The organism is Escherichia sp. B1147 (assembly GCF_001660175.1).
In the GTDB taxonomy this organism is placed as follows: domain Bacteria; phylum Pseudomonadota; class Gammaproteobacteria; order Enterobacterales; family Enterobacteriaceae; genus Escherichia; species Escherichia whittamii.
The window spans coordinates 1-50,415 of the sequence record NZ_LFHY01000022.1 but is presented as its reverse complement, the minus strand read 5'-3'; the positions used below and the strand labels follow the sequence as shown (position 1 = coordinate 50,415).

The following is a 50,415-nucleotide window of genomic DNA, read 5'->3' as shown; positions in this document are numbered from 1 at the left end:
CCCACGTCCGTAAGGACACTAACACCTGAAGCTAGCGCGTCTACCAATTCCGCCACCTTCGCATACCATCAATTCTTAAAAAAGAATTGCTACCACGGAGGCGCATTCTAGTGGTTTTCAGCTTTTCGTCAATAGTTAATTATCGCCTGATGTGTAATTGCTGGAAAAATGGCCATCAGGAGGCGAACGTGCAGGTTTTGTCGGTCGGATAAGGCGTTCACGCCGCATCCGGTATGGCATGCGGGTGCAGATGCCAGATGCGACGCTGGCGCGTCTTATCTGGCCTACAAGGGCTAACGTACAGGTTTTGTCGGTCGGATAAGGCGTTCACGCCGCATCCGGTATGGCATGCGGGTGCAGATGCCAGATGCGACGCTGGCGCGTCTTATCTGGCCTACAAAGGGCTAACGTACAGGTTTTGCAGGTCGGATAAGGCGTTCACGCCGCATCCGACATGGCATGCGGCGAGATACTTAACCTTTCTTCGCCTGGCGGGTCATAATGGCGCGATACACCTTGAAGCGCCCGGTTTGCGCGATCACTTCGTGGAAGCCAAATGTCTCATCCAGCACGTTCGGATAAGGCAGGAAGGCGTTCGCCACAATCCGCAACTCACCGCCGCTGTTAAGATGACGCACTGCGCCACGGATCAGCGTTTGTGCGGCATCAAGGCTGGTTTGCATCCCATCGTGGAACGGCGGATTGGAGATGATCATATCAAAGCGACCTTTCACCTCGGAAAAGACGTTGCTGGCAAAGACTTCACCTTCAATGCCGTTGGCCGCAAGTGTCGCACGGCTGGCTTCTACCGCTGGCGCAGAGACATCGCACAACGTGAGACGAATTTTCGGTGAATGGCGCGCAAAGGCAACCGAAAGCACACCCGCGCCGCAGCCGACATCCAGCACTTTACCTTTCGTGTGCGGAGTTAACGTCGAAAGCAGCAACTGGCTGCCGACATCCAGACCGTCGCGGCTAAACACGCCCGGCAGTGTTTTGACCGTCAGGCCATCAACACTGTATTCGCCCCAGAATTTATCGGCATCAAACACCGGCTGCTTTTCCAGACGACCAAAATAGAGACCACAGCGACGGGCGCTGTCTACCTTATTTAACGGTGCATAGTCTGCCAGCATCTGCTCGGCGCTTCTCACGCCGCTGCGGTTCTCGCCAACGACAAAAACATCCGTCCCCACTGGCAGCAGAGAAAGTAAATTCATCAACTGGAACTGGGCTTCCGGTTTGTTCTTCGGCCAGTAGTAAATCAACGTATCACAATCTGCGACGTCATCCGCCGTTGCCACCAGGCTAAAACGGGCGTTATCTCCCATCTGGCGACTTAACACCTGCCAGTGGTGGAATTGCTGGGTATGAGCACGGCTGGCCGCGGTATCTAAACGCGCGGGCAGGTCATCCTGTAAGTCTCCGGCAAACAGAATACGGCTTTTTTCGAAATCATCACTGTGGCGCAGCAAGACTTCACTTGCCGGGGTAAATGCAGACATGGAATGCTCCTCAATTGATACTGGCGGCGATTATAGTCATTTGTTGGCGCGGTTTCGACGAATTTGCTATATTTGCGCCCCTGATAACAGGAGCGATTCGCTATGACATCCCGACGAGACTGGCAATTACAGCAACTGGGCATTACCCAGTGGTCGCTGCGTCGCCCTGGCGCGTTGCAGGGAGAGATTGCCATCGCGATCCCGGCACACGTCCGTCTGGTGATGGTGGCAAACGATCTTCCCGCCCTGACCGATCCACTGGTGAGCGACGTTCTGCGCGCATTGACCGTCAGCCCCGATCAGGTGCTGCAACTGACGCCTGATAGGATCGCGATGCTGCCGCAAGGCAGTCGCTGCAACAGCTGGCGGTTGGGTACTGACGAACCGCTGTCACTGGAAGGCGCTCAGGTGGCATCACCGGCGCTCACCGAATTACGGGCTAACCCAACGGCACGCGCCGCGTTATGGCAACAAATTTGCACATATGAACACGATTTCTTCCCTCGAAGCGACTGATTTACCTGCGGCTTTCCACATTGAACAACGCGCCCACGCCTTTCCGTGGAGTGAAAAAACGTTTGCCAGCAATCAGGGCGAGCGTTATCTCAACTTTCAGTTAACGCAAAACGGCAAAATGGCGGCGTTTGCAATTACGCAAGTGGTGCTGGATGAAGCTACATTGTTCAATATTGCGGTCGATCCTGACTATCAGCGTCAGGGACTGGGAAGGGCGCTGCTGGAACATCTGATCGATGAACTGGAAAAACGCGGTGTGGCGACGCTATGGCTGGAAGTCCGTGCTTCAAACGCTGCCGCCATTGCTTTGTACGAAAGTTTAGGCTTTAACGAGGCGACGATTCGCCGCAATTACTACCCCACCACGGACGGTCGCGAAGACGCCATCATCATGGCGTTGCCAATCAGTATGTAAGACAAGGTGGAATAATGAAGTGGGACTGGATTTTCTTTGATGCCGATGAAACGCTGTTTACCTTTGACTCATTCACCGGCCTGCAGCGGATGTTTCTTGACTACAGCGTCACCTTTACCGCTGAAGATTTTCAGGACTATCAGGCCGTTAACAAGCCACTGTGGGTGGATTATCAAAACGGCGCGATCACTTCATTACAGCTTCAGCACGGGCGTTTTGAAAGCTGGGCCGAACGGCTGAACGTCGAGCCAGGTAAACTCAACGATGCCTTCATTAATGCGATGGCGGAAATCTGTACGCCGCTGCCGGGTGCGGTTTCCCTGCTTAACGCCATTCGTGGCAACGCCAAAATCGGCATCATCACCAACGGCTTTAGCGCCTTGCAGCAGGTGCGTCTGGAACGCACAGGTTTACGTGATTATTTCGATTTGCTGGTGGTTTCCGAAGAAGTTGGCGTTGCCAAACCGAATAAGAAAATTTTCGATTATGCGCTGGAACAGGCGGGCAATCCTGACCGTTCACGCGTGCTGATGGTTGGTGACACCGCCGAGTCCGATATTCTCGGTGGCATCAACGCCGGGCTTGCGACTTGTTGGCTGAATGCGCACAATCGCGAGCAACCAGAAGGCATCGCACCTACCTGGACCGTCTCTTCGTTGCACGAACTGGAGCAACTCCTGTGTAAACACTGATTGCCTCCCCCCCATTGATGGGTAAAATAGCCGCAATTTTTCGTTTTCAACAAGCGCGGCGCGATGCCGCTTACTCAAGAAGAAAGAATTATGACGTTGTCTCCTTATTTGCAAGAGGTGGCGAAGCGCCGCACCTTTGCTATTATTTCTCACCCGGACGCCGGTAAAACCACCATCACCGAGAAGGTGCTGCTGTTCGGACAGGCTATCCAGACCGCCGGTACAGTAAAAGGCCGTGGCTCTAACCAACACGCCAAGTCGGACTGGATGGAGATGGAAAAGCAGCGTGGGATCTCCATTACCACGTCAGTGATGCAGTTTCCGTATCACGAGTGCCTGGTTAACCTGCTCGACACCCCGGGGCACGAAGACTTCTCGGAAGATACCTACCGTACCCTGACCGCGGTGGACTGCTGCCTGATGGTCATCGACGCCGCAAAAGGTGTAGAAGACCGTACCCGCAAGCTGATGGAAGTTACCCGTCTGCGCGATACGCCGATCCTCACCTTCATGAACAAACTTGACCGTGATATCCGCGACCCGATGGAACTGCTCGATGAAGTTGAAAACGAGCTGAAAATCGGTTGTGCGCCGATCACCTGGCCGATTGGCTGCGGCAAGCTGTTTAAAGGCGTTTACCATCTTTATAAAGATGAAACCTATCTCTATCAGAGCGGGCAAGGCCACACCATTCAGGAAGTACGCATTGTTAAAGGGCTGAATAACCCGGATCTCGACGCTGCTGTTGGTGAAGATCTGGCGCAGCAACTGCGTGACGAACTGGAACTGGTGAAAGGCGCGTCTAACGAGTTCGACAAAGAGCTGTTCCTTGCGGGCGAAATCACTCCGGTGTTCTTTGGTACTGCGCTGGGTAACTTCGGCGTCGATCATATGCTGGATGGCCTGGTGGAGTGGGCGCCTGCGCCGATGCCGCGTCAGACTGATACCCGTACCGTAGAAGCGAGCGAAGACAAATTTACCGGCTTCGTATTTAAAATTCAGGCCAACATGGACCCGAAACACCGTGACCGCGTGGCGTTTATGCGTGTGGTATCCGGTAAATATGAAAAAGGCATGAAGCTGCGCCAGGTGCGTACCGCGAAAGATGTGGTGATCTCCGACGCGCTGACCTTTATGGCGGGCGACCGTTCTCATGTGGAAGAAGCGTATCCGGGCGATATCCTCGGTCTGCACAACCACGGCACCATTCAGATTGGCGACACCTTTACCCAGGGCGAGATGATGAAGTTCACCGGTATTCCGAACTTCGCGCCGGAACTGTTCCGTCGTATCCGCCTGAAAGATCCGCTGAAGCAAAAACAGTTGCTCAAAGGGCTGGTACAGCTTTCCGAAGAGGGCGCGGTGCAGGTGTTCCGTCCGATTTCCAACAACGACCTGATCGTCGGCGCGGTTGGTGTGCTGCAGTTCGATGTGGTGGTATCGCGCCTGAAGAGCGAATACAACGTCGAAGCGGTGTATGAGTCGGTCAACGTCGCTACTGCCCGCTGGGTAGAATGTGCGGATGCGAAGAAATTCGAAGAGTTCAAGCGTAAGAACGAAAGCCAACTGGCGCTGGATGGCGGCGACAACCTCGCTTACATTGCCACTAGCATGGTTAACCTGCGCCTGGCGCAGGAACGTTATCCGGACGTTCAGTTCCACCAGACCCGCGAACATTAATTCTTGCCTCCAGGGCGCGGCAACCGCCGCGCCCTGTCAATTTCCCTTCCTTATTAGCCGCTTGCGGAATGTTCTTAAAACATTCGCTTTTGCTTATGTTTGCTTGTTTTTTAGGCGATGTGGCGAGCGGTTTCAAAATTGTGATCTATATTTAACAAAGTGATGACATTTATGACGGCTTTAAATACCGATCAATGCGTAGATATCAGTATTTAAAACCGTTACCTGTCATCCGATTGATATTAATAACTGATTCAGAGGCTGTAATGGTCGTTATTCATCACTCATCGCTTTTGTGATGACGGCCATTGACTTCTGTAGAGGGTGAAGACTCTCCCTATTCAGCAATGCAACCTCGTGTTGCCTGGCTCAAATTACGAGCAAACATACAGGAATAAATCGATGACTATGACAAGACTGAAGATTTCGAAAACTCTGCTGGCTGTAATGTTGACTTCTGCTGTAGCGACAGGTTCTGCCTACGCGGAAAACAACGCACAAACTACCAATGAAAGCGCAGGGCAAAAAGTCGATAGCTCTATGAATAAAGTCGGTAATTTCATGGATGACAGCGCTATCACCGCGAAAGTGAAGGCGGCCCTGGTGGATCATGACAATATCAAGAGCACCGATATTTCTGTCAAAACCGATCAAAAAGTCGTGACCCTGAGCGGTTTCGTTGAAAGCCAGGCCCAGGCCGAAGAGGCAGTGAAAGTGGCGAAAGGTGTTGAAGGCGTGACCTCCGTCAGCGACAAATTGCACGTTCGCGACGCTAAAGAAGGCTCTGTGAAGGGCTATGCGGGTGATACCGCCACCACCAGTGAAATCAAAGCCAAACTGCTGGCGGACGACATCGTCCCTTCCCGTCATGTGAAAGTTGAAACCACCGACGGCGTGGTTCAGCTCTCCGGAACCGTAGATTCTCAGGCACAGAGCGACCGTGCTGAAAGTATCGCCAAAGCGGTAGATGGTGTGAAAAGCGTTAAAAATGATCTGAAAACTAAGTAATTCGTCGTAATTCGTCCTCCCGAACTTTGTCGGGAGGCGCGATGTGCACCACACTAAAAATATCGCATTGAGTGATTTTCACGCTCATATCAAGCGGTGACATTAACTATGGTAAAGGAGACGCTTATGTTTCGTTGGGGCATCATATTTCTGGTTATCGCGTTAATCGCCGCCGCACTTGGGTTTGGTGGTCTGGCCGGTACAGCTGCGGGCGCAGCAAAAATTGTCTTTGTCGTCGGGATTATTCTGTTCCTGGTGAGTTTGTTTATGGGCCGAAAACGACCCTAGATTTCAAACCATTAAGAAAATTTTATACAAAGCCAGTCCAGCGGACTGGCTTTTGCGGTTTTAGCGAATAATAAATTGCGTTACTTTGTCAGTCTTTCACAACAAAAACAGGAAGGCAGAGGTGGGGCAGCGAATACCTGTAACGCTTGGTAATATTGCGCCGTTGTCGCTAAGGCCGTTCCAGCCTGGACGAACTGCTCTGGTGTGCGAAGGCGGCGGGCAGCGTGGAATTTTCACAGCGGGCGTGCTGGATGAGTTTATGCGCGCGCAGTTTAACCCGTTCGATCTTTATCTTGGCACATCTGCCGGGGCGCAGAACCTTTCGGCGTATATTTGTAATCAGCCCGGTTACGCGCGCAAAGTCATCATGCGCTATACCACAAAACGCGAATTTTTCGATCCATTGCGCTTTGTCCGTGGAGGAAATCTTATCGATCTCGACTGGCTGGTGGAGGCGACCGCAAGCCAGATGCCGTTGCAGATGGATACTGCCGCGCGGCTGTTTGATAGCGGCAAGTCGTTTTATATGTGTGCCTGTCGTGAGGACGACTATGCGCCGAATTACTTTTTACCGACCAAACAAAACTGGCTGGATGTGATTCGCGCCTCCAGTGCGATACCTGGCTTTTATCGTAGTGGAGTGTCGCTGGAAGGCATTAACTACCTGGATGGCGGGATCAGTGATGCGATTCCGGTTAAAGAGGCGGCAAGGCAGGGGGCGAAAACACTGGTGGTGATCCGCACCGTACCGTCGCAAATGTACTATACGCCGCAGTGGTTTAAACGTATGGAACGCTGGCTGGGTGACAGTAGCCTGCAACCGCTGGTCAATCTGGTACAGCATCATGAAACCAGCTATCGTGACATCCAGCAATTTATTGAGAAACCACCGGGCAAGCTGCGGATATTCGAAATTTATCCGCCGAAACCGTTGCATAGTATCGCGCTCGGCAGTCGGATTCCGGCGCTGCGCGAAGACTATAAACTTGGGCGTTTATGTGGGCGTTATTTCCTCGCCACGGTTGGTAAGCTATTAACTGAAAAAGCGCCGCTTACCCGCCATCTGGTGCCAGTGGTGACACCGGAGTCGATCGTCATTCCGCCTGCGCCAGTCGCCAACGATACGCTGGTTACCGAAGTGCTCGACGCGCCGCAGGCGAATGACCCGACATTTAACAATGAGGATCTGGCTTGATTTGCCGTTTTATCGACACCCACTGCCATTTTGATTTTCCGCCTTTTAGTGGTGATGAAGAGGCCAGCCTGCAACGCGCGGCACAAGCGGGCGTAGGCAAGATCATTGTTCCGGCAACCGAGGCGGCAAATTTTGCCCGCGTGTTGGCGCTGGCGGAAAATTATCAGCCACTGTATGCCGCGTTAGGGTTGCATCCGGGGATGATGGGAATACACACCGATGCATCGCTGGATCAGTTACAGCAGGCGCTGGAAAGGCGTTCGCCGAAAGTGGTGGCGGTGGGGGAGATCGGTCTTGATCTCTTTGGCGAAGATCCACAGTTTGAGAGGCAGCAGTGGTTGCTCGACGAACAACTGAAGCTGGCGAAACGCTACGATCTGCCGGTGATCCTCCATTCACGGCGCACGCATGACAAGCTGGCGATGCATCTTAAGCGCCACGATTTGCCGCGCACTGGCGTTGTCCACGGTTTTTCTGGTAGCCAGCAACAGGCCGAACGGTTTGTGCAACTGGGCTACAAAATTGGCGTAGGCGGCACCATCACTTATCCGCGCGCCAGTAAAACCCGCGATGTGATAGCGAAGTTGCCGCTGGGGTCGTTGCTGCTGGAAACCGACGCGCCGGATATGCCGCTAAATGGTTTTCAGGGGCAACCTAATCGCCCGGAACAGGTCGCCCGTGTGTTTACCGTGCTTTGTGAGTTACGCCCGGAACCAGCGGATGAGATTGCCGACGTGTTGCTTAATAACACGTATGCAGTGTTTAGCGTGCTGTAGGCCGGATAAGGCGTTCACGCCGCATCCGGCAGTTGGCGCACAATGCCTGATGCGACGCTTGACGCGTCTTATCATGCCTACAGGTGTATGCCGATCCGTAGGCCGGATAAGGCGTTTACGCCGCATCCGGCAGTTGGCGCACAATGCCTGATGCGACGCTTGACGCGTCTTATCATGCCTACAGGTGTATGCCGATCCGTAGGCCGGATAAGGCGTTTACGCCGCATCCGGCAGTCGGTGCACAATGCCTGATGCGACGCTGACGCGTCTTATCATGCCTACAGGCCGGTGCCAAACAGCAGGCCGGATAAGGCGTTCATGCCGCATCCGGCAGTTGGCGCACAATGCCTGATGCGACGCTGACGCGTCTTATCATGCCTACAAGTGCCGCATCTGGCATGTCACAGATACAGCGCCGGGAATATTAACCGGCTCACCCCGCGCTCCCGTAGCGCGTTAGCCACCTGCTCAACATCTTCTGGTGTGGCACTCGCCCAGCTTTGCGCTTCGCCATACACGCCGTGGGCATGAAACGCGTTCAGGCGAACCGGAACATCACCAAGCTCCTTGATAAACGCTGCCAGCTCATCAATGTGTTGCAAATAATCCACCTGGCCGGGGATCACCAGCAAACGCAGTTCCGCCAGCTTGCCGCGCTCTGCAAGCAAACAGATGCTGCGCTTAATCTGTTGATTATCGCGTCCGGTTAATTGCTGATGACACGTGCTACCCCATGCTTTGAGATCGAGCATTGCGCCGTCGCACACCGGGAGTAATTTTTCCCAGCCGGTTTCGCTCAACATGCCGTTACTGTCCACCAGACAGGTGAGATGGCGCAGCTGCGGATCATGTTTGATGGCAGTAAACAGCGCCACCACAAACGGCAGCTGCGTCGTGGCTTCGCCACCGCTTACCGTTATCCCTTCAATAAACAGCACAGCTTTGCGGACATGACTAAGCACTTCGTCCACGCTCATGGATTGCGCCATCGGCGTGGCATGTTGCGGACACATCTTCAGGCAGGTATCACACTGCTCGCAGACAGCCGCGCTCCACGCCACTTTGCCGTCAACAACCTGCAACGCCTGATGCGGACACTGCGGAACGCATTCCCCGCAATCATTACAGCGCCCCATCGTCCACGGATTGTGGCAATTTTTGCAGCGCAGATTGCAGCCCTGTAAAAACAGAGCCAGACGACTGCCTGGCCCGTCAACGCAGGAGAAGGGGATAATCTTACTGACTAAAGCGCATCTGCTGTTCATGGCTTATAACGCGCGGTTGGCGTTCCAGAATACGAGTGTTGCGTGCAGCCTCTTCACCCAGCCACGTAGTGTTGGTACGTGAACCTTCGGCACGATATTTTTCTAAATCCGACAAACGCACCATATAACCGGTAACGCGAACCAGATCGTTACCGCTGACGTTGGCGGTAAATTCACGCATTCCGGCTTTAAAGGCACCGAGGCAAAGCTGTACCAGCGCCTGCGGATTGCGCTTGATGGTTTCGTCGAGCGTCAGGATGTCGCTGATTCCGGAGTAATAATAAGCATGATGCGGGGCGACAGTTTGCAGATGAGTGATTGGATCTGGCTCATCGCCATACGACAAGCGTGCGCCCGGCGTAGTGCCGATATCGGAACTGATCCCCGACTGTGCGTGTAACATCGCACGTTTTTGCCAGCCATATTTCACGGGCGTACTGGCGACAAACTCCGCCAGTTGTGCGCTGATGCGATAACCGACTTCATTCGCGGCGGCTTCTTTACCGTAGCGCGCGGCGATACCTTCTTTCTCGCACAGCAAGTTAACCGCTTCCGCCAGCCCGTACATGCCAAACATCGGCACAAAACGTTCAGGATCAATCAACCCTTCTTTCACCAGGAAGCTATTCTCAAAGAAGTGTGATTGTTGATAGAGGAATTCACACCGTGCATCGATGATGGCGATCTGCTGCTGGCAGTAGTGCGGTAGAGTGCGCGTAAAGAAGTCATCCAGCGACTCACTGCGCTCGGCAATGGCTTTCAGGTTAAGGCGTACCAACGTGCTACCACCGCCAGCCAGCGGCAGTGAGTTGTAACAGCTCACGATCCCGTAGCCCCCTTTTGTGAAAATTTTATCATGTACCGGGCCATTGGCGATGTGCGGTTTGCTACATTCACAAATGTTTTTTGCCACTTCCAGTAGCAGAGCATCAGGGGTAATTTCGGGATCGTAGATAAAGGTCAGGTTCGGCGAAACCTGCTTCAGCTCTGCATCTGCGCGTAATATCGCCCGAGTGACAGGGGAATCCGACGGGCCGATATTAGCATGCATAAAGGCGTCTGGCAGCGTTCTGTCGAGATAACGCCAGAAACGTTTTATTCGAATATCAATTTCGTCTTGTGTTAGAATTCTAACATACGGTTGCAACAACGCATCAAGTTGCCCCAGGTAGACCGGCATCGATGTTACCGAAGGGACATGATGATAAAGAATGGTTAGCAGAGAGAGTGCGTCATCAAGATCTTTGGCACCTTCCAACTCCAGCCATTCGGAACCGTTCGCCAGAAAACGGGCGTAATCGGGTAAGACATAGCGCGGTTTGTACGGCGCATGACCTTCAAACATATCGCAGATTACGCCTTCATCCAGCGCGCGGCGGGCTTCGGCAGACAGTTGTGGGTAAGGCAGATTGTTTTCTGCTTCCAGCGCCAGAAAATGGCGTTTCTGCTCCGGGGTAAGTACCGGACTGGTCACAATTTGCTGGCAACGTTGTTGCAGTGCGCTTTCATTAGACGTGGGCATCTTCTTTTCCTTTTATGCCGAAGGTGATGCGCCATTGTAAGAAGTTTCGTGATGTTCACTTTGATCCTGATGCGTTTGTCACCACCGGTGCATTCATTTGAAAGTGAATTATTTGAACCAGATCGCATTACCGTAATGCAAATTTGTAAGTAGATTTTCTTAATTGTGATGTATATCGAAGTGTGTTGCGGAGTCGATGTTAGAATACTAACAAACTCGCAAGGTGAATTTTATTGGCGACAAGCCAGGAGAATGAAATGACTGATCTGAAAGCAAGCAGCCTGCGTGCACTGAAATTGATGGACCTGACCACCCTGAATGACGACGACACTGACGAGAAAGTGATCGCCCTGTGTCATCAGGCAAAAACTCCGGTCGGCAATACCGCCGCTATCTGTATCTATCCTCGCTTTATCCCGATTGCTCGCAAAACGCTGAAAGAGCAGGGTACTCCGGAAATCCGTATTGCTACGGTAACCAACTTCCCTCACGGTAACGACGACATCGACATCGCGCTGGCCGAAACCCGTGCGGCAATCGCCTACGGTGCCGATGAAGTTGACGTAGTGTTCCCGTACCGTGCGCTGATGGCGGGTAACGAGCAGGTTGGTTTTGACCTGGTGAAAGCCTGTAAAGAGGCTTGCGCGGCAGCGAACGTTCTGCTGAAAGTGATCATCGAAACCGGCGAACTGAAAGATGAAGCGCTGATTCGCAAAGCGTCTGAAATCTCCATCAAAGCAGGGGCTGATTTCATCAAAACCTCTACCGGTAAAGTCGCGGTGAACGCGACGCCGGAAAGCGCGCGCATCATGATGGAAGTCATCCGTGATATGGGCGTAGAAAAAACCGTTGGTTTCAAACCAGCGGGCGGCGTACGTACTGCAGAAGATGCGCAGAAATATCTCGCGATTGCAGATGAACTGTTCGGTGCTGACTGGGCAGATGCGCGTCACTATCGCTTTGGTGCTTCCAGCCTGCTGGCAAGCCTGCTGAAAGCGCTGGGCCACGGCGACGGTAAGAGCGCCAGCAGCTACTAAATAAGATGCTTTGCGCCTGATGCGCTGCGCTTATCAGGCCTACGATACGTATCACCCGTAGGCCTGATAAGGCGTAGACGCATCCGGCAAAAGCCGCCTCATACTCTTTTCCACGGGAGGTTACCTTGTTTCTCGCACAAGAAATTATTCGTAAAAAACGCGATGGTCATGAGCTGAGTGATGAAGAAATTCGTTTCTTTATCAACGGCATTCGCGACAACACTATCTCAGAAGGGCAGATTGCCGCCCTCGCGATGACCATTTTCTTCCACGATATGACAATGCCGGAGCGTGTCTCGCTGACCATGGCGATGCGAGATTCAGGAACCGTTCTCGACTGGAAAAGCCTGCATCTGAATGGCCCGATTGTTGATAAACACTCCACCGGCGGCGTCGGCGATGTGACGTCGCTAATGTTAGGGCCGATGGTGGCTGCCTGCGGCGGTTATATTCCGATGATCTCCGGTCGCGGCCTCGGTCATACTGGCGGTACGCTCGACAAACTGGAATCCATCCCTGGCTTCGATATCTTCCCGGATGACAACCGTTTCCGCGAAATTATTAAAGATGTTGGCGTGGCGATTATCGGCCAGACCAGCTCACTGGCTCCGGCGGATAAACGTTTCTACGCGACCCGCGACATTACCGCGACAGTGGATTCCATCCCACTGATCACCGCCTCGATCCTGGCGAAAAAACTGGCGGAAGGTCTGGATGCGCTGGTGATGGACGTGAAAGTGGGTAGCGGCGCGTTTATGCCGACCTACGAACTCTCTGAAGCTCTTGCCGAAGCGATTGTTGGCGTGGCTAACGGCGCTGGCGTGCGCACCACTGCGCTGCTCACCGACATGAATCAGGTGCTGGCCTCCAGTGCCGGTAACGCGGTTGAAGTACGTGAAGCAGTGCAGTTCCTGACAGGTGAGTATCGTAACCCACGTCTGTTTGATGTCACGATGGCGCTGTGCGTGGAGATGCTTATCTCCGGTAAACTGGCGAAAGATGACGCCGAAGCGCGCGCGAAACTGCAGGCGGTGCTGGACAACGGCAAAGCGGCAGAAGTCTTTGGTCGTATGGTAGCGGCACAAAAAGGCCCGACCGACTTCGTTGAGAACTACGCGAAGTATCTGCCGACAGCTATGCTGACGAAAGCCGTCTATGCTGATACCGAAGGTTTTGTCAGTGAAATGGATACCCGTGCGTTGGGGATGGCAGTGGTGGCAATGGGCGGCGGTCGCCGTCAGGCATCTGACACCATCGATTACAGCGTCGGCTTCACTGATATGGCGCGTCTGGGCGACCAGGTTGACGGTCAGCGCCCGCTGGCGGTTATCCACGCGAAAGACGAAAACAGCTGGCAGGAAGCGGCGAAAGCGGTGAAAGCGGCAATTAAACTTGCCGATAAAGCGCCGGAAAGCACACCAACTGTCTATCGTCGTATCAGTGAATAACGGTATACTGATCTGATCATTTAAATTTGAAGCACTGAGTACGGAGAACATATGAAACGTGCATTTATTATGGTGCTGGACTCATTCGGCATCGGCGCTACAGAAGATGCAGAACGCTTTGGTGACGTCGGGGCTGACACCCTGGGTCATATCGCAGAAGCTTGCGCCAAAGGCGAAGCTGATAACGGTCGTAAAGGGCCGCTGAATCTGCCAAATCTGACCCGTCTTGGGCTGGCGAAAGCACATGAAGGTTCTACCGGTTTCATTCCAGCAGGAATGGACGGCAACGCTGAAGTTATCGGCGCGTACGCATGGGCGCACGAAATGTCATCCGGTAAAGATACCCCGTCTGGTCACTGGGAAATCGCCGGTGTACCGGTTCTGTTTGAGTGGGGATACTTCTCCGATCACGAAAACAGCTTCCCGCAAGAGCTGCTGGATAAACTGGTTGAACGCGCTAACCTGCCGGGTTACCTAGGTAACTGCCACTCTTCCGGTACGGTCATCCTGGATCAACTGGGCGAAGAGCACATGAAAACCGGCAAGCCGATTTTCTATACCTCCGCTGACTCCGTGTTCCAGATTGCCTGCCACGAAGAAACCTTTGGTCTGGATAAACTCTACGAACTGTGCGAAATCGCCCGTGAAGAGCTGACCAACGGCGGCTACAACATCGGTCGCGTTATCGCTCGTCCGTTTATCGGCGACAAAGCCGGTAACTTCCAGCGTACCGGCAATCGTCACGACCTGGCAGTTGAACCGCCAGCACCGACCGTGCTGCAAAAACTGGTTGATGAAAAACACGGCCAGGTGGTTTCTGTCGGTAAAATTGCAGACATCTACGCCAACTGCGGCATCACCAAAAAAGTGAAAGCGACTGGCCTGGACGCGCTGTTTGACGCCACCATTAAAGAGATGAAGGAAGCGGGTGATAACACCATCGTCTTCACCAACTTTGTTGACTTCGACTCCTCCTGGGGCCACCGTCGAGATGTTGCAGGTTATGCCGCGGGTCTGGAGCTTTTCGACCGCCGTCTGCCGGAACTGATGTCTCTGCTGCGCGATGACGATATCCTGATCCTCACCGCTGACCACGGTTGCGATCCAACCTGGACTGGTACTGACCACACGCGTGAACACATTCCGGTACTGGTGTATGGCCCGAAAGTGAAACCGGGTTCACTGGGTCACCGTGAAACCTTTGCGGATATCGGTCAGACGCTGGCAAAATATTTTGGTACTTCTGATATGGAATATGGCAAAGCCATGTTCTGATGGATTTGGGCGGAGCGTTGACTCCGCCTTTGTTATGTCACAAAAAGGATAAAACGATGGCTACCCCACACATTAATGCAGAAATGGGCGATTTCGCTGACGTAGTTTTGATGCCAGGCGACCCGCTGCGTGCGAAGTATATTGCTGAAACTTTCCTTGAAGATGCCCGTGAAGTGAACAACGTTCGCGGTATGCTGGGCTTCACCGGTACTTACAAAGGCCGCAAAATTTCTGTAATGGGCCACGGTATGGGTATCCCGTCCTGCTCCATTTACACCAAAGAACTGATCACCGATTTCGGCGTGAAGAAAATCATCCGCGTTGGTTCCTGTGGCGCTGTTCTGCCGCACGTAAAACTGCGTGACGTGGTGATTGGTATGGGTGCCTGCACCGATTCCAAAGTTAACCGTATCCGCTTCAAAGACCATGACTTCGCAGCTATCGCTGACTTCGACATGGTGCGTAACGCAGTAGACGCAGCTAAAGCGCTGGGCGTTGATGCGCGCGTTGGTAACCTGTTCTCCGCTGACCTGTTCTACTCTCCGGACGGCGAAATGTTCGACGTGATGGAAAAATACGGCATCCTCGGCGTGGAAATGGAAGCGGCTGGTATCTACGGTGTGGCAGCAGAATTTGGTGCGAAAGCACTGGCTATCTGCACCGTGTCTGACCACATCCGCACTCACGAGCAGACCACTGCCGAAGAGCGTCAGACCACCTTCAACGACATGATCAAAATCGCGCTGGAATCCGTTCTGCTGGGCGATAAAGAGTAATTGTGTTTCGCTGAAAGGCGATTGTCGTGTTAAGCCGGAACGGGAGACTGCTCCGGCTTTTTAGTATCTATTCATCAATAGCGACTGATTTATAGATTTACTATTATTTTTCATGTGGATAGAAAATAAAATCCATTCAAGTATCTATTCACGAATCTATTTATTTATGTTCAGCCGTCATCCAGTAAGGGCATATCAGCAACTCTGGTGGGCAACCATAAATTCCTGCCATTTTGCTTTTGATGTTTGAGTTAAGCCGTTCCGTCTTTTCGATCCGCTTCAGAGAATTAATCGAGATACCTAACATTTTACTTACTTCAGCAAGCGATAATTTATGCCTGATACGCACGGCGGCTAGCCAGGAAATACGCTGGCTGAACATTAAATTGATAATCTCCCGTTCCTGGTTTTCCAGATCGATCATATTCCCTTCCTTTGGTATTTTAATCAGCGAGCTACCGTACCGCCCCCGCTATCCACGCCGATAATTCCCGTAGCTCTTTTTCCTGTTCAGGGAAGTCAACCAACAGAGCTTCGCACTCTTGTTGCAGCATATCCGCGCGGTACAGACAGCCTTGCAGCCTCCCGGCGAGGGCTTCCAGTGGCGCGGGGTTAAGGCTGTCGGTAAACACCTGGGCGCGGGTGATATGGCCTTTTTCGACGTCGAAATGCAGTTCTACGCCGCCCCAGCTAAAGCGTTCATCCAGAAGATGCGAAAACGCCGGAGCCTGACCGAAGTTCCACTCCCAGCTACTCTGACGGGCAAAGGTTTCAGTGAAATTTGGCAAGTCTGGTGTTTTGTCCGGGGAGATGATTTCCGCTTCTACGCGCTCGCCATAATGGGCGAAAAAGGCTTCGGTTATGGTCTTGCAAACCTGCTCATGGGTAATTTCCGGTAGCAATTCGGTCAGATTGGTCACGCGGGAACGTACCGAAGTAATGCCTTTCGCTGCCAGTTTCTTTTTATCCGGATTGAGGTAGTTCGCCAGGCGGCTAAGGTCGGCATTTAGCAGCAAGGTGCCGTGGTGGAAACCGCGATCTTTGGTTTCGCGATAGGCCGAGCCAGAGACTTTGCGGTCGCCGTCAGCCGTTTTTACCACCAGATCGTTGCGCCCGGAAGCTTCTGCGGTAACGCCAAGTGCGTTCAGTGCATTAAGCACAATCGCCGTGGAGATGGTTTTATCGTACTCCGGCTTGCCAGCCATAAACGTAAAACAGGTATTGCCGAGATCGTGGAACACCGCGCCACCGCCGCTACTGCGCCGTGCCAGGCGGACGTTATCTTCTTCCATCCGCCGGGTATTACACTCTTTCCACGGGTTTTGCGCACGACCAATCACTACTGTGTCGGCATTGCGCCAGAGAAACAGAACGCGCTGCGTGGCGGGCATCTGGCGAAAAATACACTCCTCCACTGCCAGATTAAACCACGGATCGTAAGAGTCAGAGATGAGCAGGCGTAATGTGGACATAACAATTTCCTTTCTTGTAGTAATGGGTCACTCTTTTTTCTCGCTTTCTTCCTCTTCCGGCACTGGTTTGCTGGCAGTTAACAGGAAGGGTGATTGCTGCCAGCGGGTACGTTTACCCTGTAGCAGCGTGCGGGTCAGCACCACGCCGATTGCCAGCGAGAGCAGTAGCATCAGGCGTAAAATGTTGGTGGTGTTATCCACTTGTTTGGCTTCGGTGGCGAGCGTATGGGTATCGAGCGTCAAGCGCAGATAACCAAGTGGTCCATTTTTCCCCTTAATCGGCTCGACAATCTGCTGGTTAAAATAGCCACCTGCTTTTTTACCGTCGAGCGCCAGTCGGTCGCGCACCTCGACGCTTTCGCCTGCGCGGGCGATAAGATCGCCTTGTTCGTCATACACACCCGCGTCGAGAATGCGACTTTCGTCCGTCAACTGGTCGAGGATCGCCTGAATGCGTTTTTCATCAGGTGAGTTGGTACGCATCAGCGGCGCAACGTTCAGGGTTACCTGATGCGCCAGGGTACGGGCCAGTTCTTCCAGCTGTGGATTACGCTGTCGCTGGTGGTTTTGACTAAACCATGATGCTCCCTGCATTAGAGCGACCAACAAAGCGAGACAGAACAGGACAATCACTGCCCGATGCAGCCGGAATTTTAGTTTTGTGCGAGCCATATTCCACCCGTCGAAAATTTGAGACTTAATGTTGCCAGAAGCAATGGATACAAGGTAGCCTCATGCGTTATTTTCCCTGCTTCGAACGATTTTACAGGAGCCTTAATGCCTAACATTACCTGGTGCGACCTGCCTGAAGATGTCTCTTTATGGCCTGGTCTGCCTCTTTCTTTAAGTGGTGATGAAGTGATGCCACTGGATTACCACGCAGGTCGTAGCGGCTGGCTGCTGTATGGTCGTGGGCTGGATAAACAACGTCTGACCCAGTACCAAAGCAAACTGGGCGCGGCAATGGTGATTGTTGCCGCCTGGTGCGTGGAAGATTATCAGGTGATTCGTCTGGCTGGTTCGCTCACCGCGCGGGCAACGCGCCTGGCGCATGAAGCACAACTGGATGTCGCGCCGCTGGGGAAAATACCGCACCTGCGTACACCAGGGCTGCTGGTGATGGACATGGACTCCACCGCCATCCAGATTGAATGTATTGATGAAATTGCCAAACTGGCCGGAACGGGCGAGATGGTGGCGGAAGTGACCGAACGGGCAATGCGCGGGGAGCTTGATTTCACTGCCAGCCTGCGTAGCCGCGTGGCGACGCTGAAAGGCGCTGACGCGAACATTTTGCTACAGGTGCGTGAAAATCTCCCGCTGATGCCGGGCTTGACGCAACTAGTGCTGAAGCTGGAAACGTTGGGCTGGAAAGTGGCGATTGCCTCCGGCGGCTTTACCTTCTTTGCCGAATACCTGCGTGACAAGCTGCGATTAACCGCCGTGGTAGCCAATGAACTGGAGATTATGGACGGTAAATTTACTGGCAATGTGATGGGCGACATTGTAGACGCGCAGTACAAAGCTAACACCCTGCTCCGGCTGGCGCAGGAGTATGATATCCCGCTGGCGCAAACCGTGGCGATTGGCGATGGCGCCAATGACCTGCCGATGATCAAAGCTGCGGGGCTGGGGATTGCCTACCATGCCAAGCCCAAAGTGAATGAAAAGACGGATGTCACCATCCGTCACGCTGACCTTATGGGGGTATTCTGCATCCTCTCCGGCAGCCTGAATCAGAAGTAATTGCGCGCCCGCCATCCTGCGGGCGGCACAGCATTAACGAGGTACACCGTGGCAAAAGCTCCAAAACGCGCCTTTGTTTGTAATGAATGCGGGGCCGATTATCCGCGCTGGCAGGGGCAGTGCAGCGCCTGTCATGCCTGGAACACCATCACCGAGGTGCGTCTTGCTGCGTCGCCAACGGTGGCGCGTAACGAGCGTCTCAGTGGCTATGCCGGTAGCGCGGGAGTGGCGAAAGTCCAGAAACTCTCCGATATCAGCCTTGAAGAACTGCCGCGTTTTTCCACTGGATTTAAAGAGTTCGACCGCGTATTAGGCGGCGGGGTGGTACCAGGAAGCGCCATTCTGATTGGCGGTAACCCAGGTGCGGGTAAATCCACGCTGCTACTGCAAACGTTGTGCAAACTGGCGCAGCAGATGAAAACGCTGTATGTCACCGGCGAAGAGTCGCTACAACAGGTGGCGATGCGTGCTCATCGCCTTGGCCTGCCGACTGACAATCTAAATATGCTGTCGGAAACCAGCATCGAACAGATCTGCCTGATTGCCGAAGAAGAGCAACCGAAGCTGATGGTAATCGACTCCATCCAGGTGATGCATATGGCGGATGTTCAGTCATCGCCTGGCAGCGTGGCGCAGGTGCGTGAAACGGCGGCTTATCTGACGCGCTTTGCCAAGACGCGCGGCGTGGCGATTGTCATGGTGGGTCATGTAACTAAAGATGGTTCACTGGCTGGCCCTAAAGTGCTGGAACACTGTATCGACTGTTCGGTGCTTTTGGACGGCGATGCCGACTCCCGTTTTCGCACCTTGCGCAGCCATAAAAACCGCTTTGGCGCGGTGAATGAACTGGGCGTATTTGCGATGACCGAACAGGGGCTGCGTGAAGTCAGCAACCCTTCGGCGATCTTCTTAAGTCGCGGCGACGAAGTGACTTCCGGTAGTTCAGTGATGGTGGTATGGGAAGGAACGCGCCCACTGCTGGTGGAGATTCAGGCGCTGGTCGATCACTCGATGATGGCAAATCCACGCCGCGTGGCCGTCGGGCTGGAACAAAACCGTCTGGCAATCCTGCTGGCAGTGCTGCACCGTCACGGCGGTCTGCAAATGGCCGATCAGGATGTGTTTGTGAACGTGGTCGGCGGCGTTAAGGTGACCGAAACCAGCGCCGATTTAGCGTTACTACTGGCGATGGTTTCCAGCCTGCGCGACAGACCGCTGCCACAGGATCTGGTGGTGTTTGGTGAAGTCGGGCTGGCAGGGGAGATCCGCCCGGTGCCCAGTGGTCAGGAACGAATCTCAGAAGCGGCGAAACACGGTTTCCGGCGGGCAATTGTTCCGGCGGCTAACGTACCGAAAAAAGTGCCGGAAGGGATGCAGATTTTTGGCGTTAAAAAACTCTCCGACGCACTTAGCGTGTTCGACGACTTATAATGAGAGATACGGAGGGAGATATGTCGTCATTTGATTACCTGAAAACTGCCATCAAGCAACAGGGCTGCACGTTACAGCAGGTGGCTGATGCCAGCGGTATGACCAAAGGGTATTTAAGCCAGTTACTGAATGCCAAAATTAAAAGCCCCAGCGCGCAAAAGCTGGAGGCATTGCACCGTTTTTTGGGGCTTGAGTTTCCCCGGCAAAAGAAAACCATCGGTGTCGTATTCGGTAAGTTTTACCCGCTGCATACCGGACATATCTACCTTATCCAGCGCGCCTGTAGCCAGGTTGACGAACTGCATATCATTATGGGTTTTGATGATACCCGTGACCGCGCGTTGTTCGAAGACAGCGCCATGTCGCAGCAGCCAACGGTGCCGGATCGTCTGCGCTGGTTATTGCAAACCTTTAAATATCAGAAAAATATTCGCATTCATGCCTTTAACGAAGAGGGCATGGAGCCGTATCCGCACGGCTGGGATGTGTGGAGCAACGGCATCAAAAAGTTTATGGCCGAAAAAGGCATTCAGCCGGATCTGATCTACACCTCGGAGGAAGCCGACGCGCCGCAGTATATGGAACATCTGGGGATCGAAACGGTGCTTGTCGATCCGAAACGCACTTTTATGAGTATTAGCGGCGCGCAGATCCGCGAAAATCCGTTCCGCTACTGGGAATATATTCCTACCGAAGTGAAGCCGTTCTTTGTGCGTACCGTGGCGATCCTCGGTGGTGAATCTAGCGGTAAATCCACCCTGGTAAACAAACTCGCCAATATCTTCAACACCACCAGTGCGTGGGAGTTTGGTCGCGATTATGTCTTTTCGCATCTCGGCGGCGATGAGATTGCGTTACAGTATTCCGACTACGATAAAATTGCGCTGGGACACGCGCAATATATTGATTTTGCGGTGAAATATGCCAATAAAGTGGCGTTTATCGACACCGATTTCGTGACAACTCAGGCGTTCTGTAAAAAGTACGAAGGGCGTGAGCATCCTTTTGTGCAGGCATTGATCGATGAATATCGCTTTGATCTGGTGATCCTGCTGGAAAACAATACCCCGTGGGTGGCGGATGGTCTACGCAGCCTCGGCAGCTCGGTGGATCGCAAAGAGTTTCAGAACCTGCTGATAGAGATGCTGGAACAGAACAATATCGAATTCGTGCGGGTTGAAGAGGGCGATTACGACAGCCGTTTCCTGCGCTGCGTAGAGCTGGTGCGGGAGATGATGGGGGAGCAGGGATAAGAACCAATGCCTGATGCGATGCTGACGCGTCTTATCAGGCCTACAGTTTCGCAACGTATTGGAATCGCTGGTTTTGTAGGCCGGATAAGGCGTTTACGCCGCATCCGGCATCCGGTGCTCAATGCCTGATGCGACGCTGACGCGTCTTATCAGGCCTACAGTTTCGCAACGTATTGAAATCGCTGGTTTTGTAGGCCGGATAAGGCGTTTACGCCGCATCCGGCATCCGGTGCTCAATGCCTGATGCGACGCTGACGCGTCTTATCAGGCCTACAGTTTCGCAACGTATTGAAATCGCTGGTTTTGTAGGCCGGATAAGGCGTTTATGCCGCATCCGGCATTTTACGCATTACTTCGCAATACGCTTGTACTTGATACGCTTCGGCTCCAGCGCATCTGCGCCCAGCGTGCGTTTCTTGTACTCTTCGTACTCGGTAAAGTTACCTTCGAAGAACTCAACTTTACCTTCATCCTGGTAATCCAGAATGTGCGTGGCGATACGGTCGAGGAACCAACGGTCGTGCGAGATAACCATCGCGCAGCCCGGGAACTCCAACAGAGCGTTTTCCAGCGCGCGCAGGGTTTCGATATCCAGGTCGTTGGTCGGTTCGTCGAGCAGCAGCATGTTGCCGCCAACCTGCAGCAGCTTCGCCAGATGCAGACGACCACGCTCACCACCGGAGAGTTCTCCAACACGTTTACCCTGATCAACCCCTTTAAAGTTAAAGCGGCCAACGTAGGCGCGGCTTGGCATCTCGGTGTTACCGATCTTCATGATATCCAGCCCGCCGGAAACTTCTTCCCAAACGGTTTTGCTGTTATCCATTGAGTCACGGAACTGATCAACCGACGCCAGTTTCACCGTTTCACCTAAAGTGATGGTGCCGCTGTCCGGCTGTTCCTGACCGGAGATCATACGGAACAGCGTCGATTTACCCGCGCCGTTCGGACCGATGATCCCGACGATCGCCCCTTTCGGGATCGAGAAGCTCAGGGAGTCAATCAGCAGACGATCGCCATAGGATTTACGCAGGTTGCTGACTTCCAGCACTTTGTCGCCCAGACGCGGTCCAGGTGGAATAAACAGTTCGTTGGTTTCGTTACGTTTCTGGTATTCGGTATTGTTCAGCTCTTCAAAGCGTGCCAGACGCGCTTTACCTTTCGACTGACGGCCTTTAGTACCCTGACGTACCCACTCCAGCTCTTTCTCAATCGACTTACGACGCGCCGCTTCTTGTGAAGCTTCTTGCGCCAGACGCTGATCTTTCTGCTCCAGCCAGGAGGAGTAGTTGCCTTCCCACGGAATACCTTCACCGCGGTCAAGTTCGAGGATCCAGCCCGCGACGTTATCGAGGAAGTAACGGTCGTGGGTAATCGCCACCACGGTGCCTTCGAAGTCGTGCAGGAAGCGTTCCAGCCACGCCACGGATTCTGCATCCAGGTGGTTGGTCGGTTCGTCGAGCAGCAGCATGTCTGGTTTTTCCAGCAGCAGACGGCACAATGCCACGCGACGACGCTCACCACCGGAGAGGTTAGCGATTTTCGCGTCCCAGTCCGGCAGACGCAGCGCATCCGCTGCACGCTCCAGTTGTACGTTCAGGTTATGACCGTCGTGAGCCTGAATGATCTCTTCCAGACGGCCCTGTTCAGCAGCCAGTTTGTCGAAATCTGCATCTGGATCGGCATACAGCGCGTACACTTCATCCAGACGTTTCAGGGCGTTAACCACTTCAGAAACGGCTTCTTCAATGGACTCACGTACGGTGTGTTCCGGATTGAGCTGCGGTTCCTGCGGCAGATAGCCGATTTTGATATCCGGTTGCGGACGCGCTTCACCTTCGATGTCTTTATCGATGCCCGCCATAATGCGCAGCAGGGTAGACTTACCCGCGCCGTTCAGACCCAGGACGCCGATTTTTGCCCCAGGGAAGAAACTCAGAGAGATGTTTTTCAAAATATGACGTTTCGGCGGAACAACTTTGCCGACACGATGCATGGTATAAACGAATTGAGCCACGTTGGACTTCGCCTCTATGTTTATCGTGATGATGAGTTTTCAAAGGCGAAGTGTAGCCTTTTTCCCCGCCTAATCCCAGTTGGTCGATCACCTTCGCAGTATACTCGCCATACTTCAAGTTGCATGTGCTGCGCTTACGCTCGCTCACCCCAGTCACTTACTTCTGTAAGCTCCTGGGGACTCACTCACTTATCGCCTTCCTGCAACTCGAATTATTTAGAGTATAAAAGTAAAAAAGTGTCCATAACGTGGCGCAAACAGCAATGACTGGTTAGCATAAATCTATTACGCGGCATGACGCTGCATTGATGTATTTACACTTAGAGGATGCGCTTGTGGAAAAAGCCAAACAAGTTACCTGGCGGCTGTTGGCTGCCGGTGTCTGTCTGCTGACGGTCAGCAGCGTGGCGCGAGCCGACTCACTGGATGAGCAGCGTAGCCGCTACGCGCAAATCAAGCAGGCCTGGGATAATCGACAAATGGATGTGGTCGAACAAATGATGCCATCCCTGAAGGATTATCCGTTATACCCCTACCTGGAATATCGCCAGATAACCGATGATCTGATGAATCAACCGGCGGTGACAGTGACTAACTTTGTTCGTGCTAACCCCACGCTTCCTCCTGCTCGCACGCTGCAATCGCGTTTCGTTAATGAACTGGCGCGACGTGAAGACTGGCGCGGTCTGCTGGCCTTTAGCCCGGAAAAACCAGGCACAACCGAAGCCCAGTGTAATTACTACTATGCGAAATGGAACACCGGGCAGAGCGAAGAAGCCTGGCAGGGGGCGAAAGAGCTGTGGCTAACCGGAAAGAGCCAGCCTAACGCTTGTGACAAGTTATTTAGCGTCTGGCGTGCGTCCGGCAAACAAGAACCCCAGGCTTATTTAGAGCGTATTCGTCTTGCGATGAAAGCAGGCAATACCGGGCTGGTGACGGTGCTGGCAGGGCAAATGCCTGCCGATTACCAGACTATTGCTTCGGCAATCATTTCGCTGGCAAATGATCCTAATACTGTGCTGACCTTCGCGCGTTCGACCGGCGCGACCGATTTTACCCGCCAGATGGCGGCGGTGGCATTTGCAAGCGTGGCGCGTCAGGATGCTGAAAACGCACGACTGATGATCCCTTCGCTTGCCCAGGCGCAGCAGCTTAATGAAGATCAGATTCAGGAGCTGCGCGATATCGTCGCCTGGCGTCTGATGGGCAACGATATTACCGACGAACAGGCGAAATGGCGTGATGAAGCGATTATGCGTTCGCAATCCACTTCGTTAATTGAACGTCGCGTGCGGATGGCGCTTGGCACTGGCGATCGCCGAGGTCTGAATACCTGGCTGGCGCGTCTGCCAATAGAGGCGAAAGAAAAAGATGAATGGCGCTACTGGCAGGCGGATTTACTGCTGGAGCGCGGGCGTGAGGCTGAAGCAAAAGAGATTTTGCATCAACTCATGGGACAGCGTGGATTCTACCCGATGGTCGCTGCGCAACGTATTGGCGAAGAGTATCAACTAAAGATTGATAAAGCGCCGCAGAACGTTGACAGCGCCCTGACTCAGGGGCCTGAGATGGCGCGCGTGCGCGAGTTGATGTACTGGAATATGGATAACACCGCGCGTAGCGAGTGGGCCAATCTGGTGAAGAGCAAGTCAAAAACAGAGCAGGCACAACTGGCGCGCTATGCCTTTAACAATCACTGGTGGGATCTTAGTGTTCAGGCGACGATCGCCGGGAAATTGTGGGATCATCTGGAAGAACGATTCCCACTGGCCTACAACGATCTCTTTGAACGTTACACCAACGGCAAAGATATCCCGCAAAGCTATGCAATGGCTATCGCCCGTCAGGAGAGCGCCTGGAATCCGAAAGTGAAATCACCGGTAGGGGCCAGCGGCCTGATGCAGATTATGCCCGGTACGGCGACTCAAACGGTGAAGATGTTCTCTATCCCTGGTTATAGCAGCCCAGGGCAATTGCTGGATCCGGAAACGAACATCAATATCGGCACCAGTTATCTGCAATATGTTTATCAGCAATTTGGCAATAACCGCATTTTCTCCTCGGCAGCTTATAACGCAGGTCCAGGGCGGGTGCGCACATGGCTTGGCAACAGCGCCGGGCGTATCGACGCGGTGGCGTTTGTCGAGAGTATTCCGTTCTCCGAGACGCGCGGTTATGTGAAAAATGTGCTGGCTTATGACGCGTACTATCGCTATTTCATGGGCGATAAACCCACGCTTTTGAGCGCTACGGAATGGGGACGTCGTTACTGATTTGAACCTTTATGGTATGCTATCGTACTCTTTAGCGAGTACAACCGGGGGAGGCATCAGGCTTCCCCCGCTAACAATGGCGACACACTATGGCCCAACAATCACCCTATTCAGCAGCGATGGCAGAACAGCGTCACCAGGAGTGGTTACGTTTTGTCGACCTGCTTAAGAATGCCTACGAAAACGATCTCCATTTACCGTTGTTAAATCTGATGCTGACGCCGGATGAGCGCGAAGCATTGGGGACTCGCGTGCGTATCGTCGAAGAGTTGCTGCGCGGTGAAATGAGCCAGCGCGAGTTAAAAAATGAACTCGGCGCGGGCATCGCGACCATTACGCGTGGCTCTAACAGTTTGAAAGCCGCGCCCGTTGAGCTGCGTCAGTGGCTGGAAGACGTTCTGCTGAAAAGCGATTGATTTTGTAGGCCTGATAAGACGCGTTAGCGTCGCATCAGGCATTGAGCACCGTCTCGCCGGATGCGGCGTGAACGCCTTATCCGTCCTACAAATGTCAGCAATTTCAATGAGTAATGTAGGCCTGATAAGACGCGTCAGCGTCGCATCAGGCATTGCGCACCGAATGCCGGATGCGGCGTAAACGCCTTATCCGTCCTACAAATGTCAGCAATTTCAATGAGTAATGTAGGCCTGATAAGACGCGTCAGCGTCGCATCAGGCATTGCGCACCGAATGCCGGATGCGGCGTAAACGCCTTATCCGTCCTACAAATACCAGCAATTTCAATGAGTAATGTAGGCCTGATAAGACGCCCTGGCGTCGCATCAGGCGTTTAATACACCGCATTATGAAACGGACTTAGCGCCAGAATCACCGCCTGGTGATAGACGCTGGCACGAGTGAGTTTCCCGGCGGTAAACACGCCGATTGCTCCTTCTTTACGACCAATCTCATCAATACCGGTATAACGCGACATCACGGGGCCAAGCGCCTCACCCGCACGCACTTTCTCCAGAATCACCTCTGGCAACGGCAAAGTAGCCGAACGCGCTTCGCCACGTTGGTTGGTGCTTTCAATGACCACCCAACTGAAGGTGCTGTCACCATCAATGCCTGCTTCAATCGCCACCCAAAAATCAGCCTCTGGATGTAAACGGCGGGCATTTTCTACCCGATTTCGTGCGCCAGCGCGCGTTTCCTCACTGCCAAAGGGTTGTTCCGGTACACCGCTCTCGACGGAAACGGACTCAATGTGGCAGGATCCTTCGCCGAAGATCTCGTGAAATGCCTGCAGAATGGCCTGAATTTTAGCGGGATTGGTGGTCGCACAGACAACATGGTGCATAATCAGGATTACTCAAAAATTAACGTTACAGCAGTATACGGAAAAAAAGCATGTTACAGGTATACCTAGTCCGCCACGGTGAAACGCAGTGGAACGCCGAGCGACGTATTCAGGGCCAGTCTGACAGCCCGCTGACTGCCAAAGGTGAGCAACAGGCGATGCAGGTGGCGACGCGTGCCAAAGAGCTTGGCATTACACATATCATCAGTAGCGATTTAGGTCGCACCCGGCGCACAGCGGAAATCATCGCTCAGGCTTGCGGCTGTGACATCATCTTTGATTCCCGCTTGCGTGAGTTAAATATGGGCGTGCTGGAGAAAAGACACATTGACTCTCTGACTGAAGAAGAAGAGAACTGGCGTCGTCAGCTCGTCAATGGCACCGTTGACGGACGTATTCCTGAAGGCGAGTCAATGCAGGAACTGAGCGATCGCGTCAATGCTGCACTGGAATCCTGCCGGGATTTGCCGCAGGGAAGTCGGCCGCTACTGGTGAGCCACGGTATCGCCCTGGGATGTCTGGTGAGTACCATTCTCGGCTTACCAGCATGGGCAGAACGCCGCTTACGTCTGCGTAACTGTTCTATTTCGCGCGTGGATTATCAGGAAAGCCTGTGGCTGGCGTCTGGTTGGGTAGTTGAAACAGCAGGGGACATCTCGCATCTGGACGCCCCTGCATTAGACGAGTTGCAGCGTTAACGACGTATCGGAATCAGCAGTTCGCAGCGCAGATTAATTGGGCGATCTCCCGCTTTGGCATCTTCTGCCGGGTAGTATCGCTCAATATCCTGACCTTTACGGCGCGTCAGGTTGAGCATTGGCATACATGTTCCGTATACCGTCAGGATAAATTCCTGTACGCCGGTTCCCAGACCTTCATAGGTAAACATCACATATTCGCCGCCCTGCAACAGCACCGGATGCCCCGTCAGTACATATCCGTCTGCTTGTTCCTGAGCCAACGCAGTAGTGTAGAACACCTCTTGCTCGTCGTCTTTATCCTGGCTTGGACGCGTTTCATTCAGGCCGTAAAGCACTGGCGGAATGGTCGGCGCATTACCAAGAAAATCGTGCCAGAACTGATAACGCATTTCATGGCGGAAATCAGAGATTTGCTCCAGTGAACAGGAGTAACTCTGAGTTACGCCAATCAGCGGCGTGTCTTCCAGCGTGACAAATTTGTGTTCTGGCATGGTGAATTCACCCAGACGCAGCGGCGGGCGAATACCAAAGGCGCTCCATTCAGGAGAACGGCGGTAAAGTGCGGGAGTCTGGGCAAACTGCTTCTTGAATGCGCGAGTAAATGTCTGTTGAGAGTCGAAGCGGTATTGCAGCGCAATATCCAGAATTGGGCGCGCGGTCAGGCGTAGTGCAACCGCCGATTTCGACAAACGACGAGCACGAATATACGCGCCAATAGCATGGCCAGTGACATCTTTAAACATTCTCTGTAAGTGCCACTTGGAATAACCTGCTTTCGCCGCTACATTGTCGAGCGACAGTGGCTGATCCAGATGACCTTCCAACCAGATTAAAAGGTCGCGAATAATGCCGGCCTGATCCATAAAATATCCTCATCCTTTCACAACGAGCACCTGACATCAGGTAATTGGATAATAGCATTTTTTGCTGTTTTAGCATTCAGTGTTTTTTTCTTAGTAGAGTATGTTTTAGGTCTTGACGGAAATAAAAGTGTTGAGATTTTGTTCTTAATCAATATGTTATTTACCGTGACGAACTAATTGCTCTGTGTAACTTATAAAAATGGTAACAATATGAAATACAAGCATTTGATCCTGTCTTTAAGCCTGTTAATGCTGGGGCCATTGGCACATGCGGAAGAAATTGGTTCGGTCGATACCGTATTTAAAATGATCGGCCCGGATCACAAAATTGTCGTAGAAGCCTTTGACGATCCCGATGTGAAAAATGTCACCTGTTATGTGAGCCGGGCAAAAACCGGCGGTATTAAAGGTGGATTGGGCCTGGCGGAAGATACTTCCGATGCAGCTATTTCCTGCCAGCAAGTCGGGCCGATTGAACTGTCAGAGCGCATTAAAAACGGCAAAGCTCAGGGCGAAGTCGTATTCAAAAAACGTACGTCGCTGGTCTTTAAGTCGTTACAGGTCGTACGCTTCTATGACGCCAAACGCAACGCGCTCGCTTACCTGGCTTACTCCGACAAAGTTGTAGATGGGTCGCCGAAAAATGCGATTAGCGCGGTGCCTGTCATGCCGTGGCGGCAATAACAGAGGCGATATATGCAACGGGAAACGGTCTGGTTAGTGGAAGACGAGCAAGGGATAGCCGACACGCTGGTCTATATGTTGCAGCAGGAAGGTTTTGCCGTCGAGGTCTTTGAACGAGGCTTGCCGGTGCTGGATAAAGCACGCCAGCAGGTTCCCGACGTCATTATTCTCGATGTTGGTCTGCCGGATATCAGCGGCTTTGAATTGTGTCGTCAGTTGCTGGCGAAGCATCCGGCGCTACCTGTACTGTTCCTGACAGCTCGCAGTGAAGAGGTGGATCGCCTGCTTGGGCTGGAAATTGGCGCTGACGACTACGTGGCTAAACCGTTTTCACCTCGCGAAGTGTGCGCCAGAGTGCGCACCTTACTGCGTCGGGTGAAGAAGTTCTCGACGCCGTCTCCCGTCATCCGTATTGGTCATTTTGAATTGAATGAACCAGCGGCGCAGATCAGCTGGTTTGAGACGCCATTAACGCTAACACGGTATGAATTTTTGTTGCTGAAAACGTTACTCAAGTCGCCGGGCCGCGTCTGGTCCCGCCAGCAACTGATGGATAGCGTCTGGGAAGATGCGCAGGACACCTACGATCGCACTGTCGATACTCACATTAAAACGCTGCGTGCCAAACTGCGCGCTATTAATCCCGAGCTTTCGCCGATCAATACCCATCGCGGCATGGGATACAGCCTGAGGAGCCTGTAATGCGTATCGGCATGCGGCTGTTGCTGGGGTATTTTTTACTGGTGGCGGTAGCCGCCTGGTTCGTACTGGCTATTTTTGTCAAAGAAGTTAAACCGGGCGTGCGAAGGGCGACGGAAGGGACGTTGATCGATACGGCAACGTTACTGGCGGAACTGGCGCGTGCCGATTTGCTCTCTGGTGACCCAACGCATGGGCAGTTAGCGCAGGCGTTTAACCAGCTACAAAATCGCCCGTTTCGCGCCAATATCAGCGGCATCAACAAAGTACGCAATGAATACCATGTCTATATGACCGATGCGCAGGGCAAAGTATTGTTTGATTCGGCCAATAAAGCCGTCGGGCAGGATTATTCTCGCTGGAATGATGTCTGGCTAACGTTGCGTGGTCAGTATGGTGCGCGCAGTACGTTGCAAAATCCTGCCGACCCCGAAAGTTCGGTGATGTATGTTGCCGCGCCGATTATGGACGGCTCGCGGCTGGTTGGCGTTTTGAGCGTAGGCAAACCGAACGCGGCGATGGCACCGGTGGTTAAACGCAGCGAGCGGCGAATTTTATGGGCCAGCGCCATTTTGCTGGGAATTGCGCTGGTAATCGGCGCAGGAATGGTTTGGTGGATCAACCGCTCCATTGCCCGACTCACCCGCTATGCCGATTCTGTTACTGACAATAAGCCCGTTCCTCTCCCCAATCTCGGTAGTAGCGAGCTGCGTAAGCTCGCACAGGCGCTGGAAAGTATGCGCGTGAAACTGGAAGGGAAAAACTATATTGAGCAGTATGTCTACGCGTTAACCCATGAGTTGAAAAGTCCACTGGCGGCAATTCGTGGCGCGGCGGAAATTTTACGCGAAGGTCCGCCGCCGGAAGTGGTGGCCCGTTTTACCGATAATATTCTGACGCAAAACGCGCGAATGCAGGCGTTGGTTGAAACGCTACTACGCCAGGCAAGACTAGAGAATCGCCAGGAAGTGGTTCTTTCTGCGGTTAATGTGGCGGCATTATTTCGCCGCGTCAGCGAAGCACGCACCGTGCAGCTGGCAGAAAAAAATATCACTCTCAATGTTATGCCCACCGAGGTTAACGTTGCTGCTGAACCGGCGTTGCTGGAACAGGCACTGGGGAATTTACTGGATAACGCTATCGATTTTACTCCCGAGCATGGCAGCATAACGCTTAGTGCTGGGGGGGAGCAGGAACACGTTACGCTTAACGTGCAGGATACCGGTAGCGGCATTCCTGACTACGCGCTATCGCGTATTTTTGAACGCTTTTACTCTTTGCCTCGTGCGAATGGGCAAAAAAGCAGTGGTCTGGGGCTGGCGTTTGTCAGTGAAGTCGCCCGTTTGCTTAATGGCGAAGTCACGCTGTGCAACGTGCCGGAAGGCGGTGTACTGGCCTCGCTTCGACTTCACCGTTACTTCACATAACTTCAAATTCTTCCCACATAGCCTTCATATCCTGTCGCCATTGCAAAGGAGAAGACTATGTTGAAATCCCCCCTGTTCTGGAAAATGACCACTTTGTTTGGCGCGGTATTGCTGTTGTTAATTCCATTAATGTTGATTCGGCAGGTGATTGTCGAACGTGCCGATTACCGTAGCGATGTTGAAGATGCGATTCGTCAAAGCACCAGTGGACCGCAAAAGTTGGTTGGGCCGCTTATCGCTATTCCTGTGACAGAGCTTTATACGGTGCAGGAAGAGGATAAAACTGTGGAGCGGAAACGAAGTTTTATCCATTTCTGGTTACCTGAGTCGTTGATGGTTGATGGCAATCAGAACGTAGAAGAACGCAAGATTGGTATTTATTCCGGTCAGGTCTGGCACAGTGATTTAACGCTAAAAGCCGATTTCGATGTTTCGCGTCTTAGCGAACTTAACGCGCCAAACATCACTTTAGGCAAGCCGTTTATTGTGATTAGCGTCGGTGATGCACGCGGGATCGGTGTAGTGAAAGCGCCTGAACTTAACGGAACAGCGCTGACCATTGAGCCCGGAACCGGGTTAGATCAAGGCGGGCAGGGCGTGCATATCCCTTTACCAGAAGGGGACTGGCTGAAGCAGAACCTGAAGCTAAATATGGCGCTGAATTTAAGCGGTACTGGAGATTTTTCTGTCGTGCCGACGGGACGCAATAGTGAGCTTGTCTTAACCAGCAACTGGCCGCATCCCAGTTTTTTAGGTGATTTTTTGCCAGCGAAACGAGAAATAAGTGCATCCGGTTTTCAGGCGCAATGGCAAAGCAGTTGGTTTGCCAATAATCTCGGTGAACGTTTTGCTTCGGGCAATGATTCCAACTGGGAAAATTTCCCGGCGTTTAGCGTTGCAGTCACTACGCCTGCCGATCAGTATCAATTAACCGACCGGGCGACAAAATACGCCATCTTGCTGATCGCCCTGACTTTTATGGCCTTCTTTGTGTTTGAAACGCTCACCGCGCAACGTTTGCACCCGATGCAATATTTGCTGGTGGGGCTGTCATTAGTGATGTTTTATTTGCTCTTGCTGGCGCTTTCTGAACACACCGGTTTTACCGTGGCATGGGTAATTGCCAGCCTGATAGGGGCATTAATGAACGGGATTTACTTGCAGGCGGTATTAAAAGGTTGGCGCAATAGCATGTTGTTTACCCTCGCGCTGCTGTTACTGGATGGCGTGATGTGGGGGCTACTGAGCTCTGCTGACAGTGCGCTGTTATTAGGGACGAGTGTGCTGGTGGTGGCGCTGGCAGGTATGATGTTTGTGACGCGGAATATCGACTGGTATGCGTTTTCACTGCCGAAAATGAAAGCCAGTAAAGAAGTCACAACGGACGATGAGTTACGTATCTGGAAATAATGTTGAAAAATAAAAACGGCGCTAAAAAGCGCCGTTTTTTTTTGGACGGTGGTAAAGCCGATTAATCTTCCAGATCACCGCAGAAGCGATAACCTTCACCGTGAATGGTGGCGATGATTTCCGGCGTATCCGGCGTAGATTCGAAGTGTTTACGAATACGACGGATCGTCACGTCTACAGTACGGTCGTGCGGTTTCAGCTCACGGCCGGTCATTTTCTTCAGCAGTTCAGCACGAGACTGAATTTTGCCTGGGTTTTCACAGAAGTGAAGCATGGCACGGAACTCGCTGCGCGGCAGTTTGTACTGCTCGCCATCAGGACCGATCAATGAACGGCTGTTGATGTCCAGTTCCCAACCATTGAACTTATAGCTTTCAACGCTACGGCGTTCTTCGCTGACTGTACCCAGATTCATGGTACGAGACAGCAGGTTGCGTGCACGAATAGTCAGTTCACGCGGGTTGAACGGTTTGGTGATGTAGTCATCTGCACCGATTTCGAGGCCGAGAATTTTATCGACTTCGTTGTCACGGCCAGTCAGGAACATCAACGCAACATTCGCCTGCTCGCGCAGTTCACGCGCTAACAGAAGACCGTTCTTACCCGGCAGATTGATATCCATGATCACCAGGTTGATGTCATATTCAGAGAGGATCTGATGCATTTCCGCGCCATCTGTCGCTTCGAAAACATCATAGCCTTCCGCTTCGAAAATACTTTTCAACGTGTTGCGTGTTACCAACTCGTCTTCAACGATAAGAATGTGCGGGGTCTGCATGTTTGCTACCTAAATTGCCAACTAAATCGAAACAGGAAGTACAAAAGTCCCTGACCTGCCTGATGCATGCTGCAAATTAACATGATCGGCGTAACATGACTAAAGTACGTAATTGCGTTCTTGATGCACTTTCCATCAACGTCAACAACATCATTAGCTTGGTCGTGGGTACTTTCCCTCAGGACCCGACAGTGTCAAAAACGGCTGTCATCCTAACCATTTTAACAGCAACATAACAGGCTAAGACGTGCCGGACACCCAATAAAACTACGCTTCGTTGACATATATCAAGTTCAATTGTAGCACGTTAACAGTTTGATGAAATCATCGTATCTAAATGCTAGCTTTCGTCACATTATTTTAATAATACAACTAGTTGCCTTATACAACTAATAAACGTGGTGAATCCAATTGTCGAGATTTATTTTTTATAAAATTATCCTAAGTAAACAGAAGGATATGTAGCAATTTTTAACAATTACACCGTTAGTGTAGTCAAGAAATAGTTTAGCTTTTTTTAAGTGAAGTAAAGGGCTTTTTCTGCGACTTACGTTACGAATTTGTAAATTCTCTCCGCGTAATAAGTTGACATTCATCACCCTGTTCGCGGTTATTTGATCAAGAAGAGTGGCAACATGCGTATAACGATCATTCTGGTGGCACCTGCCAGAGCAGAAAATATTGGTGCAGCGGCCCGGGCGATGAAAACAATGGGGTTTACCGAGCTGCGCATTGTCGATAGTCAGGCACACCTGGAGCCAGCTACCCGCTGGGTGGCGCATGGTTCTGGTGATATTATTGATAATATTAAAGTTTTTCCAACGCTGGCTGAATCGCTACACGACGTTGATTTTACCGTTGCCACCACTGCGCGCAGTCGGGCGAAATACCATTACTACGCCACGCCGGTAGAACTGGTGCCGCTACTGGAGGAAAAATCGACATGGATGAACCACGCGGCGCTGGTCTTTGGTCGCGAAGATTCCGGCTTGACTAACGAAGAGTTGGCGCTTGCTGATGTCCTCACCGGCGTGCCAATGGTGGCGGATTATCCATCACTGAATTTGGGACAGGCGGTGATGGTCTATTGCTATCAATTAGCAACATTAATACAACAACCGGTGGAATCTGCCGCAACGGCGGACCCATTTCAACTGCAGGCACTACGTGAACGTGCCATGTCATTGTTAACGACTCTGGCGGTGGCAGATGACACCAAACTGGTCGACTGGTTGCAACAACGCATCGGGCTGTTAGAGCAACGAGATACGGCCATGTTGCATCGTTTGTTGCATGATATTGAAAAAAATATCACCAAATAAAAAACGACAAGGAAGGGCATTTTCAGATTTTTATACTGACTGCAATGGGCAATATGTCTCTGTGTGGATTAAAAAAAGAGCATCTACCAGCAGCCTATGAACTGGTAACCTGCCGTGAGTAAATTAAAATTTTATTGACTTGGGTCACTAAATACTTTAACCAATATAGGCATAGCGCACAGACAGATAAAAATTACAGAGTACACAACATCCATGAAACGCATCAGCACCACCATTACCACCACCATCACCATTACCACAGGTAACGGTGCGGGCTGACGCGTACAGGAAATACAGAAAAAAGCCCGCACCTGACAGTGCGGGCTTTTTTTTCGACCAAAGGTAACGAGGTAACAACCATGCGAGTGTTGAAGTTCGGCGGTACATCAGTGGCAAATGCAGAACGTTTTCTGCGGGTTGCCGATATTCTGGAGAGCAATGCCAGGCAGGGGCAGGTGGCCACCGTCCTCTCTGCCCCCGCCAAAATTACCAACCATCTGGTCGCAATGATTGAAAAAACCATTAGCGGTCAGGATGCTTTACCCAATATCAACGATGCCGAACGTATTTTTGCCGAACTTCTGACGGGACTCGCCGCCGCTCAACCGGGATTTCCACTGGCGCAATTGAAAGCGTTCGTCGATCAAGAATTTGCCCAAATAAAACATGTCCTGCATGGCATTAGCCTGTTGGGGCAATGCCCGGACAGCATCAACGCCGCGCTGATTTGCCGTGGTGAAAAAATGTCGATCGCCATTATGGCCGGTGTACTGGAAGCGCGTGGTCACAACGTTACCGTTATCGATCCGGTCGAAAAACTGCTGGCAATCGGTCATTACCTTGAATCTACCGTCGATATTGCTGAGTCCACCCGCCGTATTGCGGCAAGCCGCATTCCAGCTGACCACATGGTGCTGATGGCCGGTTTCACTGCGGGTAACGAAAAAGGTGAGCTGGTGGTGCTGGGACGTAACGGTTCTGACTACTCCGCCGCGGTACTGGCCGCCTGTTTACGCGCTGATTGTTGCGAGATCTGGACGGACGTTGACGGTGTCTATACCTGCGACCCGCGTCAGGTGCCCGATGCGAGGCTGTTGAAGTCGATGTCGTACCAGGAAGCGATGGAGCTTTCCTACTTCGGCGCTAAAGTTCTTCACCCTCGCACCATTACCCCTATCGCTCAGTTCCAGATCCCTTGCCTGATTAAAAATACCGGAAATCCACAAGCGCCAGGTACGCTCATTGGTGCCAGCCGTGATGAGGACGAATTACCGGTCAAGGGCATTTCCAATCTGAATAACATGGCAATGTTCAGCGTTTCCGGTCCTGGGATGAAAGGAATGGTCGGCATGGCGGCGCGCGTGTTCGCCGCAATGTCACGTGCCAGAATTTCGGTGGTGCTGATTACGCAATCCTCTTCCGAATACAGTATCAGTTTCTGCGTACCACAAAGCGACTGTGCGCGTGCTGAACGCGCGATGCAGGAAGAGTTCTACCTGGAACTGAAAGAGGGTTTGCTGGAGCCGCTGGCGGTCACTGAACGGCTGGCCATTATCTCGGTGGTGGGCGATGGTATGCGCACCTTACGTGGGATCTCTGCGAAATTCTTTGCCGCGCTGGCCCGCGCCAATATCAACATTGTCGCCATTGCTCAAGGGTCTTCTGAACGTTCAATCTCCGTAGTAGTCAATAACGACGACGCGACTACTGGCGTACGCGTTACCCACCAGATGCTGTTTAATACCGATCAGGTAATCGAAGTGTTTGTGATTGGCGTCGGTGGAGTTGGCGGCGCGCTGCTGGAGCAACTGAAGCGGCAGCAAAGCTGGCTGAAGAACAAACATATCGATTTACGCGTTTGCGGGGTTGCTAACTCGAAGGCGCTGCTGACCAATGTGCATGGCCTTAACCTGGAAAACTGGCAGGAAGAACTGGCGCAAGCCAAAGAGCCGTTCAATCTCGGGCGCTTAATTCGCCTGGTGAAAGAATATCATTTGCTGAATCCGGTGATTGTTGACTGTACCTCCAGCCAGGCGGTGGCGGATCAATATGCCGACTTCCTGCGAGAAGGTTTCCATGTGGTGACCCCGAATAAAAAGGCCAACACCTCGTCGATGGATTACTACCATCAGCTGCGTTACGCGGCGGAAAAATCACGGCGTAAATTCCTCTATGATACCAACGTCGGTGCGGGATTACCGGTCATTGAGAACTTGCAAAACCTGCTCAACGCGGGTGATGAATTGATGAAATTCTCTGGCATTCTTTCTGGGTCGCTTTCTTTCATCTTCGGTAAGTTAGACGAAGGGATGAGCTTCTCTGAGGCCACCACGCTGGCAAGGGAAATGGGCTATACCGAACCGGACCCACGGGATGATCTTTCTGGTATGGATGTGGCGCGCAAGCTGTTGATTCTCGCGCGTGAAACCGGGCGTGCACTGGAACTGGCGGATATCGAAATCGAATCTGTGCTGCCCTCAGAGTTTAACGCGGAAGGTGATGTTGCAACTTTTATGGCGAACCTGTCACAACTCGACGATCTCTTTGCCGCACGCGTGGCGAAGGCCCGTGATGAAGGTAAAGTTTTGCGCTATGTTGGCAATATTGATGAAGATGGCGTCTGCCGCGTGAAGATTGCTGAAGTGGATGGCAATGATCCACTGTTCAAAGTAAAAAACGGCGAAAACGCCCTGGCCTTCTATAGCCACTATTATCAGCCGCTGCCGTTGGTTCTGCGCGGATACGGCGCGGGTAATGATGTAACAGCTGCCGGTGTCTTTGCCGATCTGCTGCGCACCCTCTCATGGAAGTTAGGAGTCTAAAATGGTTAAAGTTTATGCTCCGGCTTCCAGTGCCAATATGAGCGTCGGGTTTGATGTGCTCGGGGCGGCGGTGGCGCCTGTTGATGGTTCCTTGCTGGGAGATGTAGTGACTGTTGAGTCAGCAGAGCGCTTCAGTCTCAACAATCTTGGACGGTTTGCAGGTAAGCTACCGCCAGAACCGCAGGAAAATATCGTTTATCAGTGCTGGGAGCGTTTTTGCCAGGAAGTGGGTAAGCAAATTCCGGTGGCGATGACCCTGGAAAAGAATATGCCGATCGGTTCTGGCTTAGGTTCCAGCGCCTGTTCAGTGGTCGCGGCGCTGGTAGCGATGAATGAACACTGCGGTAAGCCGCTCAATGATACCCGCCTGCTGGCCTTGATGGGCGAGCTGGAAGGGCGTATCTCCGGCAGCATTCATTACGACAACGTGGCACCGTGTTTTCTTGGTGGTATGCAGTTGATGATTGAAGAAAACGGCATCATCAGCCAGCAGGTACCAGGATTTGATGAGTGGTTATGGGTGCTGGCATATCCGGGGATTAAAGTCTCGACGGCAGAAGCGCGGGCTATTTTACCGGCGCAGTATCGCCGCCAGGATTGCATTGCTCACGGGCGACATCTGGCGGGCTTCATTCATGCCTGCTATTCCCGCCAGCCAGAACTTGCCGCGAAGCTGATGAAAGATGTTATCGCTGAACCTTACCGTGAACGTTTACTGCCTGGCTTCCGGCAGGCGCGGCAAGCTGTTGCGGAAATCGGCGCGGTAGCGAGCGGTATCTCCGGCTCCGGGCCGACCGTGTTCGCTCTGTGTGACAAGCCGGATACCGCCCAGCGCGTTGCCGACTGGTTGGGTAAGAACTACCTGCAAAATCAGGAAGGTTTTGTTCATATTTGCCGGCTGGATACGGCGGGCGCACGAGTACTGGAAAACTAAATGAAACTCTACAATCTGAAAGATCACAACGAGCAGGTCAGTTTTGCGCAAGCCGTAACGCAGGGATTGGGCAAAAATCAGGGGTTGTTTTTCCCTCATGAACTACCGGAATTCAGCCTGAGCGAAATTGATGAGATGCTGAAACTGGATTTCGTCACTCGCAGCGCGAAGATCCTCTCTGCGTTTATTGGCGATGAGATCCCACAAGAAGTACTGGAAGAGCGCGTGCGTGCGGCATTTGCTTTCCCGGCTCCGGTTGCCAAAGTTGAAAATGATGTCGGTTGCCTGGAACTGTTCCACGGGCCAACGCTGGCATTTAAAGATTTCGGCGGTCGCTTTATGGCGCAAATGCTGACCCATATTGCGGGCGATAAGCCAGTGACTATTCTGACGGCGACTTCCGGTGATACCGGAGCGGCAGTGGCTCACGCTTTCTACGGTTTACCGAATGTTAAAGTGGTCATCCTTTACCCGCATGGCAAAATCAGCCCACTGCAAGAAAAACTGTTTTGTACGCTGGGGGGCAATATTGAAACCGTCGCTATCGACGGCGATTTTGATGCCTGCCAGGCTCTTGTTAAACAGGCATTCGATGATGAAGAACTGAAAGTGGCGCTGGGGCTGAACTCTGCTAACTCTATTAACATCAGTCGTTTGCTGGCGCAGATTTGCTATTACTTTGAAGCTGTGGCGCAGTTGCCGCAGGAAGCGCGTAATCAGCTGGTTGTCTCGGTGCCGAGCGGAAACTTCGGCGATTTGACGGCAGGATTGCTGGCGAAATCACTCGGTCTGCCGGTGAAGCGTTTTATCGCGGCTACTAACGTTAACGATACGGTGCCGCGTTTCTTGCATGACGGACAGTGGGCGCCTAAAGCTACCCAGGCGACATTATCCAATGCGATGGATGTCAGCCAGCCAAACAACTGGCCGCGAGTGGAGGAATTGTTCCGCCGTAAAATCTGGCAACTGAAGGAGTTGGGTTATGCGGCGGTGGATGATGCAACCACCCAGCAGACAATGCGTGAGTTAAAAGCACTGGGCTATACCTCGGAACCGCATGCTGCCGTGGCTTACCGTGCGCTGCGTGACCAGCTACATCCGGGAGAATATGGCCTGTTCCTCGGCACTGCGCACCCGGCGAAGTTTAAAGAGAGCGTGGAAGTGATTCTTGGTGAAACGTTGGAACTGCCAAAAGAGCTGGCAGAACGAGCCGAATTACCGCTGCTTTCTCATAACCTGCCCGCCGATTTTGCCGCGTTGCGCAAACTCATGATGAATCATAAGTAGAATCCATTAATTTCCTGAAAATGGCCGGGCTTGCGTTTATGCAGTTCGGCTTTTTTATGGAGAAAACATGAGAAAAATCGACAGAAAAAAAGGAGAAATTTTCAATAAATGCGGTAACTTAGCTCTTTGAATTGTAGAGAATGACAACGGGGATTCTTTTACCGTAAGCTCCTGATATCGACCCATAACTGGCAATGATAAAAGGAGTCACCTGTGAAAAAGATGCAATCTATCCTACTCGCACTTTCCCTGATTCTGGTCGCTCCTATGGCAGCGCAGGCAGAGGAAATAATGCTGGTGCCATCAGTAAAGTTACAGATTGGCGATCGTGATTATCGCGGTTTCTACTGGGATGGCGGTTACTGGCGTGACCATAACTGGTGGTATAGAAATTATGAATGGCGAGGCAATCGCTGGCACCCACACGGATCGCAGCCGCACCATAATTGGTATAATGATCATCGAAATGATCACCGTGGAGATCATCGAAACGATCACGGCGGCGAGCATCGTCCTGGTCCGGACAGACATCACCGCTAAATATAAATGCCGGATGACCTCCGGCATTTACCGCAAACTTAACGTAGTTCGTAGCGTTTAAACACCAGTTCGCCATTGCTGGAGCTGGCTTCATCAAAGAAGTAACCTTCGCTGTTAAAACCTGTCAGTTGCTCTGGTTTGGTCAGGCGATTTTTAATGATAAACCGACTCATCAGGCCGCGCGCTTTCTTAGCGTAGAAGCTAATAACCTTAAACTTGCCGTTCTTCTCATCGAGGAACACCGGCTTGATAATCTCAGCATTCAGTTTCTTCGGTTTCACTGATTTAAAATACTCATCTGACGCCAGGTTAATCACTACCTGATCGCCTTGTGCTTCGAGCGCCTCGTTCAGTTTGTTGGTGATCACATCACCCCAGAATTGGTACAGATCTTTGCCCCGGGCGTTCTCAAGACGGATACCCATCTCCAGACGATATGGCTGCATTAAATCGAGCGGGCGCAGTACGCCATACAAACCGGAAAGCATACGCAAATGCTGCTGGGCAAAAGCGAAATCTTCTTCGCTGAAGGTTTCGGCCTGCAAACCGGTGTAGACATCGCCTTTGAACGCCAGAATCGCCTGCCGGGCATTCTCCGGCGTGAAGTCTGGCTGCCAGTCATGAAAGCGAGCGGCGTTGATACCCGCCAGTTTGTCGCTGATGCGCATCAGCGTGCTAATCTGCGGGGGCGTTAGCTTCCGCGCTTCGTGAATAAGCTGTTGGGAGTTGTCTAACAGCTCCGGCAACGTGTAGCGCGTGGTGGCCAAAGGGCTTTGATAATCAAGCGTTTTAGCAGGTGAAATCAGAATCAACATATCCAGTCCTTGCAGGAAATTTACTGCGACTGTAGCAAAAAAAGTGGATGAGTTGATCGATAGTTGTGATTACTCCTGCGACAAATCATCCCACGCGTCAGGGGACAGTTGCTGACTGATATCCGGGTAGCGCAGCGGATCAAACACCGGACGCACGCCAAGTTTACGTTGGCGCAGATAATCGCTGGCAATGATATGCACTACAGGGGAAAGCAGCAAAATCGCGGTCAAATTGGTGATTGCCATGCAGGCCATAATAACATCGGCCAGTTGCCACATCAGAGGAAGGCTCAGGAGGGTGCCGCCAATGACGGTAACAAAGATACAGATACGCAGACTCCAGATAGCTTTCCGGTTGTTCAGCCGTAAAAAGAAGAGATTATTTTCGGCATAAATGTAGTTGGCGACGATCGAACTGAAGGCAAATAGAATCACCACTATCGTGACAAATTCTGCCCCCCATGACCCCATTAATACACGCATCGCTTTCTGAATGAGTTGGATACCTTCCTGTGGCATATAGGTGGTGCCGTTACCGGCCAGTAATATCAGCATGGCGCTTGCCGTACAGATGACTAGCGTGTCGATAAAGATGCCGATCATCTGGACAATACCTTGCGCTGCCGGATGCGGTGGCCATGATGCCGCCGCCGCTGCTGCGTTCGGTGTTGATCCCATCCCCGCTTCATTGGAAAACATACTGCGCTGAAAACCGTTAGTAATTGCCTGACTCAGGGTATAACCCGCTGCGCCGCCTGCCGCTTCCTGCCAGCCAAAGGCACTTTCAAAAATAGACCAGATAACGTGTGGAAGTTGCCCGATATTCATTGCGCAAATGACCAGGCTGGTGAGTACCCAGATTAACGCCATAATAGGGACAAACCATTGCATTAGCCGGGCGACGCCATAAATGCCGTGAGTTATCGCCAACAGAGTAAAAATGGCGAGAATGACACCCGTTACTAACGGGGGGAAATCGAATGCAAAACTCATCGCGTGAGCGACAGCATTTGCCTGAACTCCGCTGAAAATCAGTCCGTAGGCGATGAGCAAAAAGACGGCGAACAGAACGCCCATCCAGCGCATTCCCAATCCTCGCGCCATATACCATGCCGGTCCGCCGCGAAACTGCCCATTGACGTCACGTTCTTTATAAAGTTGTGCAAGGGAACATTCGGCAAAAGAGGTCGCCATGCCGATAAACCCGGCAACCCACATCCAGAAAACAGCACCCGGTCCACCGGCGGTGATGGCCAGCGCAACGCCTGCCAGGTTGCCGCTGCCGACGCGCGCGGCGAGACTGGTACACAATGATTGGAAAGAGGTTAAACCGCCTCGTTGCGGATGAATGCTATTTTTAAGACTTTTGCCAAACTGACGAATATAGCGAAATTGAACGAACCCAGAACGAAAAGTGAACCAACAGCCTGCGCCGAAGAGCAGGTAGATCATCACTGATCCCCATAGTACGTTGTTAATAAAAGAGAAAAAATCAGGCATTCGTATCCCTCTTGTCGCCGGCACGCGGTTACATTCCTGTGTAAACGTTACCAATTGATTAAGAATTATATACGATGTGCATTGGTAGATAACGCCTGTGTAGCATACTTGAGTTTTTGTTTAAAAATGGCGGGTGATATCAACGCCGTGTCAGAAATCCGAAACAGTCTTGCCTGGTGATAACCCTCTTGTCTGCGGTTGCGCTGTCGTTACGTCGTGATATCATCAGGGCAGACCGGTTACATCCCCCTAACAAGCTGTTTAAAGAGAAATACTATCATGACGGACAAATTGACCTCCCTTCGTCAGTACACCACTGTAGTGGCCGACACTGGGGACATTGCGGCAATGAAGCTGTATCAACCGCAGGATGCCACAACCAACCCTTCTCTCATTCTTAACGCAGCGCAAATTCCGGAATACCGTAAGTTGATTGATGATGCTGTCGCATGGGCGAAACAGCAGAGCAACGATCGCGCGCAGCAGGTAGTGGACGCGACCGACAAACTGGCAGTAAACATTGGCCTGGAAATTCTGAAACTGGTTCCGGGCCGTATCTCAACTGAAGTTGATGCGCGTCTTTCCTATGACACTGAAGCATCCATTGCGAAAGCAAAACGCCTGATCAAACTCTACAACGATGCTGGCATCAGCAACGATCGTATTCTGATCAAACTGGCGTCTACCTGGCAGGGTATCCGTGCTGCAGAACAGTTGGAAAAAGAAGGCATTAACTGTAACCTGACTCTGCTGTTCTCCTTCGCTCAGGCGCGTGCTTGTGCGGAAGCGGGTGTGTTCCTGATCTCTCCGTTTGTTGGCCGTATTCTTGACTGGTACAAAGCCAATACCGATAAGAAAGAGTACGCTCCAGCAGAAGATCCGGGTGTGGTTTCTGTATCTGAAATCTACCAGTACTACAAAGAGCACGGTTATGAAACCGTGGTTATGGGCGCAAGCTTCCGTAACATCGGCGAAATTCTGGAACTGGCAGGCTGCGACCGTCTGACCATCGCTCCGGCACTGCTGAAAGAGCTGGCTGAGAGCGAAGGGGCTATCGAACGTAAACTGTCTTACACTGGTGAAGTGAAAGCGCGTCCGGCGCGTATCACCGAGTCCGAGTTCCTGTGGCAGCACAACCAGGACCCAATGGCAGTAGATAAACTGGCGGAAGGTATCCGTAAGTTTGCTGTTGACCAGGAAAAACTGGAAAAAATGATCGGCGATCTGCTGTAATCATTCTTAGCGTGACCGGGAAGTCGGTCACGCTACCTCTTCTGAAGCCTGTCTGTCACTCCCTTCGCAGTGTATCATTCTGTTTAACGAGACTGTTTAAACGGAAAAATCTTGATGAATACTTTACGTATCGGCTTAGTTTCCATCTCTGATCGCGCGTCCAGCGGCGTTTATCAGGATAAAGGCATCCCCGCGCTGGAAGAATGGCTGATATCGGCGCTGACAACGCCGTTTGAACTGGAAACCCGCTTAATCCCCGATGAGCAGGCGATCATTGAGCAAACGTTGTGTGAGCTGGTGGATGAAATGAGTTGCCATCTGGTGCTGACAACCGGCGGTACTGGCCCGGCGCGCCGTGACGTAACGCCCGACGCAACGCTGGCAGTAGCTGACCGCGAGATGCCGGGCTTTGGTGAACAGATGCGCCAGATTAGCCTGCATTTTGTGCCAACTGCGATCCTTTCGCGCCAGGTAGGGGTGATTCGTAAGCAGGCACTGATTCTTAATTTACCCGGTCAGCCGAAGTCCATCAAAGAGACACTGGAAGGGGTGAAGGACGCTGAGGGTAAGGTCGTAGTACATGGCATTTTCGCCAGCGTGCCGTACTGCATTCAGTTGCTGGAAGGACCATACGTTGAAACGGCACCGGAAGTCGTTGCAGCATTCAGACCGAAGAGCGCAAGACGCGAAGTTAGCGAATAAAAAAATCCCCCCAGGCGGGGGGATCAGACTGATGACAAACGCAAAACTGCCTGATGCGCTACGCTTATCAGGCCTACGATCTTCCTGCAATATATTGAATTTGCATCATTATGTAGGCCGGATCAGGCGTTCATGCCGCATCCGGCATGAATAAAGCGCACGCTGATATCCCCCTGTCCGGGGGAGCTCAAACAATTAGTGGGATTCACCAATCGGCAGAACGGTACGGCCAAACTGTTCGTTCAGCACTTCACCCATTGCCAGATAAATTGCGCTGGCACCGCAGATCAGGCCAATCCAGCCTGCGAAGTGGATGATTGCTTCGTTACCGGCAATGTTACCGATAGCCAGCAGCGCAAACAGCACGGTCAGGCTGAAGAATACGAATTGCAGAACACGTGCGCCTTTCAGCGTGCCGAAGAACATAAACAGCGTAAACACGCCCCACAGACCCAGGTAGACACCGAGGAACTGCGCGTTGGGTGCATCGGTCAGGCCCAGTTTCGGCATCAGCAGAATCGCAACCAGCGTCAGCCAGAAAGAACCATAAGAGGTGAAGGCGGTTAACCCGAAAGTGTTTCCTTTTTTATACTCCAGCAGACCAGCAAAAATTTGCGCGATGCCGCCGTAGAAGATGCCCATGGCAAGAATAATACCGTCCAGAGCGAAATAACCCACGTTGTGCAGGTTAAGCAGAATGGTGGTCATGCCGAAGCCCATCAGGCCCAGCGGTGCCGGATTAGCCAACTTAGTGTTGCCCATAATTCCTCAAAAATCATCATTGAATGAATGGTGAAATAATTTCCCTGAATAACTGTAGTGATTTCAGGGCGCGGCATAATAATCAGCCAGTGGGGCAGTGTCTATGATCTTTTGAGGGGAAAATGAAAATTTTCCCCGGTATCCGGTATCAGACCTGAGTGGCGCTAACCATCCGGCGCAGGCAGGCAATTTGCAGTACCGCCGGAATGGTGACGCGATAGGCGCTACCGCTGACGGCTTTAACTCCGTTTAATGCCGCGCCCACAGGGCCACCTAGCCCCGCGCCGCGCAGCAAACCATGCCCAAGCACGCTCATTGCTGCGTGGGTGCGTAAAATGCGGGTCAATTGGCTGGAAAGCAGATGCGACACACCTTTTGCCAACAATTTGTCTTTCATCAGCAGCGGTAATAGCTCTTCCAGCTCGTTGACTCTGGCATCGACCGCCTGGAGAAATTCCTGCTTATGTTCCTCGTCCATTTTCTTCCAGGTATTACGCAGAAATTGTTCCAGTAACTGTTGCTCAATTTCAAAGGTAGACATCTCTTTATCGGCTTTCAGCTTCAGCCGTTTTGAGACGTCGAGCAAAATAGCCCGATACAGCTTGCCGTGTCCGCGAAGTTTGTTAGCGATACTATCGCCGCCAAAATGTTGTAATTCTCCGGCAATCAGCTGCCAGTTGCGGCGATGCTGCTCGGGATGCCCTTCCATCGATTTGAACAGTTCATTACGCATCAGAACGCTGGAGAGTCGCGTTTTGCCTTTTTCGTTATGGGTGAGCAAACGGGCGAAATTGGTCAGCTGCTCCTCACTACAATGCTGGAGAAAATCCAGATCTGAATCACTCAGGTAATTAACATTCATTTATTGGGGATTCTCTGTTCAAGCGTTAGTCGTCGCCGATAATTTTCAGCGTGGCCATATCGGACGAGTTCACTGTATGACCGGAAAAGGTGATTTTTGACACGCAGCGTTTGTTGTCGTTATCGCTGTTAATGTTGATCCAGCTGGTGGTTTGCCCTTCTTTAATTTCTGCGGGAACATGCAGACTTTGGCTGGCGCTACGGGCGGCTTTGAAATAAACCGACGCGCCGCTCAACTGTAAATCGCCATGATCGGCGGTGAGTTGGATACGTTTTACGATGCGGCAAACGGGGAGTTTCAGCGCCAGATCGTTGGTTTCGTTACGCGGCATCGCAATGACGCCGAGGATTTTATGGTCGTTAGCTTGCGCCGTGCAGCACAGCATAAGGCCAAGTACCAGGCTGGCGGAAATCGTAAAAACGGATTTCATAAAGATTCTCTTAGCGGGGAGCAGTAGGGGATGAATAGCTACTAGTTTACTGCTGACGAAAAGAAGATTCAGGTATGTAATCTTTTCTTTTTATTACAATTTTTTGGTGAATGCCTTGTGTTGAATTCATTCTTTATATGAATAAAACGGCTGTCTGTTTCATGTCTTCTTCCGGCATATCACGAAATTTCTGCGCAAAAGCACAAAAAATTTTTGCATCTCCCCCTTGATGACGTGGGTTACGACCCCATTTAGTAGTCAACCGCAGTGAGTGAGTCTGCAAAAAAATGAAATTGGGCAGTTGAAACCAGACGTTTCGCCCCTATTACAGACTCATACCACATGATGACCGAATATATAGTGGAGACGTTTAGATGGGTAAAATTATTGGTATCGACCTGGGTACTACCAACTCTTGTGTAGCGATTATGGATGGCACCACTCCTCGTGTGCTGGAGAACGCCGAAGGCGATCGCACCACGCCTTCTATCATTGCCTATACCCAGGATGGTGAAACTCTGGTTGGTCAGCCGGCTAAACGTCAGGCAGTGACGAACCCGCAAAACACCCTGTTTGCGATTAAACGCCTGATTGGCCGCCGCTTCCAGGACGAAGAAGTACAGCGTGATGTTTCCATCATGCCGTTCAAAATTATTGCTGCTGATAACGGCGACGCATGGGTCGAAGTTAAAGGCCAGAAAATGGCACCGCCGCAGATCTCTGCTGAAGTGCTGAAAAAAATGAAGAAAACCGCGGAAGATTACCTGGGCGAACCGGTAACTGAAGCTGTTATCACTGTACCGGCATACTTTAACGATGCACAGCGTCAGGCAACTAAAGACGCAGGCCGTATCGCTGGTCTGGAAGTAAAACGTATCATCAACGAACCGACCGCAGCTGCGCTGGCTTACGGTCTGGACAAAGGTACTGGTAACCGTACTATCGCGGTTTATGACCTTGGTGGTGGTACTTTCGATATCTCCATTATCGAAATCGACGAAGTTGACGGCGAAAAAACCTTCGAAGTTCTGGCAACCAACGGTGATACCCACTTAGGTGGTGAAGACTTCGACAGCCGTCTGATCAACTATCTGGTTGAAGAATTCAAGAAAGATCAGGGTATTGACCTGCGTAACGACCCGCTGGCAATGCAGCGCCTGAAAGAAGCGGCAGAAAAAGCGAAAATCGAGCTGTCTTCCGCTCAACAGACCGACGTTAACCTGCCGTACATCACTGCAGATGCGACCGGTCCGAAACACATGAACATCAAAGTGACTCGTGCGAAACTGGAAAGCCTGGTGGAAGACCTGGTGAACCGTTCCATCGAGCCGCTGAAAGTTGCTCTGCAGGACGCTGGCCTGTCCGTATCTGATATCGACGATGTTCTCCTCGTTGGTGGTCAGACTCGTATGCCAATGGTTCAGAAGAAAGTTGCTGAGTTCTTTGGTAAAGAGCCGCGTAAAGACGTTAACCCGGACGAAGCTGTGGCAATCGGTGCTGCCGTTCAGGGTGGTGTACTGACTGGCGACGTGAAAGACGTACTGCTGCTGGACGTTACCCCGCTGTCTCTGGGTATCGAAACCATGGGCGGTGTAATGACTACGCTTATCGCGAAAAACACGACTATCCCGACCAAGCACAGCCAGGTGTTCTCTACCGCTGAAGACAACCAGTCTGCGGTAACCATCCACGTGCTGCAGGGTGAACGTAAACGTGCGGCTGATAACAAATCTCTGGGTCAGTTCAACCTGGATGGCATCAACCCGGCACCGCGCGGCATGCCGCAGATCGAAGTTACCTTCGATATCGATGCTGACGGTATCCTGCACGTTTCCGCGAAAGACAAAAACAGCGGTAAAGAGCAGAAGATCACCATCAAGGCTTCTTCTGGTCTGAACGAAGATGAAATCCAGAAAATGGTACGCGACGCTGAAGCTAACGCCGAAGCAGACCGTAAGTTTGAAGAGCTGGTACAGACCCGCAACCAGGGCGACCATCTGCTGCACAGTACCCGTAAGCAGGTTGAAGAAGCAGGCGACAAACTGCCGGCTGACGACAAAACTGCTATCGAGTCTGCGCTGACTGCACTGGAAACTGCTCTGAAAGGTGAAGACAAAGCCGCTATCGAAGCGAAAATGCAGGAGCTGGCACAGGTTTCCCAGAAACTGATGGAAATCGCCCAGCAGCAACATGCCCAGCAGCAGACTGCCGGTGCTGATGCTTCTGCAAACAACGCAAAAGATGACGATGTTGTCGACGCCGAGTTTGAAGAAGTCAAAGACAAAAAATAATCGCCCTATAAACGGGTAATTATACTGACACGGGCGAAGGGGATTTTCCTCTCCGCCCGTGCATTCATCTAGGGGCAATTAAAAAAAGATGGCGAAGCTTGATTATTACGAGATTTTAGGCGTTTCCAGAACAGCGGAAGAGCGTGAAATCAAAAAGGCCTACAAACGCCTGGCCATGAAATATCACCCGGACCGTAACCAGGGTGACAAAGAGGCCGAGGCGAAATTTAAAGAGATCAAGGAAGCTTATGAAGTTCTGACCGACTCGCAAAAACGCGCGGCATATGATCAGTATGGTCATGCGGCGTTTGAGCAAGGCGGCATGGGCGGCGGCGGTTTTGGCGGCGGCGCAGACTTCAGCGATATTTTTGGTGACGTTTTCGGCGATATTTTTGGCGGCGGACGTGGTCGTCAACGTGCGGCGCGTGGTGCTGATTTACGCTATAACATGGAGCTCACCCTCGAAGAAGCTGTACGTGGCGTGACCAAAGAGATCCGCATTCCGACTCTGGAAGAGTGTGACGTTTGCCACGGTAGCGGTGCAAAACCAGGCACGCAGCCGCAGACCTGTCCGACCTGTCATGGTTCTGGTCAGGTGCAGATGCGCCAGGGCTTCTTCGCTGTACAGCAGACCTGTCCGCACTGTCAGGGGCGCGGTACGCTTATCAAAGATCCATGCAACAAGTGTCATGGTCATGGTCGCGTTGAGCGCAGCAAAACGCTGTCCGTTAAAATCCCGGCAGGGGTGGACACTGGAGATCGCATCCGTCTTGCGGGCGAAGGTGAAGCGGGCGAACACGGCGCACCGGCAGGCGATCTGTACGTTCAGGTACAGGTTAAACAGCACCCGATTTTCGAGCGTGAAGGCAACAACCTGTATTGCGAAGTGCCGATCAACTTCGCTATGGCAGCTCTGGGTGGCGAAATCGAAGTGCCGACCCTTGATGGGCGCGTTAAACTGAAAGTGCCTGGCGAAACCCAGACCGGTAAGCTGTTCCGTATGCGCGGTAAAGGCGTCAAGTCTGTTCGCGGCGGTGCGCAAGGTGACTTGCTGTGCCGCGTTGTTGTCGAAACACCGGTAGGTCTGAACGAGAAGCAGAAACAGCTGCTGCAAGAGCTGCAAGAAAGCTTCGGTGGCCCAACCGGCGAGCACAACAGCCCGCGCTCGAAGAGCTTCTTCGATGGCGTGAAGAAGTTTTTTGACGACCTGACTCGCTAACGCCCTGAAAAGCCTGCCCGTGGGCAGGCCAGGGTAAAAATAGGGTGCGTTGAAGATATGCAAGCACCTGTAAAGTGGCGGGGGGCACTCCCCCCCGCTGCTCTTACTCGGGTTCGTAAGCCGGGAAAACAGCAACCCCCCTCCTGCCCGTTCGGGTGTGAACCTCCCAGAGGGCTTTTTTCCTTTCCCGTGGCGCCCCCCCGGCGGGGGGAGAAAAGACGGTCCAGGGGGCAAACAACCCC

General features: G+C 52.2%; 48 protein-coding genes and 1 other annotated feature. Of the genes, 33 read left to right on the top strand and 15 right to left on the bottom strand.

The genetic code is table 11. The annotated features are described in order from the left end of the window. Positions 1–473: 473 nt before the first annotated feature. Positions 474–1,505 carry a 16S rRNA (guanine(1207)-N(2))-methyltransferase RsmC gene (gene rsmC / locus A9180_RS20790; RefSeq protein ID WP_064530401.1) on the bottom strand — a complete coding sequence of 344 codons (1,032 nt, stop codon included), beginning with the start codon at positions 1,503–1,505 and terminating at the stop codon, positions 474–476. Between the two features lie 102 nt (positions 1,506–1,607). Between rsmC and holD the strand changes: the two genes are divergently transcribed. The 8 genes from holD (at position 1,608) to A9180_RS20750 (ending at position 8,075) form a co-directional block, all read left to right on the top strand. After that, positions 1,608–2,021: a DNA polymerase III subunit psi gene (gene holD / locus A9180_RS20785; protein WP_064530400.1), complete on the top strand. Its 414-nt coding sequence runs from the start codon at positions 1,608–1,610 to the stop codon at positions 2,019–2,021. After that, on the top strand, positions 1,990–2,436 hold the full coding sequence (gene rimI, locus A9180_RS20780) for a ribosomal protein S18-alanine N-acetyltransferase (protein WP_064530399.1): 447 nt from the start codon (positions 1,990–1,992) through the stop codon (positions 2,434–2,436). Before holD ends, rimI begins: the two co-directional genes overlap by 32 nt. Before the next feature lie 14 nt (positions 2,437–2,450). Beyond that, entirely contained in the window at positions 2,451–3,128 is a 678-nt protein-coding gene (yjjG, locus tag A9180_RS20775; RefSeq protein WP_064530398.1) for a pyrimidine 5'-nucleotidase, read from the top strand. 90 nt (positions 3,129–3,218) lie between these two features. Further along, positions 3,219–4,808: a peptide chain release factor 3 gene (gene prfC, locus A9180_RS20770; RefSeq protein WP_064530397.1), complete on the top strand. Its 1,590-nt coding sequence runs from the start codon at positions 3,219–3,221 to the stop codon at positions 4,806–4,808. A 402-nt stretch (positions 4,809–5,210) separates the two neighbouring features. After that, the gene (osmY, locus tag A9180_RS20765) at positions 5,211–5,816 is read left to right on the top strand and encodes a molecular chaperone OsmY (protein WP_001295748.1); all 606 of its coding nucleotides are present in this window, start codon (positions 5,211–5,213) and stop codon (positions 5,814–5,816) included. 126 nt (positions 5,817–5,942) lie between these two features. Next, a complete protein-coding gene (locus A9180_RS20760; protein WP_000490275.1) occupies positions 5,943–6,104 on the top strand; it encodes a DUF1328 domain-containing protein in 162 nt (53 codons plus the stop codon). Positions 6,105–6,225: 121 nt separating this feature from the next. Further along, positions 6,226–7,299 (top strand): patatin family protein, encoded by a 1,074-nt coding sequence (locus tag A9180_RS20755; RefSeq protein ID WP_064530396.1) that lies wholly within the window; start codon positions 6,226–6,228, stop codon positions 7,297–7,299. Beyond that, entirely contained in the window at positions 7,296–8,075 is a 780-nt protein-coding gene (locus A9180_RS20750; RefSeq protein WP_064530395.1) for a metal-dependent hydrolase, read from the top strand. The genes A9180_RS20755 and A9180_RS20750 overlap by 4 nt, the downstream gene beginning before the upstream one ends. Before the next feature lie 401 nt (positions 8,076–8,476). Here A9180_RS20750 and A9180_RS20745 read toward each other — a convergent pair whose 3' ends face one another. Next, the gene (locus A9180_RS20745; RefSeq protein ID WP_064530394.1) at positions 8,477–9,340 is read right to left on the bottom strand and encodes a YjjW family glycine radical enzyme activase; all 864 of its coding nucleotides are present in this window, start codon (positions 9,338–9,340) and stop codon (positions 8,477–8,479) included. Continuing rightward, positions 9,312–10,862, bottom strand: coding sequence for a YjjI family glycine radical enzyme (locus tag A9180_RS20740; protein WP_064530393.1), 1,551 nt, complete (start codon positions 10,860–10,862; stop codon positions 9,312–9,314). The genes A9180_RS20745 and A9180_RS20740 overlap by 29 nt, the downstream gene beginning before the upstream one ends. 257 nt (positions 10,863–11,119) lie before the next feature. Here A9180_RS20740 and deoC point away from each other — a divergent pair, with 257 nt between their 5' ends. The 4 genes from deoC to deoD all read left to right on the top strand — a co-directional run bounded on the left by deoC (position 11,120) and on the right by deoD (position 15,398). Beyond that, positions 11,120–11,899, top strand: coding sequence for a deoxyribose-phosphate aldolase (gene deoC, locus A9180_RS20730; RefSeq protein ID WP_001298497.1), 780 nt, complete (start codon positions 11,120–11,122; stop codon positions 11,897–11,899). A 125-nt stretch (positions 11,900–12,024) separates the two neighbouring features. Beyond that, entirely contained in the window at positions 12,025–13,347 is a 1,323-nt protein-coding gene (gene deoA / locus A9180_RS20725) for a thymidine phosphorylase (protein ID WP_064530391.1), read from the top strand. A gap of 51 nt (positions 13,348–13,398) precedes the next feature. Next, entirely contained in the window at positions 13,399–14,622 is a 1,224-nt protein-coding gene (deoB, locus tag A9180_RS20720; RefSeq protein ID WP_000816471.1) for a phosphopentomutase, read from the top strand. Between the two features lie 56 nt (positions 14,623–14,678). Next, positions 14,679–15,398 (top strand): purine-nucleoside phosphorylase, encoded by a 720-nt coding sequence (deoD, locus tag A9180_RS20715; protein WP_000224878.1) that lies wholly within the window; start codon positions 14,679–14,681, stop codon positions 15,396–15,398. Between the two features lie 160 nt (positions 15,399–15,558). Here deoD and A9180_RS20710 read toward each other — a convergent pair whose 3' ends face one another. Genes A9180_RS20710 through A9180_RS20700 form a run of 3 tightly spaced genes read right to left on the bottom strand, consistent with a single transcriptional unit; the run spans position 15,559 to position 17,542 of the window. Next, positions 15,559–15,822: a helix-turn-helix domain-containing protein gene (locus A9180_RS20710; RefSeq protein WP_064530390.1), complete on the bottom strand. Its 264-nt coding sequence runs from the start codon at positions 15,820–15,822 to the stop codon at positions 15,559–15,561. A gap of 31 nt (positions 15,823–15,853) precedes the next feature. Then, on the bottom strand, positions 15,854–16,870 hold the full coding sequence (gene lplA, locus A9180_RS20705; protein WP_064530389.1) for a lipoate--protein ligase LplA: 1,017 nt from the start codon (positions 16,868–16,870) through the stop codon (positions 15,854–15,856). A 27-nt stretch (positions 16,871–16,897) separates the two neighbouring features. Continuing rightward, complete coding sequence (locus A9180_RS20700; RefSeq protein ID WP_064530388.1) at positions 16,898–17,542, bottom strand: YtjB family periplasmic protein; 645 nt, start codon at positions 17,540–17,542, stop codon at positions 16,898–16,900. A 105-nt stretch (positions 17,543–17,647) separates the two neighbouring features. On the opposite strand from A9180_RS20700, the gene serB reads away from it, so the two are divergent. Genes serB through nadR form a run of 3 tightly spaced genes read left to right on the top strand, consistent with a single transcriptional unit; the run spans position 17,648 to position 21,300 of the window. Next, entirely contained in the window at positions 17,648–18,616 is a 969-nt protein-coding gene (gene serB / locus A9180_RS20695; protein WP_064530387.1) for a phosphoserine phosphatase, read from the top strand. 48 nt (positions 18,617–18,664) lie between these two features. Beyond that, entirely contained in the window at positions 18,665–20,047 is a 1,383-nt protein-coding gene (gene radA, locus A9180_RS20690; protein ID WP_001029699.1) for a DNA repair protein RadA, read from the top strand. A 20-nt stretch (positions 20,048–20,067) separates the two neighbouring features. Then, complete coding sequence (gene nadR / locus A9180_RS20685) at positions 20,068–21,300, top strand: multifunctional transcriptional regulator/nicotinamide-nucleotide adenylyltransferase/ribosylnicotinamide kinase NadR (RefSeq protein WP_064530386.1); 1,233 nt, start codon at positions 20,068–20,070, stop codon at positions 21,298–21,300. 349 nt (positions 21,301–21,649) lie between these two features. Here the strand turns inward: nadR and ettA are convergent, their stop codons facing one another. After that, positions 21,650–23,317 (bottom strand): energy-dependent translational throttle protein EttA, encoded by a 1,668-nt coding sequence (gene ettA, locus A9180_RS20680; protein WP_064530385.1) that lies wholly within the window; start codon positions 23,315–23,317, stop codon positions 21,650–21,652. 335 nt (positions 23,318–23,652) lie between these two features. Between ettA and sltY the strand changes: the two genes are divergently transcribed. Together sltY and trpR are read left to right on the top strand one after the other, a co-directional pair. After that, on the top strand, positions 23,653–25,590 hold the full coding sequence (gene sltY, locus A9180_RS20675) for a murein transglycosylase (RefSeq protein WP_064530384.1): 1,938 nt from the start codon (positions 23,653–23,655) through the stop codon (positions 25,588–25,590). 89 nt (positions 25,591–25,679) lie between these two features. Continuing rightward, positions 25,680–26,006: a trp operon repressor gene (gene trpR, locus A9180_RS20670; protein WP_064530383.1), complete on the top strand. Its 327-nt coding sequence runs from the start codon at positions 25,680–25,682 to the stop codon at positions 26,004–26,006. A gap of 373 nt (positions 26,007–26,379) precedes the next feature. Here trpR and yjjX read toward each other — a convergent pair whose 3' ends face one another. Beyond that, positions 26,380–26,892 (bottom strand): inosine/xanthosine triphosphatase, encoded by a 513-nt coding sequence (gene yjjX, locus A9180_RS20665; RefSeq protein ID WP_064530382.1) that lies wholly within the window; start codon positions 26,890–26,892, stop codon positions 26,380–26,382. Positions 26,893–26,942: 50 nt separating this feature from the next. On the opposite strand from yjjX, the gene gpmB reads away from it, so the two are divergent. Continuing rightward, positions 26,943–27,590: a 2,3-diphosphoglycerate-dependent phosphoglycerate mutase GpmB gene (gpmB, locus tag A9180_RS20660; protein ID WP_000942344.1), complete on the top strand. Its 648-nt coding sequence runs from the start codon at positions 26,943–26,945 to the stop codon at positions 27,588–27,590. On the opposite strand, the gene robA is transcribed toward gpmB, so the two are convergent. Beyond that, positions 27,587–28,456 carry an MDR efflux pump AcrAB transcriptional activator RobA gene (gene robA / locus A9180_RS20655; protein ID WP_064530381.1) on the bottom strand — a complete coding sequence of 290 codons (870 nt, stop codon included), beginning with the start codon at positions 28,454–28,456 and terminating at the stop codon, positions 27,587–27,589. The two genes, gpmB and robA, sit on opposite strands and share 4 nt — an antisense overlap. Positions 28,457–28,666: 210 nt before the next feature. Between robA and creA the strand changes: the two genes are divergently transcribed. From creA to creD, 4 genes are read left to right on the top strand one after another with little or no spacing between them, the layout of a single operon-like run. Then, a complete protein-coding gene (creA, locus tag A9180_RS20650; RefSeq protein WP_064530380.1) occupies positions 28,667–29,140 on the top strand; it encodes a protein CreA in 474 nt (157 codons plus the stop codon). A 12-nt stretch (positions 29,141–29,152) separates the two neighbouring features. Beyond that, on the top strand, positions 29,153–29,842 hold the full coding sequence (gene creB / locus A9180_RS20645) for a two-component system response regulator CreB (RefSeq protein WP_064530379.1): 690 nt from the start codon (positions 29,153–29,155) through the stop codon (positions 29,840–29,842). Further along, a complete protein-coding gene (creC, locus tag A9180_RS20640) occupies positions 29,842–31,266 on the top strand; it encodes a two-component system sensor histidine kinase CreC (protein ID WP_064530378.1) in 1,425 nt (474 codons plus the stop codon). The genes creB and creC overlap by 1 nt, the downstream gene beginning before the upstream one ends. Positions 31,267–31,323: 57 nt before the next feature. After that, a complete protein-coding gene (creD, locus tag A9180_RS20635) occupies positions 31,324–32,676 on the top strand; it encodes a cell envelope integrity protein CreD (RefSeq protein WP_064530377.1) in 1,353 nt (450 codons plus the stop codon). 61 nt (positions 32,677–32,737) lie between these two features. Here the strand turns inward: creD and arcA are convergent, their stop codons facing one another. After that, on the bottom strand, positions 32,738–33,454 hold the full coding sequence (arcA, locus tag A9180_RS20630) for a two-component system response regulator ArcA (RefSeq protein WP_001194358.1): 717 nt from the start codon (positions 33,452–33,454) through the stop codon (positions 32,738–32,740). Between the two features lie 95 nt (positions 33,455–33,549). Between arcA and yjjY the strand changes: the two genes are divergently transcribed. The 7 genes from yjjY (at position 33,550) to A9180_RS20595 (ending at position 40,359) form a co-directional block, all read left to right on the top strand. Then, entirely contained in the window at positions 33,550–33,690 is a 141-nt protein-coding gene (yjjY, locus tag A9180_RS20625; protein WP_001303782.1) for a protein YjjY, read from the top strand. 399 nt (positions 33,691–34,089) lie between these two features. Then, positions 34,090–34,776: a tRNA/rRNA methyltransferase gene (locus A9180_RS20620; protein ID WP_064530376.1), complete on the top strand. Its 687-nt coding sequence runs from the start codon at positions 34,090–34,092 to the stop codon at positions 34,774–34,776. 213 nt (positions 34,777–34,989) lie between these two features. Further along, on the top strand, positions 34,990–35,055 hold the full coding sequence (thrL, locus tag A9180_RS20615) for a thr operon leader peptide (RefSeq protein ID WP_001386572.1): 66 nt from the start codon (positions 34,990–34,992) through the stop codon (positions 35,053–35,055). Continuing rightward, positions 34,991–35,110, top strand: a sequence feature (Thr leader region). It overlaps the preceding gene by 65 nt. A 25-nt stretch (positions 35,111–35,135) precedes the next feature. Beyond that, the gene (gene thrA, locus A9180_RS20610) at positions 35,136–37,598 is read left to right on the top strand and encodes a bifunctional aspartate kinase/homoserine dehydrogenase I (protein ID WP_064530375.1); all 2,463 of its coding nucleotides are present in this window, start codon (positions 35,136–35,138) and stop codon (positions 37,596–37,598) included. A gap of 1 nt (position 37,599) precedes the next feature. Further along, positions 37,600–38,532: a homoserine kinase gene (gene thrB, locus A9180_RS20605; protein WP_064530374.1), complete on the top strand. Its 933-nt coding sequence runs from the start codon at positions 37,600–37,602 to the stop codon at positions 38,530–38,532. Further along, on the top strand, positions 38,533–39,819 hold the full coding sequence (gene thrC, locus A9180_RS20600) for a threonine synthase (RefSeq protein WP_064530373.1): 1,287 nt from the start codon (positions 38,533–38,535) through the stop codon (positions 39,817–39,819). Positions 39,820–40,032: 213 nt separating this feature from the next. Then, positions 40,033–40,359 (top strand): DUF2502 domain-containing protein, encoded by a 327-nt coding sequence (locus A9180_RS20595; protein WP_064530372.1) that lies wholly within the window; start codon positions 40,033–40,035, stop codon positions 40,357–40,359. A gap of 38 nt (positions 40,360–40,397) precedes the next feature. Here A9180_RS20595 and yaaA read toward each other — a convergent pair whose 3' ends face one another. Further along, positions 40,398–41,174, bottom strand: coding sequence for a peroxide stress protein YaaA (yaaA, locus tag A9180_RS20590; protein ID WP_064530371.1), 777 nt, complete (start codon positions 41,172–41,174; stop codon positions 40,398–40,400). A gap of 69 nt (positions 41,175–41,243) precedes the next feature. Further along, positions 41,244–42,674, bottom strand: coding sequence for an alanine/glycine:cation symporter family protein (locus tag A9180_RS20585; RefSeq protein WP_064530370.1), 1,431 nt, complete (start codon positions 42,672–42,674; stop codon positions 41,244–41,246). A gap of 279 nt (positions 42,675–42,953) precedes the next feature. Between A9180_RS20585 and tal the strand changes: the two genes are divergently transcribed. Next, a complete protein-coding gene (gene tal / locus A9180_RS20580) occupies positions 42,954–43,907 on the top strand; it encodes a transaldolase (protein ID WP_064530369.1) in 954 nt (317 codons plus the stop codon). A 114-nt stretch (positions 43,908–44,021) separates the two neighbouring features. Next, the gene (gene mog, locus A9180_RS20575; RefSeq protein ID WP_064530368.1) at positions 44,022–44,609 is read left to right on the top strand and encodes a molybdopterin adenylyltransferase; all 588 of its coding nucleotides are present in this window, start codon (positions 44,022–44,024) and stop codon (positions 44,607–44,609) included. Between the two features lie 195 nt (positions 44,610–44,804). On the opposite strand, the gene satP is transcribed toward mog, so the two are convergent. The 3 genes from satP to A9180_RS20560 all read right to left on the bottom strand — a co-directional run bounded on the left by satP (position 44,805) and on the right by A9180_RS20560 (position 46,663). Then, positions 44,805–45,371 carry an acetate uptake transporter gene (satP, locus tag A9180_RS20570; protein ID WP_064530367.1) on the bottom strand — a complete coding sequence of 189 codons (567 nt, stop codon included), beginning with the start codon at positions 45,369–45,371 and terminating at the stop codon, positions 44,805–44,807. Between the two features lie 148 nt (positions 45,372–45,519). Continuing rightward, the gene (gene msyB, locus A9180_RS20565; protein WP_064530366.1) at positions 45,520–46,233 is read right to left on the bottom strand and encodes an acidic protein MsyB; all 714 of its coding nucleotides are present in this window, start codon (positions 46,231–46,233) and stop codon (positions 45,520–45,522) included. A gap of 25 nt (positions 46,234–46,258) precedes the next feature. After that, on the bottom strand, positions 46,259–46,663 hold the full coding sequence (locus tag A9180_RS20560; RefSeq protein WP_064530365.1) for a DUF2541 family protein: 405 nt from the start codon (positions 46,661–46,663) through the stop codon (positions 46,259–46,261). A gap of 374 nt (positions 46,664–47,037) precedes the next feature. On the opposite strand from A9180_RS20560, the gene dnaK reads away from it, so the two are divergent. Together dnaK and dnaJ are read left to right on the top strand one after the other, a co-directional pair. Then, positions 47,038–48,954, top strand: coding sequence for a molecular chaperone DnaK (dnaK, locus tag A9180_RS20555; protein ID WP_064530364.1), 1,917 nt, complete (start codon positions 47,038–47,040; stop codon positions 48,952–48,954). Between the two features lie 88 nt (positions 48,955–49,042). Then, on the top strand, positions 49,043–50,173 hold the full coding sequence (dnaJ, locus tag A9180_RS20550) for a molecular chaperone DnaJ (protein WP_064530363.1): 1,131 nt from the start codon (positions 49,043–49,045) through the stop codon (positions 50,171–50,173). Positions 50,174–50,415 lie beyond the last annotated feature (242 nt).

Coding starts and splice junctions, on each gene's coding strand:
- rimI (WP_064530399.1), top strand. CDS start 1,990: ATGAACACGATTTCTTCCCTCGAAGCGACTGATTTACCTGCGGCTTTC.
- serB (WP_064530387.1), top strand. CDS start 17,648: ATGCCTAACATTACCTGGTGCGACCTGCCTGAAGATGTCTCTTTATGG.
- creB (WP_064530379.1), top strand. CDS start 29,153: ATGCAACGGGAAACGGTCTGGTTAGTGGAAGACGAGCAAGGGATAGCC.
- A9180_RS20700 (WP_064530388.1), bottom strand. CDS start 17,542: ATGGCTCGCACAAAACTAAAATTCCGGCTGCATCGGGCAGTGATTGTC.
- osmY (WP_001295748.1), top strand. CDS start 5,211: ATGACTATGACAAGACTGAAGATTTCGAAAACTCTGCTGGCTGTAATG.
- dnaK (WP_064530364.1), top strand. CDS start 47,038: ATGGGTAAAATTATTGGTATCGACCTGGGTACTACCAACTCTTGTGTA.
- msyB (WP_064530366.1), bottom strand. CDS start 46,233: ATGAATGTTAATTACCTGAGTGATTCAGATCTGGATTTTCTCCAGCAT.
- nadR (WP_064530386.1), top strand. CDS start 20,068: ATGTCGTCATTTGATTACCTGAAAACTGCCATCAAGCAACAGGGCTGC.
- yaaA (WP_064530371.1), bottom strand. CDS start 41,174: ATGTTGATTCTGATTTCACCTGCTAAAACGCTTGATTATCAAAGCCCT.
- trpR (WP_064530383.1), top strand. CDS start 25,680: ATGGCCCAACAATCACCCTATTCAGCAGCGATGGCAGAACAGCGTCAC.
- yjjG (WP_064530398.1), top strand. CDS start 2,451: ATGAAGTGGGACTGGATTTTCTTTGATGCCGATGAAACGCTGTTTACC.
- thrC (WP_064530373.1), top strand. CDS start 38,533: ATGAAACTCTACAATCTGAAAGATCACAACGAGCAGGTCAGTTTTGCG.
- tal (WP_064530369.1), top strand. CDS start 42,954: ATGACGGACAAATTGACCTCCCTTCGTCAGTACACCACTGTAGTGGCC.
- robA (WP_064530381.1), bottom strand. CDS start 28,456: ATGGATCAGGCCGGCATTATTCGCGACCTTTTAATCTGGTTGGAAGGT.
- A9180_RS20560 (WP_064530365.1), bottom strand. CDS start 46,663: ATGAAATCCGTTTTTACGATTTCCGCCAGCCTGGTACTTGGCCTTATG.
- A9180_RS20760 (WP_000490275.1), top strand. CDS start 5,943: ATGTTTCGTTGGGGCATCATATTTCTGGTTATCGCGTTAATCGCCGCC.
- rsmC (WP_064530401.1), bottom strand. CDS start 1,505: ATGTCTGCATTTACCCCGGCAAGTGAAGTCTTGCTGCGCCACAGTGAT.
- satP (WP_064530367.1), bottom strand. CDS start 45,371: ATGGGCAACACTAAGTTGGCTAATCCGGCACCGCTGGGCCTGATGGGC.
- deoC (WP_001298497.1), top strand. CDS start 11,120: ATGACTGATCTGAAAGCAAGCAGCCTGCGTGCACTGAAATTGATGGAC.
- dnaJ (WP_064530363.1), top strand. CDS start 49,043: ATGGCGAAGCTTGATTATTACGAGATTTTAGGCGTTTCCAGAACAGCG.
- arcA (WP_001194358.1), bottom strand. CDS start 33,454: ATGCAGACCCCGCACATTCTTATCGTTGAAGACGAGTTGGTAACACGC.
- gpmB (WP_000942344.1), top strand. CDS start 26,943: ATGTTACAGGTATACCTAGTCCGCCACGGTGAAACGCAGTGGAACGCC.
- deoD (WP_000224878.1), top strand. CDS start 14,679: ATGGCTACCCCACACATTAATGCAGAAATGGGCGATTTCGCTGACGTA.
- deoB (WP_000816471.1), top strand. CDS start 13,399: ATGAAACGTGCATTTATTATGGTGCTGGACTCATTCGGCATCGGCGCT.
- creC (WP_064530378.1), top strand. CDS start 29,842: ATGCGTATCGGCATGCGGCTGTTGCTGGGGTATTTTTTACTGGTGGCG.
- A9180_RS20745 (WP_064530394.1), bottom strand. CDS start 9,340: ATGAACAGCAGATGCGCTTTAGTCAGTAAGATTATCCCCTTCTCCTGC.
- creD (WP_064530377.1), top strand. CDS start 31,324: ATGTTGAAATCCCCCCTGTTCTGGAAAATGACCACTTTGTTTGGCGCG.
- A9180_RS20620 (WP_064530376.1), top strand. CDS start 34,090: ATGCGTATAACGATCATTCTGGTGGCACCTGCCAGAGCAGAAAATATT.
- thrB (WP_064530374.1), top strand. CDS start 37,600: ATGGTTAAAGTTTATGCTCCGGCTTCCAGTGCCAATATGAGCGTCGGG.
- creA (WP_064530380.1), top strand. CDS start 28,667: ATGAAATACAAGCATTTGATCCTGTCTTTAAGCCTGTTAATGCTGGGG.
- A9180_RS20710 (WP_064530390.1), bottom strand. CDS start 15,822: ATGATCGATCTGGAAAACCAGGAACGGGAGATTATCAATTTAATGTTC.
- holD (WP_064530400.1), top strand. CDS start 1,608: ATGACATCCCGACGAGACTGGCAATTACAGCAACTGGGCATTACCCAG.
- thrA (WP_064530375.1), top strand. CDS start 35,136: ATGCGAGTGTTGAAGTTCGGCGGTACATCAGTGGCAAATGCAGAACGT.
- prfC (WP_064530397.1), top strand. CDS start 3,219: ATGACGTTGTCTCCTTATTTGCAAGAGGTGGCGAAGCGCCGCACCTTT.
- lplA (WP_064530389.1), bottom strand. CDS start 16,870: ATGTCCACATTACGCCTGCTCATCTCTGACTCTTACGATCCGTGGTTT.
- mog (WP_064530368.1), top strand. CDS start 44,022: ATGAATACTTTACGTATCGGCTTAGTTTCCATCTCTGATCGCGCGTCC.
- yjjY (WP_001303782.1), top strand. CDS start 33,550: ATGACTAAAGTACGTAATTGCGTTCTTGATGCACTTTCCATCAACGTC.
- A9180_RS20585 (WP_064530370.1), bottom strand. CDS start 42,674: ATGCCTGATTTTTTCTCTTTTATTAACAACGTACTATGGGGATCAGTG.
- A9180_RS20740 (WP_064530393.1), bottom strand. CDS start 10,862: ATGCCCACGTCTAATGAAAGCGCACTGCAACAACGTTGCCAGCAAATT.
- yjjX (WP_064530382.1), bottom strand. CDS start 26,892: ATGCACCATGTTGTCTGTGCGACCACCAATCCCGCTAAAATTCAGGCC.